Raw genomic sequence first — 57671 nt, 5'->3', positions numbered from 1 at the left:
CCACCGCGTTATTCCATTTGGCGTTGGTTTTTGGCAAGTACACAATGCCTTTTGCCTTTTCCGGATTGGTGATCGCGAGGGTTGAACCAGCGTGCATGGCTACCGCCGATACCCCTTCTGTGATGCCGAAGGCTTGATCTGCCGGTACGACGATATTGGCGTTGATATCGCCAAGTGCGTTATAGCGGAATCGTACGCCAAAGTTATCGGACAACCAGTCCGTGCTGGTTACATTTTGCATCGCTTCCGAGTTGCGCTCATCTGTGCTCATGCCTTTGCTCGGATCTTCAAAAGCTCCCCGACGATAGCCGTTGATGACTTCTGAGCCATCCCAGCGATTTTTGTTACGGTCGGCATTGTAGTGATCTCCAACGAAGAAGATACTGCCGCCGGTTTCAACATATTGTTTCAATGCTGCTTGTTCTGATGTTTTGAAAGGAATTTGAGGCTCTGCAATAACGAATACGTTATACTCTTTCAGATCATCATAGGTAAATGGAGTCGTCTTGCGAAGTTCTTTGACATAGTAGCCATCATTGGCGAGTGCATTCCCGAAGTCAGAGAAACCTCCATCGATGACCCAGTCTGCGGCTCCAGCCGTCTGCCCGTGAGAGTTGTCGAACAATACTTTCTTACCTGCATTTTGGTTCACAACCTTCGCCTGGATGAACGGTGCCGGGTCTGTCGGTCCTTCCGCATGAACCGATGCATCTCCGTTCCATAATCCGACCTGAAGCGGCAAAGCCATGGACAATGCCAAGAGTGATTTTAGAAATACTCCTCGCATACCTGTTAATTTACCCAACCAAATCCCTCCCAAATAGTAGTTGATTCATGAGTTCGTCCATATTCTACCACATGAAAATCTCACATAGTCATAACAATTTGTAAAAATTAACTCGATATTTGTGAAATTGGGTCTTTTGACATATACGTAGGTATTTTAAACTGGTTATTTCTGTCCTCTACATTCTCGTGTGAATGTTTGGTTTAACTTATATAACGCTGAATTAGCGCAAACAAAAAGGCCAGCCAGTAATTACTGGCTAACCTGATAATACGATAAAGCCATCTTTATGAGATGACTTTGGCTCGAATTCGATTCACGGCATGGAAGACGGAGGACTTAATCATGCCTTCACTGCGGTTCACCAGCTCCGCCGTCTCCTTAATGGAGTAACCATGGATGAGGCGAAGTTGCAATATTTGACGATGCTCGGTGTTGTTAATATGAGAGACCAGGTCGTCCACACCTTCATTAATCTCCAGATGCGGCGTATCGAAGTGATGCGTAGGTGCCTCCAGACGACTATCACGCCGTAACGTGCGGGTACGTCTGCGAAAGCTATCCATGGCCAGATTACGAGCAATGCGTTTCAGATAATACAGAATTCGATCTTCGGGAATCGGTGTGGTCACGTTCATCAGTCGAATGAAGCAATCCTGCGCGAGATCTTCCGCATCCTGTGGTTGTTTGACGATATGGGATAGATACCTGGTGATTTCTGATTTATAGTTGACATAAGCGTCATTGATTAATGTGTTGTTCATATGATGTGAATCCCCCTTGGATACAGTCAGGCTTGGGTCCGGTCCGGTCTGGTACGGTTTCTTATATTGCAAGTATATCGGGAGATTGTATCCAAACTATCCAGAGTTGTATCGGAGTTGTAACATTTCCTGCTTTCCTCTGTTCAAGCGTACGACGGGGATACAAAATATAGGCAGATGAAATTCATAGAGCAGGGAGATACAAGAGGATCATGAGACAAAAAGAGATTCTGATTATTGAGGACGAGGAGTCCATTCGCGATATTTTATCGTATTCCTTACGCAAAGAAGGATTCGAGATGAAGGAAGCGGCTTCGGGCAAAGAAGGGCTGACTCTGCTTAGGGACTCGAAGCCGGATCTAATTCTGCTTGATCTGATGCTGCCAGACATGAGCGGTTTTGACGTGTGCAGACAACTATCCGTCAATTCCAAGATCCCCGTCATCATGATCACAGCCAAGTCCGACATGCTGGACAAGGTACTTGGCATGGAGCTGGGAGCGGATGATTATATTACGAAACCTTTTGATATCCGCGAAGTGGTCGCGCGCATCAGAGCTATTTTCCGCCGAATTGATCTCATTAGCGAGACGTTGGAGAACCAGTCTTATGAGGTGGTAAGGCTCGGCAAACATATCGAGATTCGCAAAGATGAGCGTGAAGTATGGAAGGACGGCGAGCGGGCAGGACTGACGAATAAGGAATACGATCTGCTCTTGTTTCTCGTGACCCATCACCGGAAGGTACATACACGTTCGGAGCTGCTCGACAAGGTGTGGGGATTTGACTTTGCAGGGGATACCCGAACGGTGGATATTCATGTGCAACGCATTCGCAAGAAGCTGGACAGCGGTGTTCAGGGCATATCGATGATCGAAACGGTATTCGGTGTGGGGTACAAGCTTAATATTCAGGTGCAGACATGAAGTGGACGATCCAGTTCAAATTGGTCGTGCTATTCTCGGTGATTGTCTTTATCGGATTCTCCGCTCTGCTGATTATCTCCAATAAGGTAGCGCAGGAGAATATGTACCGGGAAGTACATGAAGACATGGTACAATCGAAGAAAAATCTGGATATCGCACTGAATCAGTACTTCCTGATTCATAACAAACGTATGAGCAGAGACTCGCTTGAAGCCGGGAGCCGCGAACTTGCGGAGCAGATTGGTTCGGCTGTTGGCGGAAACATTACGGTATATCGTCCTGACGCATCGCCATATGGTTCTGCTGGCAGTGGGGTTAACGTCGCGAAGCAGTCTGATATCCCTGATGTGAAGGAAGCCACACAGTCCCGAATTGCCTACACCACAGTAGTGGACAATGGGCGGGTCACGGCCAGTCTGTCCTTCCCACTCCGGAGTGATCAACAATGGATTGGCATTGTGCAGTTGGAGAAGGATTACACGGAACTGTACAAGCGTAACTTGGGCTTCCAGAATACGATTATGCTATTTGCAGCGGCCATTTTCGTATTTGTATTTATTGCATCGATCTTTATTTCCCGGAAAATCACACAACCCATCCGTGTACTCACGAAACGTTCTGCGGAAGTGGCTCAGGGCAGCCTGAATGCGGACATTCAGATTACAACGAAGGATGAGATTGGAGAACTCGCTTCAAGCTTCACGGTCATGATTGACCGGGTTCGGGAGCAGATCGATGTGATTGAGCGGGAGCGGGACGAAGTGAAACAGGTACAGGCACGGAGCAAAGTTTTTTTTGATAATGTAACCCATGAATTGAAAACGCCGTTGACGACGATCTTGGGATACGCCCAGATTCTGCGGGATAACGGATTTACCGATCAGGACTTTTTTGACAAAGGCATGAATTATATCATCAAGGAAAGCCAGCGTTTGAACACGATGGTTGCTGATATTCTGGAGGTCTCCGTATCCTCGGCGGTGATTCAGTCCTATCGGTTTGAGCAGATCGATGTATCGGACATTATTCGAGAAGCATGTGAGGACATGTCGATTAAGGCAAGCAAGTACAATATAGGAATCCACTATGAGTTGGAGGAGCAACTGGTTCTGCGCGGAGATCGTGACAAGCTGAAGGAAGTATTCCTTAACATCCTGGATAATTCGGTCAAATACAGTGATGTGAATTCGATTATTGAAGTACAGTCGTTCCGATTAGGCGATTCCATCGTTATCTTGATCCGTGATCAGGGGAGGGGATTGGTGCGGAAGCGCTCCAGCATGTATTTGAACCCTTTTACCAGGATAAAGGAATCAATCGGGCCGAGAAAGGAAGCGCCGGGCTTGGACTGTCTATTGTGAAAAACATCGTAGAGCGTCATGGAGGAACAGTGGAGATGAAGAGTATTGCGCGAAAAGGAACACAAGTGAATATCAGTCTTCCGGGAGAAATGAACGCATGAAACAATCCGGATTTTGGCGTAAGAACCGCGACAGACTGATGCTATCCGGGCTTTTAATTGCATTTGTGGGGGCATCTTCGGTATCGGTAGTCTGTTCAGTATCGGAAATCTCAAGCCACGAACGGTGGTTCTGCCCAGTGAGCAATTCAACAGCCGTCTGGCTCCACCCCGAGCAGTACGATCCAGATTGATTCAGCTACCAAAATTCCGAATGATTTTGCCATCTATGACTTTGACGTGGCTGATCGAAATACGATTGTTGTTAATAGTCCGGGGCAGTCGTACTCCGGTCTGCAATTGTCACTGTTATATTTGGATGATAATCAGGTCAAAGATATCGGAGGCAATACTGACTATGGCGTTTTTCTGAGCCCGGACCGAAAGAAGCTGATCTATTCCCAATATCGTACAGGCATGAATCAGCGAACCACATTCGCGTATGATCTGGAGAGCGGTGAACGGCGTAAGCTCGGGAATGACAACTCCTTTTACAGACGTTTTGTGGGGAACGGCACGTACGTTGGTCAGGATGAACTCACATTCAGACAGATGAACCTGAGCACGGGCAAGAGTCGTGTATTATACACGCACAAAGAACTGATGTCGATGATGACAGACGTAAGTGAAGTGAAGAATGCAAGTGACACATTCATTATTATGGATTTATTTGAAGTCAGTCAGGATCAGAAAGAGATATATATGTTAGTCATGTTGAAGGATGAATTCACCATCTACCGTGTATCTCTGCAAGATGATTATCAAGTGAAGACGTACATGACGATGAAGGACATACAGCAATTCAGACTGCTGAAGAATGGGGATATGATTATTCAGGGCGAAGTGGATAAAGTACAGGGATTGTATCGCTACCGTGCGAAGCAAGATCAGCTGGATCTGCTGGTGAAGGGGACATTCTGGAACTTTGATCTGGCTGCGGATGAATCCCGTATTGCCTACGTTCGTTCAATGGAGAACCAGAAGAATGAAGTGCATATCGCCTATCTGGATGAGAACAAACTCTCATCCGATACGGTAATCTACCGCAATATTGAACATTTCATCAAGCTGAAATGGATGGAAGATGAATTATTTGTTGCGGGCAGCTCTACGGAAAAAAGCGAATTGTACCGGTTTAGCTTCAGAGCCTGGTAAGTTAGTCAAAAGGATACGAACGAAAGACCTTGTCTGCATGGAGCTGGTTGTAGCCACTCTGCTGACAGGGTCTTTTTGCGTGTATATTTTACAAGTTGGATACAACTTCGGCCAGCCCGGATACATCTTGAATCTATAATAAAGAAGGATGTGATACACGCGAATCTATACATATTCAGCAAGTAGAAAGGAAGACATGCGCGAATGCTTCAAGTTGAACAATTGTCCCATTCATTCCGCAATGCACAGGGAACGGTACCCGTGCTTCAAGATATCAACCTGTCGATTGATGAAGGTAAGATGGTGGCCCTGCTGGGCAGCTCAGGTTCAGGCAAGTCGACCCTGCTGAATCTGATGGCTGGATTAATGAAACCGGATCAAGGCAAGATTCTAATTGCAGGGCAAGATATTGTACGTTTCAGCGAGAATCGTCTGGCCGAGTTCCGACGCAGCCATATCGGCTTTATTTTCCAATCTTATGAGCTGTTGTCCAATCTGACGATTCGGGAAAATGTGGAGTTGCCTTTGGTATTCATGGGGATAAGCCCATCCAAGCGTAAGGCCAAGGCACTTGGACTGCTAGAGCAGGTGGGATTGGGTGAAAAAGCAAATCTGTTCCCGTCCCAGCTGTCGGGCGGTCAACAACAACGTGTCAGTATTGCGCGCTCGCTCATTCCCGAGCCTTCGGTTATTTTTGCAGATGAGCCAACGGGCAATCTGGATACGGAGACTGAGGAGGAGATTATCGCGATTTTGCAGCGGCTGAACCGGGAGATGAACACAACCTTTGTCATCGTGACACATGAGGCAGAGGTCGCCGAGCAGATGCAGGTTGTGCTTACATTGCAAAGCGGAATACTGATTGAAGAGACCAGGCTTTAAGGGAAGCAGAAGATGAGCCTAAGGAGGGGAATTGTGAGAATACGGGATGTAGCACGTATGGCCTGGGGACAGATCATTCGCAGAAAAATAGTCACACTGCTGTGCTTGATGGGTCTATCGATCGGCTCGGCGGCTATGATCATTGCACTCAGTGTAGGACAATCTGTACAGACCTATAGCGAGAAAATGTTGAATGATAATTACAAGATGGACGAAATAACGATTATGCCTAATGAAGGAATCAAGACGGGGAATGGCAGCGGGAGTGGACAGAAAACGAAGTTTGAACGTGGGGCGCTAACCATGGAGAAGATTAGGATCATCCAGCGACTTCCCCATGTTATCGCAGTCGCTCCTATGCTGAAGCTGGATGCACTTGATATGGTGCTTCCGGATGGACGCAGTTCTTATGTGGAAGTGGTGGGTACCGAGCTGGATACACTGGGCGGATTCGGCTACCGTTATGCGCAGGGAAGTGGTGCCGGGGACGGACGGATTGCGGTAGCGAATTACGGGTCGACGTTCGGCTTCATAGATCCCAAGGTGACCCAGAAGTTATTTGATCAGCTGAATGCAGATCCCTATAACAATGAACTTTTGCAACAATATACAGACATGTCGTCCTTACAGGATCGGCTTATGCAGCAGCGTATTCAATTTCGCTATGAAGATTTCACAGGTGGAAGGCAGACCAAAATGAGCGGATCGGTTCGGGTGTCTGGTGAACTGACGAAGCCTTCCAACATGGATGATATGAGCGCCCAGAATGAAAAGAGGATATACGTACCCCTTGATACGGCACGTGCCCTGCAGGATGAGCTTGGTCTGCAACAGGCGGACAGTACAGCTCTCAAACATCTTAACTCGGCTATGGTTAAAGTGGATGATAAGCGACATGTGGCACAAGTCGAAGAACAGATTAAGAAGCTGACGTTAAACACCCAAAGCAATCTGTTCCAGGAGGAAGCGGTGGCAGGACAGATGGCCATGTATCAGAAAGCAGCCATGGGCATCGGCGGATTTATTATGCTACTGGCCTCGCTATCCATTATTGTGGCCATGATCATGTCTACACATCAGCGGCGCAAGCAGATTGGGGTTATGAAGGTGCTGGGTGCCAATCTGTGGCAGATTCGCCAGATGTTTATCGTTGAGGCAGGCATGCTTGGGTTTATGGGTGGTGTTGCGGGAGTAGGTATTGCTTTTGCTGCTCTTGGCGGGGTGAACAGTCTGTTGGCGAGCCAGATGGCAGATCAGGCGAGTGGGCCGATGATGGTTGTTATTCAGCAATCGGCACTGCCGCTGGGCATCGTGTTTGCTGTGCTGGTAGGTATTATATCTGGTATATATCCGGCAATCAGTGCATCCCGGACCAATGCATTAAGTGTTATCAAGTCCATGTGATAGAGCTTGTACATACCAGTGGAATGGGGCAGACTCCAAACTTATACGTGAAAGGGAATATAGACACATGAAGAAATGGATTAACATTACAATCACGGTTGTACTCTTGGCAGGGGTCGGGTACTGGCTGTATGACATGTACAAACCGAAACCGGAGGCACCTGTCGAGATTCCTCCACCGATTACCTTTGAGGTTACGCAGGAGACGATGACACAGTCCATACAGGTGAAAGGGAAATCGGTGTATACCGATCAGACGGACGTCTTCGCTCCCTATACTTCCAGCATCAAGCAGTGGCATGTGAAAAGTGGAGAACAGGTGAAGAAGGGAGATATCCTGTTTACTCTGGATACCTCAGCGCTACAGACGGAGATTGATCAGATGCAAAGCGATCTGGCGAAAGCCCGACTGGATGTGGAGATCAATCAGGTTAGTGCGGATCAAGCAAACATGAGCGAAACACTCGGAGTCACGGAAGAAGAGCGTAAGAAGGCCTTTGTTGAACGAGAGGGCAAGCGACTGACGAACGAACTGAATCAAAAAGCATTGGGCCTCAAAGAGCAGGAAGTGCAGAAAAAGCAGGCAGTGATGGCTAAGGCCGTTGTGTATGCTTCCGCATCGGGTATATTCCAGATGAATGAGGAAGACAGCAAGACACGTGCAGTTACGGAAGGGCAGCTCATGGGTTCCATCACCAATATCAGCAAACTCAAGTTCATGACGATTGTTGGTGAGGAAGAAATGTTCAGGCTCAAAGTGGGCATGCCAGTTCAGGTACGAATGACAGCACAGAAGGACCTTAAATTCACTGGTAAAGTGAGCAAAGTATCCAAATTCGCTCGCAAGAGCACGGATACAGATCTCAAGCAGGCCTCACAGTTCGATGTTGTTATTGATATGAAGCCGGATGAGAGAATGTATGGTGGTGTGAGTCTGGAGGGGGATATCGAGACGTTACGTAAGGCCAAGGCAACCGTTGTGTCCAGTCTGGCCATTATGCGGGACCAGCCCGAACCGTATGTCCTGCTCGACAAAGGCCATGGACAGACCGAACAGCTGATGATCCAGGCCGGAATAGAATCAGGGGACAAGACGGAAGTGGTTAGCGGATTGAAGCCTGGAGATATTGTCGTTATACCTTAGACGCGCAATGCAGCAAGTATCATTGTAGCAGATAGATGATTAGATAGATGAGCGGATCAGATCAGATCATTCGCTGTTATGACCAAGGAAGGTTCATTGTGGCCTATTGCCACGATGAGCCTTTTGTTTCGCTTGGGGAAAGGGAATTCAAAATTCCTGCCAAAGTAATGGAAATAAATATAAATAAATTTAATTAATTCAATTTACAGTAATATTTACATGCCGTATAATCAAAGCATAAGGAGGTGAACACCAAACATCACGATTGAAGATGGGTAGGCGAGGGCTTTTTTTAAGTTTCTTCTAGTAAGCGCTTACTTGAAGGTGGAGCCGAGGATCAGGTAATCCTTGTGCATACCTTCACGGTTAACACACGTTCAAGAACCCGCCACATTGTACACGGTACTCTCATGTTCGACCCCACACACGGTTATTCACTCATGATTCCAGTCATTTCTGTAGCTGGTTATTTTTTATTTTCGTTTACGTTATGTTTGCGCACCTGTAGTTAAACGATTTCTTCTGGAGGTGATATCCACATTCATCCGAACGTTCTCTTCGTGCTAAGCATCCTAATGACACAGAGGATCAGACAGGAGTACAGCCCAATCTAACTAAAGGAAAGGTGGAAGTATGAAGACTAAATTGAAACCCAAATCGAGAGGTAAGAAGATCCTGCGCAAAGGTGTAAAGCAAATGCTGGCAGCCACGCTGCTTGCGGCGGGGATTTTTCCGGGCTTGTCTCCAGGCGTGACTCAGGCAGCTGAAGCCCATGTGGACAATCCATTCGTGGGAGCAACCGCGTATCTGAACGAAGATTATTCAACTCTCGTGAACACTTCCATTGCGCTCACCAATGATACATCGCTGAAAGCAAAGATGGAAACCGTCAAATCGTATCCAACGGCAGTCTGGATTGACCGTATTGCTGCAATTTATGGTGGGAGTGACAACGCGGGTCGCAAAAGTATAGAGGAGCATCTGGATGCAGTTCTCGCCCAGAAGAAACCAGGTACGCCGATCACCGCCTCATTCGTTATCTATAACCTGCCTGGCCGGGACTGTCATGCACTTGCATCCAATGGTGAACTTCCATTAACCCAAGCTGCTCTGCAGACATATAAAACGGATTATATTGATGTGATCGCAGATATCTTCGCAGATCCGAAATATCAGGACATTCGCATTGTCGCAATTATCGAGCCGGATAGTCTGCCCAATCTGGTAACCAACCTCAGTACGCCAGCGTGTGGACAAGCCAGTTCGACTGGCATATATGAAGCAGGTATAAAGTATACATTGGAGAAGCTGCACGCTATTCCCAATGTGTACAACTATCTGGATATCGGCCACTCCGGCTGGGTAGGATGGGATAACAACCGTTCAGGTGCGGTCTCGCTATATACAAGCGTTGTGCAATCTACAGTAGGGGGGCTGAGCAGTGCGGATGGATTCATTACGAATACAGCGAATACGACACCGCTGGCAGAGCCGAATCTGTCCAACCCGGATCTGAATATCGGTGGACAACCGATCAAGTCAGCCAAGTTCTATGAGTGGAATCCTTACTTTGACGAAACCGATTTCACTGCTGCGCTGTATACCGATTTCGTACAAGCTGGGTGGCCGAGCAGCATAGGTTTCCTGATCGATACCAGCCGGAATGGCTGGGGCGGGGTATCTCGCCCAACGTCGGCTACGGGCAGCAACATTAACAACTATGTGAATTCCGGTCGTGTGGACCGTCGGGACCATCGGGGGAATTGGTGTAATGCCAGTGGAGCTGGCATGGGTGAAGCACCCAAAGCCGCTCCGGGCCCTGCACATCTGGATGCTTATGTGTGGGTAAAACCTCCGGGAGAATCAGATGGTTCGAGCTCTGAAATTCCAAACAACGAAGGTAAAGGTTTCGACCAGATGTGTGACCCAACTTTCACTACTCGGGACGGTGTGTTAACGGGTGCATTGCCTAATGCTCCGGTATCGGGCCACTGGTTCCATGACCAGTTTGTTATGTTGGTGCAGAACTCGTTCCCTGTTCTGCCAGCAAGCAACGGGGGCGGAAATCCTCCGGGCGGTAATACTGCTCCGTCAGCACCAGCGGCGGTAACGGCTACGGCTGGTAATGCACAGGTTAACTTGACGTGGACAGCTTCCGCTGGGGCAACGAGTTATAGTGTGAAGCGGGCCCTTAGTGCAACAGGTCCATTCACAACCATTGCTGCCAATGTAAGTGGAACGACATTCAACAATGCAGGCCTGATCAATGGTACAACCTACTATTATGTCGTAACGGCTAAGAATGCAGTAGGTGAAAGTGTCAACTCTGCAACAGCATTGGCTACACCGGTTGCAGGAGTAACAGCTCCAGCTGCACCGACAGCCTTGACGGCAACCGCAGGCAACGCTCAGGTGAGCTTGACGTGGACAGCTTCCGCAGGTGCGACAAGCTATAACGTGAAACGGGCGCTGACGGCAACGGGCCCATTCACAACAATCGCGGCGAATGTGAGTGGTACTTCCTACACAAACACAGCCCTGACGAACGGAACAACCTATCATTATGTGGTTAGTGCTGTGAATGCTGCTGGACAAAGTAGCAATTCAGCTGCGGCCTCGGCGACACCTCAAAGTGTCGTTGTGCCAACCAGTGATCTCGTATTGCAATATCGTGCGGGAGACACCAATGCAACAGATAGTCAGATCAAACCCTATTTTAATATCAAAAATGTGGGTAATACCGCTGTAAACTTGAGCGATCTGAAGCTCCGTTATTACTTCTCCAAAGAAGGCACAGCTGCGATGGATTCTGCCATTGATTATGCTCAGATTGGCGGAGCCAATATCCAGCGTACCTTCACTGCTTCATATGTTGAGCTGAGCTTCACAACTGGCGCAGGCAGCATTCAGGCTGGCGGACAATCCGGAGACATTCAGCTTCGCATGTACAAAGCGGACTGGTCCAACTTTGACGAGAGCAACGACTACTCTTATGATCCAACCAAAACATCCTACCAGGATTGGAACAAGGTAACCCTCTACAAAGGCGGCAACCTGGTCTGGGGTATGGAGCCTTAAACGTACCTGATGATGCGGGTTCGATTGTGAAAAAAGTGATGAATGAAGTTCGCTGTAAGGTTAGCTAACCGCGTTCTAGGATGTATACCGAAATGCGTACCGCAGCAGGGTTGTCCCCTGGTCATGAAGATGACCGGGAGACAGCCCTTTTTCCTATTTCTAACGAATCGTATGGAGCTAGAATAAAAAGTGGACACCCATTAACGGACAGAAGGATAATAAGACTAACGGAGGTGTGTCCACATGGGAGAACAACGGCAACGATACAATGAAGAATTCAAAAAGCAAACGGTCAAGTTTATTCAAGAACAAACGAAGACACTTAGTGATCTTGCGGAAGAGCTTAACATCCCGAAAAGTACGTTACATCAATGGATGAGCCAATATCGTGAGCTCAAAAACGAACCGGCTGCCAGTATGGAGCGAGTGAAGGAACTCGAAGCAGAGCTGAAAGAGATGCGTCGCATGCTTCAAGAGAAAGAACATCGACTTGCCGATACGGAAGAGGAACTGGCTATTGTAAAAAAAGCGGTGCACATCTTCAGCAAACCAAAGAACTGAGATTCCAGTTCGTGGAGAATCATCGCTCCGAGTTCCACTTGGAGAAGATGTGCGAAACCCTGCAGGTCTCACGGAGCGGGTACTACAAATGGCGGATGAACAAGACAAGCAAGCAGCAGCTTCGGAAATCCCAGATCATGAAGCGAATTCAGTACCATTTTGCCGACCACAACAAGCGTTATGGTAGCCCAAAAATCACCCGCTTGCTTCATCTGGAGGGGTTTAAGATCACCGAACGTACGGTAAGTGTGTACATGCGCCAAATGAAGCTCCGCTCCGTCGTTAGCCGCATATATCGTGTCCAAACCACGGACTCCAAGCATAACCATCCGGTCGCACCCAACACGCTGAATCAACAGTTTAAAACGCTCAAACCGAACACGGTCTGGGTTACAGATATCACATACATCCCGTGCCGAGGAGGACGCATGTATCTCGCCAGTGTCCTGGATTTGTGCACGCGTGAAATTGTGGGTTGGCGTTTGTCGAACCATATGGAAACTAGCTTGGTGCTGGATGCTTTAAAGGCTGCTTACACAGCCAAACGACCTGGTCCGGGTTTGCTCCATCACTCGGATCGCGGCTCCCAATACACCTCCAAAGAGTACGTCGAGCAATTAAGTGCCTACGGTATGGAATCGAGCATGAGTCGTCGGGGAAACTGTTACGATAACGCGTGTATCGAGTCATGGCACAGCATTTTGAAGAAAGAACTCATTTACTGTAATCCACGCTTTAAAACACCGGAAGAGGCCTACACGGCCATCTACCAATACATTGAGTTTTATTACAACCGCAAGCGAATGCATGGTGCACTGGGGCACCTTTCCCCTGCCCGTTTTGCAATGCAATTTACCGGAAAATCCGTAGCGTAAGTGTCTACTTTCTTGACAGAGGTCCAGTAAACACGCTATTCAGGGGAAATCGTGCATTATAGAATTCTAACGAATCGTAGACACACTATTCAGGTATTATTCGGTAACTTGGGCGGGTTTTGGCCTGTTTGGTGCGGAATAAGGTTACTGAGGTTCGTTAGAATTATTGATTGGGGATTAACGCCCCAATAAGGCGTGTGAGGTTCGTTAGCAGCAGCGGAGGAGGCAGCGTACTGAGGTGTAACCCTTTCGTTTAATGAACATGGGCTATGTGGAGAATGTTTCATAAGCAAAGTCATTTTTCCAATGCATACCTAAATTAACACTGAATATTGATCGTTTTGGACGGATATTTGCCTATGGTCAGGCAAGCAGGATGTCTATAATAGAACCCGATGGGCGGGATCACATCGCTCTGATTGGAGAGAGAATGAGAGGGGGGCCGCACTCAGGCAGACGGGCAAGCTGAATTCTCTTTTTTGATTATGTAAGCGTAATCAATCTGGGCTGGATAGCCTGTTGAAGAAGGGTCTGTGCGAATGAATGAACGTCTATTTATCGTCACTGTGTAGATGCATCACCTATTCTGTCTCAAGGAGAGTGAAGGTAGATGAATTCAGAATCAACAACGCCGGTTCATAAGGGATCGGTTCCAGGTCTGCAATCCGGTCTCAGGAGGAAACGGACAGGCCTGCCACTTGCAGCCAAGGTACTCTCATCGGCCCTCAGCGTAGCTTTGCTCATGGGTGGAACTGCCGGAATTTCCGGAGCAGAAGCTTGGAATGAGAATGGAGCGACAGAGTCCAGCCTGCAATCACATAAGGGAGGCAGTCACGTGAAAGAGATTCAACTGGAATATCTGGATCGCGGTTTGGTGGCTGTTTCGACATCCGAAGGCGTGTTCATCAGCTGGAGATTACTTGGTGACGAGGCTACAGGGTATAGCGATAAAGGACTGACCGGGACAGACTTCAACGTCTATCGTGATGGCAAAAAGATGGCTACGGTCACCGACAGTACTAACTATGTGGATACCGAAGGGAAACAATCCTCCCGTTACGAAGTGGCAGCGGTGAACAAAAAGGGCAAGGAGAGTAAACGCAGTGACTCCGTCAAACCTTGGGCGAACGGTTATGTCGATATCCCTCTGCAAAAGCCCGCTGATGGCGTGACTCCTGTGGGTGAAGCCTATACGTATTCGGCCAATGACATGAGTGTAGGGGATGTGGACGGGGATGGTCAGTATGAATTTTTCGTCAAATGGGACCCATCCAACGCCAAGGACGTTTCGCAAAAAGGTTACACCGGTAAAACCTACGTGGATTGTTACACGCTGGACGGACAATTGTTGTACCGGATTGATCTGGGGGTCAACATCCGTTCGGGTGCTCATTATACACAGATGCTCGTTTATGATTTTGACGGAGATGGCAAGGCCGAACTGATGTTCAAGACCGCTCCGGGCACGAAGATTATGAAGTACAACAAAAAAGGAAAAGCAACCTCCGAGAAGTACATCACGTTACCGAAAGAAGACCGCAAGGCAGGAGTCAAGAACGAAGATGATTATCGTTTGAGTGCGGATGGTTACTACGATCACGTGGTGGATATGTTCAGGAACTGGCATAAACACGAAGAGGTTGTGAAGGGGAACTGGCCTGCAACGTTGGAAGAGGCTTTGGGAATCGAGAAAAAATATAACTATCCATTATCTCAGCAGGATGCCGAGAATCTGGCCGACTACTTCATAGATGTGTATGCCGTAGAACGTAGCAGCCGTAATGAACTCCGCAAGTTCGAAGGTTTCATCGTGGATGGACCTGAGTATGTCACTGTGTTTGAAGGCAAATCAGGGAAAGAGCTGGAGACCATTCCCTATGAACCCGAGCGTCATGATGATGGCCTGATGTGGGGCGATTATGCCATGGCACGGATTGAACCGGCGAATCGGGTAGACCGCTTCCTGGCAGGCGTGGCGTATCTGGACGGCAAGAAACCGTCTGCAATTTTTGCACGTGGATACTACACACGTTCGACGATGGTTGCCTACAACTGGGATGGCAAGAAGCTGAAAAAGGAATGGAAAGTGGACAGCGGCTGGACACCGATGAAGAATCCGTTCAATGACGGGCCGCATGGCGTGGATGGCACAGATCCACAGTATGGCTCCATTACTACGCAGGGCGCACACTATTTCAGTGTGGCGGATGTGGATGGAGACGGCAAACAGGAGATCATTTATGGCTCCGCTACGATTGATCATGATGGCAGCGTGTTGTACAGCTCAACAGACCTGATGCCTGCCGAAAGTGCTGCGCCAGGAACAATTGCCCGTCTAGGACACGGAGATGCGCTGCATGTGGCAGATATCGACCCGGATCGTCCGGGGCTTGAGATCTTCATGGTGCATGAAGGCGGTCCGTGGGCCCCGTATGGTTACTCCCTGCGGGATGCGAAGACTGGTGAAGTCATCTATGGCGGTTATACCGGTAAAGACACTGGACGTGGCATAGTAGGGGATGTCGATCCAACCCGTCGTGGTCTGGAGACATGGGCTGTAGGATTGTGGACAGCGCAGGGTGAGAAAATCAGTGATCAAGCACCTGGTACGAATATGAATATCCGTTGGGCGGCAGATATGACGACTCAGATTGTAGACGGTGCCATTGATGTCACACCTACCATCAAAGACTGGAATCGTGGCACGTTGCTGACGGCAACAGGAACATTGACCAACAATCACACGAAAGGAACGCCTTCTCTCGTAGCGGATATTTTCGGGGATTGGCGGGAAGAGATGCTGGTGAGAACCGAGGATAGCTCGGCGATCCGCATCTACATGAGTACCGAGAGGACTGATCGCAAGCTGTACACACTGATGCATGATGCGATGTATCGTGTGGGCATTGCCGGACAGAACAGCGGGTACAATCAGCCTTCTTATCCATCCTTCTACATGGCCTCAGATATCGACTGGTCGAAAGTAACGCTGCCTAAGTTCTATACGCCAGGTAAAGGCGGAAAGTAAGCAGACCGGACAGTTAGAAATATAAAGCCGCGCTAGCCATTTAGCGTTGGCATCCAAGCTCTGGAATGAACCAAGGTGTTTCGGCACATGGAGGTTCCAGGGCTTTTTTGTAGTTTCCATGATCGCAGATCCGTGGGTATTGGAGCAATCGGGGATCATAGGTATATTGGCAAGGAACTATGTATTAAGGGACGTTCCTCGTATACTGCTGAATTGCCTTTTCCATACGATGCATTAATTCGAGACGAACATGTTCCGGCTCCACGCAACGCAGACTACTTCCAAAGCTCATCAATATACTGAAGCCGTAATCATCATCTATAAAGGGAAGGTTCACCTGATATTGTTCATCTCCGAGATCGGTGATATGATCCATCGTGCAATAGTCGAGCATGCGATTCAGAGCGGAAGAGTTAATGAGTAGCTTAATCGGAAAAGTTCTGGCACGCATCTGATTGGTAAAATCAGAGAAGGGATGAGGTGCAATACGCTGAGTAAAAGGGGTGTCTTCGACCCTCACCGCATACATTTTGCGTAACTTGAACAGCCTGTAATTCTGTGTTTGAGGCAGATAGGCCTGAACATACCAATGGCTTGCCTTAAACACCAGCCGCTGAGGTTCCACACCTTGGAGCTGCTCATTTCCTTTGCGGTTATAATACGAAAAAGCTAAAGTGTACATTTTTTCCAGAGCCAATTGGATAGACTGAATAACTGCATCGGAGTCATTAACTCCGATCCAGGACGTAAGATCAACCATCATCTGATTTGTTTTCATATTCATAGCATGAAACTGATCTTCTGAAACAAAGCTTTTCAACTTCACCAATGCATTGGATACTTCCTTACCTGAGAAAGTGCTTTGCATTATTCCGAGTCCGGTCAGCATGGCAATCATATCATCTGTAGTAAATAAGCCCTTATTCAGCTTGTACTGCTCCATAATGCGAATGCCTCCACCAACACCAGAGCTTGTGGTAATGGGGATACCTGCTGCATTAATGGATTCTATATCCCGATAAATAGTGCGTAGAGAAACCTCGAACATTTCGGCGAGATCTTTACCACGAACCTTGCTACGTTGCAGAAGCAACATCACAATAGCGAGCATACGTTCCAATTTCATAACTGATCCCTCCATATCTATTTAGTATAAATCACTGACATAATGCTGTCAGTCATCGTATGTTTTAATATAAGGAACAATTTGCATAAATCCAAAGAGTGACTTGTACTCGGGAGCGAGTAGAATCGAATGATGCAAAATGCTGAAAGAAGAAGGAAAAGTGATGGGAGAGGTTAAAAATGAAAAAGTTGTTTCTGGTTTCATCATTTGAAGAGACGGCGAGCTTATTTGGCGCGTTTGAAGAAGATTTAATGGGGAGAACGGTAACATTTATTCCTACAGCTGCTATTCGAGAACAAGTCAATTTTTACGTTCAGAATGGCCGGAAAGCCCTTGAGGAAATGGGTTTAGTCGTAGATGAGTTGGAGATATCAACAGCCTCACCCCAAGAGATAGAGAGTAAGTTACAGCGAAATGATATGATTTATGTGACGGGTGGGAATACATTTTTTCTGCTTCAAGAACTTAAAAAAAGCGGGGCGGACCAACTGATTCAAGCGCATATTCAGGCTGGAAAGATCTACATTGGAGAGTCAGCAGGTTCCATAATTTTAGCCCCTCATATTGAATATGTGAAAGAAATGGATGATAGTAAGGTTGCTTCCGACCTTGAAAGCTATCGTGCATTGAATGTTATTGATTTTTATCCGGTCCCGCATCATGGATGCTTTCCGTTCGTGGAATCAGCTGAAAAAGTTCTTGCTGAGTATCAGTCAGAGCTACCTTTAATACCGATTACGAATGCACAAGCTATTGTTGTGGAGGGAGATCAGATCAAGGTTGTTGGAGAATAGCTTGAATCGATCCATAAAAAGAAGAAGCAGGCATGTCTATTGAAAAAGCCCAAATAGTCTCGTCATTGTGCCTAATATATGAAGCTTGCGTCACTATTTGAGTCAGAACTGTTTATATCCAGCCTACAGAATTGCTACAATGTAGAAAAGTGTAAGGATCGTTGCATGAATTGAGGTGTGGATATGAGCATCACGAAGCATTGGACAGGAAGTCTATATCAGGAGGCATTACGAACAGAGAATTGTGGGCCGCGTTTCTACGCGTACTACTACAAGCAATGGGACAACTACCGTATGTCCTATCACAATCATGATTCGACGGAGATCATGTACATTATTTCGGGAATGTGCCGGGTGGATGTGCAGATGCCGGATGGGAGTTCGGAGCAGGCCGTTTTGAAAAAAGGACAGTTCATTATGCTCGATGCAGGTGTCCCGCACCGTTTGCTGGTGGAAGATGGCGTCCCTTGCCGGATGCTCAATGTGGAGTTTGGATTCTCCAGCTCGAATCTTGGACAGTTCTCCATTCGCCAGCTCGCGCTGGAAGAAGAGGAAGTCCATACTTTACTGGCTAATGCCGCGCCATATCTGGTGCTGCCTGACCCGGAAGAGGTGTATCACATTATGAAAAGCTTGGTGCTGGAGCTGGACCAGCGTGGCCTGATGGAGCACGAAAGGTCTGCTGTACCGATGGGGGTTATTCCTCCAGACGAACGTACGCATCATCGCGAAGCCCGGAATCTGACGTCCCCGGAACAGGGAACGCTGGTACGTACGCTGTTTATCCAGTTGCTGGTCCGTGTTGCGCGTCTGCGCGGAGAGATGAACTGGAGTGCGTCGGATCAGACGGAGTTGTATGTGAAACGGACCATCGAATTCATGCATCACAATATGGATCGGAATATCCAGATGAAGGAGATTGCGGGAGCGGTTAATCTGCATCCGGGTTATTTACATCGTATTTTCCGCCAGCACACACAACGGACACCTACGGATTATCTGACAATGCTTCGAATGGAGAAGGCCAAGATGCTACTGCAACAGACGAATATCCCAATCTCGGAAATTTCCGACTATGTCGGGGTGGGGAGTCGTCAGTATTTTCATATGTTATTTAAGAAATACACAGGCCGTACGCCGGTTGAATTTCGCTCCTCTATGGAACGACATGTCAGCAACTACCCGAAGGAAGATGAAGGTGTGGAAAGTTAGGATTTTTGACTACTCCCTCTCGAACAGGTCATGATTTTGATAACGCTTCCCCAATTGTCGTTGGTACAATGATCTCATGTAAAGAGTCATTAACCTAAGCGAAAGATTCGGATTATGGGAGGTCATATGTATGTCGTTTAAAGTGGCATTTATCGGGGCGGGAAGTATTGGATTTACACGGGGATTGCTGCGGGATTTGCTCACGGTACCGGAATTTAACAACATTGAGATTGCGTTCTGTGATATTAATCAGCACAATCTGGACATGGTGACCGAACTGTGTCAGCGGGATATCCGCGAGAATGGATTGAATATTCAGATTCAGCCGACGACAGATCGTAGAGAAGCTCTTCAAGATGCGAAATACGTACTGTGTACGATTCGTGTTGGGGGACTGGAAGCATTTGCAACCGATGTGGACATTCCACTTAAATATGGGGTAGATCAATGTGTCGGCGATACGCTGTGTGCAGGCGGCATTATGTACGGACAACGCGGAATTGCGGAGATGCTCGACATCTGTAAAGATATTCGTGAACAGAGTGCACCGGATGTGCTGCTCCTGAACTACTCTAATCCGATGGCTATGCTGACATGGGCATGTAATAAGTATGGCGGTGTGCGGACGATTGGACTGTGTCACGGTGTACAGCATGGTCATCATCAGATTGCGGAAGTTTTTGGCTTGAAAAAGAGTGAAGTGGATATTGTCTGTGCCGGCATCAATCATCAGACCTGGTATATCCAGGCTTCGCATGAGGGGAAAGACCTTACAGGTGATCTGCTCGAAGCCTTCGAGAAACATCCAGAGTATAGTCGTACCGAGAAAGTACGGATCGACATGCTGCGACGCTTCGGGTATTACAGTACGGAATCGAATGGTCATCTGAGTGAATATGTGCCGTGGTATCGCAAACGGCCGGAAGAGATTAAGGACTGGATTGATCTGGACGTTTGGATTAACGGGGAAACGGGTGGATATCTACGTGTGTGTACAGAAGGACGTAACTGGTTCGAGACGGATTTCCCCAACTGGATGAAGGATGAACCGATGCAATTCATTTCGGAGAAACGGGGCGAGGAGCACGGTTCCTATATTATCGAAGGGTTGGAGACGGGACGTGTCTATCGTGGCCATTTCAATACGGTGAACAATGGGGTAATCTCCAACCTGCCGGATGATGCCATTATTGAAGCACCGGGATATGTGGATCGCAACGGCATTTCGATGCCGCATATAGGAGATCTGCCACTTGGCCCGGCTGCGGTATGTAATGTGAGTATTTCTGTGCAGCGCCTCGCAGTAGAAGCCGCAGTACACGGAGACGATAAATTACTTCGCCAAGCGTTTATGATGGACCCGCTCGTAGGTGCTGTATGTAATCCGAAAGAGATCTGGCAGATGGTAGATGAGATGCTGGTTGCACAGGCCCAATGGCTGCCACAATATGGAGAAGCTATTGCTGCCGCTGAAGCCAGACTCGCTGCTGGCGACCTGATTCCAACCAAGGAATACGAAGGCGCGGCACGTCTCAAGGTGAAAACGGTGGAAGAAATGCAGCAAGATCGGGATGCTGCCAATAAGAACGCGGGAGAATCTGACAAAGGAAAAGACCGTGAGAAAGTGCAACAGTAAAATGAAGTAATAGCTAGAGTATTCCGATGACGAGACACAGAAACACGGCAAAGGCCCAAGTCCTTGGGGTGGAGGATTTGGGCCTTTTTTTGGTTTTGTCGTCCGAAACATGAATGTAATCAAGCTTCTCATCGTAATGAAGAGTTTATGTCATATACCTCGCTTTATCTTCCAGACGCAAAGCGAAAGGAAGGTTTTTTGTGTATTTACCAATCCACGCATATTACCTTTACAGACATAGTAATATGTTTTATAGTATACGCAGGATGGAAGAAAGTCGGTGAACCTCGCAGATGGATGTGCAAGTGATTAACAGTGATCTGATTCGCGGCAATATTGACCCGATCATTCTGAGTGTACTTATTCCTGCAGATAACTATGGCTACAGCATTATTAAAGAAATTTATCGCAAGAGCGGAGAGCAATTTGAACTCAAGGAGCCTACGCTCTATTCCAGTTTGAAGAGGCTAGAGAAGAGTGAATATGTGGAGTCTTACTGGGGGGAAGAGACGCAGGGAGGACGACGCAAATATTACCGAATTACAGTGCAGGGTCTTGAAGCCTATAGAGAGCAGGTTCTAGCTTGGCAGGCAGCCAGGGCACTGATTGATTGCATGATTGTATCCGAGGAAAAAGGAGTGGAAGAGCTATGAGATTGGAAGTTCGCATCACCCGCCATATCAATCGTTTGTTCGCTCACGCACAAGATACATTGGACAATCAGGAATTAAAAGAAGAAATTCACAGTAATCTTGCTGCGCGGATTGGCGATTATATCTCGCAGGGGATGAGCGAAGAGAAGGCGTTCCAGACCGCCATTCAGCATATGGCTGGTATGGATCAGGTGATGAGTGACCAGCGAAGGGTGCAACGTGTTCCTTACTGGACATCCTTGTTGCAGTTTGCTCTGATTTATTGTCTCATAGCTTGGATCATTACCATTCCAATGAGAGTGCTGATGCAGGGCTCCGCCATAAACAACCTGCTTATGATCTTGAGTCTTATTGTTGGTGGGACGTATGTATTGTATATGTTGATCAACAGGGGGAACGATCCAGCATCTTCGGTGAAAACCACGGTTATTCGATTCCCTACCTTAATGCAATGGAATCGCAGAATATGGTGGTTGTGGTCGGCATTTATACTCGTGCTGTGGGGAACGCAGGCAGCGTTGCGATTCGGAAGTAATATCTGGTTTAATCGACCCATTCAGGTGGAAGGACCCTACCAGTTTGCTGTAATCGTCATTGCTTTTGCCATCCCATTACTGAGCGTTATTATTCCTTTGGTAGTTCATCAGGCGTATCGAATCGTTAGCGAGTATGAAGTGAGTGATGCAATATGAGGATTAGGAACATATGGATTGCAACATTTGTTGTGTTGGGTATCATTGGTTTAGTGATTGTTGAGGGCTTCGTTAATCCGAAGATTGAGGCAAAACAGGATCAGTACGAGGCAGAGCAGCAGAATCCGCTGACTCATGATTTTACCGTTTTAGCGAAGTATCGCAGTCCCTACATGGGCGATCATTCAAACCTTAGTCATCTGAATCAGGCTTTGCCTTTGCGTGAAAAGTTGAATGGTTACCAGTTGTATCCGGAGACGTTCACAGCTCAAGTGAATTACAGCTTGGATACGCGCGAGATGGACGCAGAGGAACTTAAACGGATACTCGTATATAATGCGGTTGCGAACTTTGTTATGATCGATAATCTGGAGCAGGTCGTCTATCAGTTTGAGAATACCAGTCATACCTTGTCTCGTCAGGCTGCCCGGCAATGGACGACTACGGAGCTAACAAATCTCCAGAAGTTGGATCTCTGGAATTCAACTGTACGCGATAGACTCGTGGAACCGGAACAAGTGAATGAGGCTTTTTCACAAATTGTTGACAATTAATCTGCATCAAATCAAAGGAAATGGGCAAGACACTCGACTCTTCTTCCATGCTATGTTATTATAAGTCTCTGATAACGTGGTAACGAACTAAAGCGTTGAGGTTATGGTATAGACATGGAGGGGTTCTAGAGATGAGAAAAAAAGCGATTCTACTATTATTCATTAGTATATGTGTGTTGATTGTGGCTGGTTGTTCCAGTTCCGCAAGCAAAGACGATAACACGATTGTTGTAGGAATTGATGACAAATTTGCACCCATGGGGTTCCGGGATGAGCAGAATGAAATTGTTGGTTTTGACATTGATTACGCAAGAGCGGCAGCGGAGAAAATGGGTAAAGAAATCACATTCCAACCGATTGACTGGTCTTCCAAAGAGTCTGAGCTGAACAGTGGCCGGATCGACATGATCTGGAATGGATACACGATTACGGATGAGCGCAAAGAGAAAGTGCTCTTCACGAAGCCGTACTTGGAGAATAGTCAGGTTGCTATTACACTTGCTGACTCGCCAATCACGAAGCTGGATGAATTGGATGGTAAAAACATAGGTTTGCAGGCCCTGTCCTCAGCGGCGGATGCTCTGGCATCCAGTTCTTTGAAGGATAAAGTGAAGGCTTCCGAGTTCAAGGATAACGTGCTTGCACTGACAGATCTGAAGACGACACGTCTGGACGCGGTCATTATTGATGAAGTGGTTGCGAGATATTACATGTCGAAGGAAGAGGGCACATTCAAACTGCTAGATGAATCTCTCGCACCAGAACAATATGGTATTGGTATCAAAAAAGGGAATGAAGAGCTCTTGAATCAGCTGCAAAAAGCACTCGATGAGCTGAATGCAGATGGAACAGCTGCTAAAATCTCCACCCAATGGTTGGGTGAAGATAAGGTTCTGAAATAGTCAGGTTGCACACCTGATATATAGTTTGAAACAAAACGGACCCCGTATTCCACGCTGGAGCGATTTATGCTTCCGAGGGATGCGGGGTTAACAGATTAGAGGAGACAAAACAATGAGTTGGGATTATCTATCGACCATTTTAAAACCTATGCTTGAGGGTGCGCAGACCACCATTTTCATGTTTTTGCTCGCGATCGTGCTATCTGTGCCCCTTGGATTTGCCGTCACGCTGGCGATGAGAAGCCAGTATAAACTTTTGGCGTGGGTTGCACATACGTATGTCTATGTGATGCGGGGGACACCGTTACTGCTCCAGATTCTATTCTTTTGCTTCGGTTTACCGTTGCTTCCGGTGATCGGGGAGTATCTGGTGTTTGATCGTTTTGTAGCGGCGGGCATTGCGTTCATCCTGAATTATGCGGCGTACTTCGCCGAGATCTTCAGGGGTGGACTACTGTCTATTGATAAAGGGCAACATGAAGCCGCGAAGGTACTCGGATTAACGAAGTGGCAGACCATGACGAAGGTCATTATTCCTCAGATGATTCGAGTGGTATTGCCTGCAACAGCGAATGAATCTATTACGCTAATCAAGGATACGGCACTACTCTATGCCGTGGCTGTACCCGAGTTGTTATACTACGCTCAAGCGGCGGTGAATAGGGACCTACAGTTGATTCCATTTTTCGTTGCAGCAATCATGTACCTGCTCATGACACTGGTGCTCACGTTACTCTTCAAGGCGCTGGAGAAGAAGTTTTCATATGAATAAATTAAATCTTATTGATCAAAGGACTGTGTATGTATGACACATATAATAGAAGTGAATCAGTTAAGAAAATCATTCGGTACACTTGATGTGCTAAAGCAGGTATCCTTCAACGTGGAGCCGGGGGAAGTGATCGCTGTGATCGGACCTTCGGGATCGGGGAAAAGTACGATGCTGAGAAGCCTGATTCATCTGGAGGATATTTCGGGCGGAACGATTCGCATTCAGGATCAGACGCTGGTGGACAATGGTCGTTATGCTGGTGCCGCTGATATTCGCAGAATTACGGATCGTATGGGTATGGTGTTCCAGCATTTTAACTTGTTCCCGCATCTGACCGTACAGGCTAATCTGGAACTCGCGCCGAAGGCTTTGAAAAAAGAAAGCTCCAGCGTTATTCGCTACCGAAGCCTGGAATTACTCGGCAAAGTCGGACTGTCGGATAAAGCCGATACCTATCCGGCCAATCTGTCCGGTGGACAGAAACAGCGTGTCGCCATTGCTCGTGCACTAATGATGCAGCCGGACATTCTGTTGTTCGATGAGCCGACATCGGCACTCGATCCCGAACTGACGGGGAAGTGCTGCGTGTCATCAAGCAGCTGGCACAGGAGAACATGACGATGATGATCGTCACGCATGAGATGAGCTTCGCCCGTGACGTTGCGGATCGCGTATTTTTCATGGATAACGGAGAGATTGCTGAGGCGGGTCCGCCAGAACAAATCTTCGGCAATCCTAAGCTTGCGCGTACGCGGACCTTTTTGCAAAGGGTGGAAGTGGAATCATAGAAGGGCTTAACGGATATGCAGGCAGGTGCGAATGCCAAGCTCACATGAAATCCCTGGGGGATTCGCACCTCAGAATTTGTCGAAAAGGTCATTTTAGTTGCCTTTTGGCAATGAAAGCTTGAATATTCTGGGTGTTGTATATTAAAATGAATATCATAATTGGCAAGATGATCGAAAACACGTAATGAGTATATATACATATGCTATTGTTACGTGTTTTTTCCGCTGTCGCACTCCGTATGGAGTGCGTGGATTGAAATCGCTGCTTCGCATGCAAGAGAATTAATCCTGTAGTCGCACTCCGTATGGAGTGCGTGGATTGAAATTCCAAATGCTGCATCAGGCCGTACTTTGCGATCAGGTCGCACTCCGTATGGAGTGCGTGGATTGAAATCTTGAATGCCTGCCAGATGTCCCAGGCTGTTACGTCGCACTCCGTATGGAGTGCGTGGATTGAAATAACAGCAGCAGTTGCATCATCTACTTGTTTTGAAGTCGCACTCTGTATGGAGTGCGTGGATTGAAATGATACCGGGTTCTTTATGGGTCCCAATGAAATCTTGTCGCACTCCGTACGGAGTACGTGGATTGAAATTCCAATCTCCTGCAAGAGAGATTCAACCGTCTTGTGTCACACTCCGTATGGAGTACATGGATTAAAATCGGTGAAGTGAAGGGGGATTAAAGGCAAGGTTCCGTTTAGGTTAATTCAGATCTTTTGCTATTTGGATTATAATGTTGTTACTTAACAAAGAAGGAGGATTTACTTTTGGATTATCGCCAGAATGATGTAGATCGATATTATAGTGATACAGTTCCACGACCGCCTTATGTAGTACCAAAGACAAACGGCAAGTCCATAACATCTCTCGTCTTGGGGATTTTGTCATTGACCATTCTTTATTTGGGATTTGTTATTGGTATCATTGCGATCATATTTGCGTCCATGGCATTCAAAGAAATCAAAGTACGCATGGAACAGGGGAAAGGTTTAGCCATTGCGGGGCTTGTCTGTGGGGTTATTGGAACGGCACTCTGTACATTACTTATTGCGCTCGTACTGTTGTTTACTTTTTTTACCTCCAGCTCTGAAATTTACTCTACATATTAGAAATATGAAGTTAGAATACGAAGACGTATTTCACACTAAAAAAGCAAGGCCGTGCTCAAGCAAACACTCGCTGTGTTCCAGAAGAACGAGTAGCTTATGAACACGCCTTGCTTTTTATTTTTCCAGTTTACATGTGGAGTACGACTTCACCGCTAATGTCCTCGATCTCACTGGTGCGATGCACCATGAAATAGGTAAATGTAGCCCCCAGACCAACCACGGCGAAGATACACAGAATGCCAATCTGATCCCAGGTTACGCCGAACTGCCCACTTGATATAACGGCTTTATAACCGGTTACGGAATAGGTCATTGGCAGCCATGGATTGAACATTTTCAACCAATTCGGAATAAGTTCCAACGGGAACGTACCGGCACTGGTTGTCAGTTGGAAGATTAACATGAGAATTGCCAGGAAGCGCCCTGGATTCTCCAGCCAAGTAACCAAAGCCTGAATGATATACATAAAGCTCAAGCTGGTCACAAAGCTGAATAAGAGGAATAACGGAATGCTTTGAACCTCCAGACCCAAGACAGACAACACAAGCCATGAAGCGAGTAGGGACTGAACAGCACTCATAATCGTGAAAGCAAGGGTTCTACTCACAAAACGATTCCAGCTACTCGCATCGGTAACCGTACTGCCGCGTGTGGGTACAACTAGTGTGGCAATCAATGCACCGACAAACAGCCCGAGTGATAGAAAGTATGGCGAGAATCCAGTACCGTAGTTGGGCACTTCGTTATGTTTATGCTCTTTCACCTCAACAGGCTGTGCATACATTTCAACAAGTTCATTGGTCTTTTTCACACTGCCCGTTTCAGCGGCCGCTTCATTCAGCTTAGTGGCAAGTTCGCCAGAGCCGTCGGTTAACTTGGCAGTACCTTCTTTTAATGTTCCCGCATCATCATCCAGCTTACGGGAGCCATCGGCAACGGTCGCGATTCCGTCCGAAAGCTGGTTCATGCCCGTAACCAATCGGCCTGCACCTGCATTCAACTGACTCGAACCCTCTGCAAGTTTGGCTCCTCCGGCTGCTGCCTCAGACAACTTGGCGTTGAATTGTTGAAGGCCCGTTGCAAGCTGCTTATGTCCGGTTGATAATTGTGTTGCTCCTTGTAAAAGTTGCTGTTCACCCTGCACGAGCTGACTGCTGCCTTGATGCAGTTGCTGTTGCGCAGCTTGGAGGCTTTTGCTGCCTTCCACTAATTGCTGTCCGCCTTGATAGACCTGTTCGCTGCCAGCGGCAACGGCCTGACTTGCTGCCAACAATTGCTGAACAGCAGGGCTCGCGGCAAGCTCAGGACTGGTTTCGGCTAATTGGGCAAGACCTTGCGCAACGGCCTTAGCACCTTCACTCACTTTGCTGCTGCCTTCGACGGAGATTTGCAACCCGGCTGCCAGCTTCGCACTTCCTTGTTCGGAAGCCGCGAGTCCTGCATCTAACTTAGCCGCGCCTCCCTGAGCGGATTGAATGCCAGCCTGTAACTGTTTGCCACCCGCTTCAGCCTGCAATGCACCGTTACCAAGCTTCGTGCCTGCTGCCGCCAATTGGGACAATCCATCGGACAGGGAGTTAGCTCCTGAATGAAGCGTACCGATTCCTTGTGCCAAGGTAGCTGTACCTTCTTTTAGCGGTGTAACACCTGTTTCCAGTTGGTGGGTTCCATCCGCCAGTTTGGACAGGTTCTTTTTCAATATAGAAGCACCGTCATCCAGCTTGGTTGCGCCCTCGTTGATCTTGTTGGCACCGTCTCCGGCATCCGATAAACCGCTAGAGATCTTCTCTACCTGATCCAGTAACGTTTCGGTATAGGATTCAGTTACTTTGGCGGAGACTTTGGATTTGATCTGTTTGACCGCAGTACCACCAATCTGACCCGCGAGGAAGTTGTATCCTTCATTGGGCTCATAGATCAGCTCGGCTGGTTGCGGGTGATCATCCATCAGGGTTGTGGCCTTTGTTGAAAAGTCCTCGGGGATCACGATCGTCATGTAATACGTATCGTTTTCCATACCTTGTTCCGCTTGTTCCCGTGTCACGAATTGCCAGTCGAAATCGTTACTTTTTTTCAATTCATCGACCAGATTCTGACCGACTTCCAGCGATTTATCGTTGTAGGTTGCACCCTGATCCGTGTTGACCACGGCTACAGGCAGTTCATTCATTTTGCCGTACGGGTCCCAGAATGCATTGAGGAACAGACCGCTATACAGCACCGGAATGAACAGCACAACGAGAATCGGAATGAATACTTTGGGTTTCTTAAAGGCGGACTTCAAATCCTGTCCAAATACAGTTAATGATTTCATCATGTTCTCTCCCCATTATCACGCTACTCCGTTAGTTCTATTTCTAATTTTTAAAAGGGTTAAGCGACACATCTTCCTCTATGTTGGGGATAATCCACTCTTGAGAAAGAGGCCCACAAAATCCTTAATCTGATCCTTCTGTAGCGTAGGATGCGCCTTGTTCCAATCCGAGGTTAACGTGACATAGAGTTTCAGCAGTACAAAAGAGACCAGTTTGGGGTTATCCTCTCGAATCTGCTGCAATTCCATTGCCCGCGAAACTTGGCGTTCCAGATATTCGAGAATCGCTGTCTCTACTTTCAGCAGACCTTCCTTGGCCTGTGGCGTGCCGAAATCGTTCACTTCCTGGAACAGTTTGATTAACAGATCATGCTCTTCCCTATACTCCAGCAAAGAGTCCATACTCAGGTGTACGTTGTCCAGAAACGAATTCTCTTCCTTCACCGTTTGCTCCGTAATCTGTTTCATATCGGTAATGATCGAGTGGAGAATCTCGTCGAACAGTTCTTCTTTATTTTCAAAAAAAGTATAGATCGTACCTTTCCCCACGTTCGCCAGTCTCGCGACTTGCTCCATGGTGGTGGCTTTATAGCCAAACAACGCGAATGATTTCTCCGCCGAGTCAATGACCTGTTGCCTTCGATCAATGGTTCTCATGGTATATGCACCTCCTTGTTGTCTGAATGAGTAAAAGGTGTATCTAAAGTTGACCGGATTACATTTTCGGTCAATTGGTCGTTTATAACTGTAGCACTCGGACAGGGATGATGGATGTGATCTTTGTCATGGTGGGATGGGGGATGAAGAAGGTTTTTGGGGGAATCCGTATGTGACACAAACAGGTGCGAATGTGATGCTCACATGAAAACCCTGGGGGATTCGCACCTCAGAATTTGTCGAAAAGGGTGGAAATGTTACCTTTTGGCAATGGAATGTATAAATAGATTGATTAATGATATGGAAAGTCATAGAATAATAGTGAAAAAACGTTGTTTTGATGGTTCAAATGGTTAAGATACGTACTTTTTCGCTGTCGCACTTCGTATGGAGTGCGTGGATTGAAATATATCATCCTCAAAGGCGTAACGAGCGGAGTCAATGTCGCACTTCGTATGGAGTGCGTGGATTGAAATCTTATCCTCCATCAACTGTTCAAGCACGGAATCCGTCGCACTTCGTATGGAGTGCGTGGATTGAAATTTTTTATCTACAACGGTTGTATCTTGCGGTGCATCGTCGCACTTCGTATGGAGTGCGTGGATTGAAATAATCGACATTGACGAAATGGTTTTTGTTGGTGGAAGTCGCACTTCGTATGGAGTGCGTGGATTGAAATCATTTGTAAGTCCTGAAACAGTTGACGTGTTCGTACGTCGCACTTCGTATGGAGTGCGTGGATTGAAATATCTGATCAGCGGCTAAACATCAGTTTGGAAGAAAGTCGCACTTCGTATGGAGTGCGTGGATTGAAATATTTCAGCTCATCGATCAGCGGGCAAGCAAACTTGTCGCACTTCGTATGGAGTGCGTGGATTGAAATTGACATACATGATTACATCGAGGATTTGCGAGCTCGTCGCACTTCGTATGGAGTGCGTGGATTGAAATTACTCTTCCATTGTTGATGACGGAACCCGTGAAACGTCGCACTTCGTATGGAGTGCGTGGATTGAAATCACTGGATCAATGACGATCTCGTTTCCAATTTCGTGTCGCACTTCGTATGGAGTGCGTGGATTGAAATCCAGATAGGCTGTATGTCGCTCTTTATAATTCCGAGTCGCACTTCGTATGGAGTGCGTGAATTGAAACATTTCGGGTAGTAATGAATCATAACCGTATTTTGTCGCACTCCGTATGGAATGCAAATCGAATCCCCAAAAAAGTCTTACCTTTATTATGCTAAGCATGAATAAGTGGGTAAGACTTTTTCATTTCAGAGAATTAAAAAATTAGATAATAATTCCTAAAACTGAAATGTCATATTAAATGCTGCTTATTTTAAGTTTTTTTGTTAAACAATGGTTTGACCTGTGGTAGAAAAATCAATATAATGTTATTAATTGTAAAAAAAGGAGTGGGGGTATGTCGAGGTATTATGATGGATACGGATTAGACTCGACTGTGACACTACTCAGAATGGCTTATAGCTTGAATAACTGGAGCGAAATAATTAGACTAGGCGAAACGTTATATGAGGAGTCCATTAGAATTTACAATTTAAATATGTTACTTGGAGATACACACATCGTAGAAATACATACAGATCGTGTGCTTGTTTATTATATGGGTTATGCTCTTTTGATGCAGGGAATAGCTCATCAAAAGTTATTGGAGTTTGGTAAGGCAAGGGAATGTATTGAAAGTTATGGCGAATTTAAATGGTTAAGAATCACAGATGAAGAATCGATAGATGAAGTTAAATATTATGCAGAGATCTCTAAAGTTAATTTGATGGTATTGGATTTATTGGAAGGCAAAACAGAGGTTTTAGATGAATATTTATCATTTATACTGCAAAGTAAGGACGAGTTGATTTCTGGGCTCTTAACGCTACTTGAAGCCAATCGGTTAAGCGGATTACCTATAAAAAAATTAGAAAGTATATTTGAAAAAAATATACAGGTCATTGACTGGAAGAACATTTCAGATATAGATGCCTCATATTATCTAAAATTCAGCTACGAAATGGCGATGTATTATGGACGGATTGGAAGAAGTGCCCAGGCTGTAAGCGTATTATTAAATTGTACTGAAATTCATACTTAATTAAAATTATATGTTGGACTAGGTTGGATAAGAGCCTCTATAATGGGAATAAATGATGTAGCCGCGTTGCATTTTACCTTGTAGGTTTGACGATAAAAAATGATGTTTCTTGATTAGCTGTCCCAGTCTTTGAGGGGTGGCTTTTTTGTCCAAGCAAGACCAATAATGATTATTCTCAACTAAATCTGAGTAAGCATCTAATGATATGCCGTTGCACTTCTTATGGAGTATGTGGATTGATAATGCGGACGGTGCCGGAGCCAGTACGTAAATTGAACTGGTCAGACTTTATAGTACATAGATTGAGAGGAAATTGGAAAATATGCAAGGGGGGGCAAACTGTATACGTTTAAATTGGAGGACACAATGGATATACCTGAACGTGGTACCGTGCTTATATGCAGTGCTATAGGTTTAGAGTTCCAATTATATTCCTTGAAAAAATTAGTGGGTTCAACAATTCTGGTACACAGTATAGATGGACCATCTATTGAGTGCGAAGTGATAGATGTGAGCTTGTCTTTTTCGATTACTGAACGCCCGATTGTGGGGATTAATATCAGAGGAAAATTGAACCTTAATGGAATTAAGAGAGGCTCTTTTATTCAAAAGTTATAAGAAATGATATTATATGTGCTAAATCAGAATATAAATTACCGTTATTCAAAAAGTAATTATCGGAACTCGTGTAGCATGAACATCAAATTTTATTGGAAAGGAGCATCGGTTGTGATTTTAAATATCGTAGATCAAAGTGAAATGTAGGCAAGTTTCTCTCTATAAAGTAAATCCGCACAAACAAAACTCCTTTTTCAAATCCACTAAAACGTATAGTCTCTCGCATCGTATAGATTTGAGATATCCACTTAAATTTACTCCTCTATAAATTCAACAACTTCTTCAATACGACATTGTAGGTCTTCGCAAATACGTGCAATCACACTTAACGCGACAAACTCTCCATTAGACATTTTGGCTAGAGTAGAAGGTGAAATACCTAGTTGAGTACGCAGGTAAGTTTTATTCTTGTCCTTTTTAATTAGAGTAATCTCCATTGGTTTATAGCTAGGTTTTAATGCCATCATTAACCTCCAAGAAAAAGTGTATATATACGTGTATTTTATTGAATATGGACTATAAATACAAGATGTCGTACTTTTTGTATAAATTAGTATTGAATAAAAATTTAACTTATTGTACTATATGTATAATAAATCGAACTTTTAGTTCATTAAAAAGTTGTTATTTATTTTTGTAATATGGAGGCGATATCTCAGAATGAAGGATTACTATGCATGAAAAATGATTTTTGATTTGTTAGAAAATGGTGAGGCTATGCTGAAGCTGTACGGAACAAACATCTATTTATACTAATCTAGTAAGTTACAGAAATATGAGATGTTGATAACGATCTAATGAAAAGAGGTGTTCCTGAGTATGTCAGATCGTATTGAATTAGCTTCTGTAGTGATAGGTCCTTTTGATGACGTTCAGGATTTTTATATTTACCAAGGATATGTTATGAATGAAAGTTATATCTTTTTCCTTGACGAAGGTACGCTATGGCTGCGGCATGTACACAAAGTTGCTCACGTAGATCACTTATATATTAATGGAGATACCGGAGGAATAATTCTCGCTGAGAAACCCCAAGGGAATGTAAAAGAACTGATAGAGTCAATCGTGGATAGATTATGCGGAATGGATGCGTTGACTTTTCTTACGGATATCCTTTTGTGGACTCCAGAACGTGTTGATATGAATTTGAAGCTTGATCGATTTCAATAAAAAACGGATATTCTATAATGATACGATGGTCATAGTATCATTATAGAATGAGATCAAATACATTGAATATTGTCTTTGGTTCTTTAGATGTTGAACTATGAAAATAAATTTTCTAAAGTTACAAAGATTAGACCTGTAAAAAGCGCTATTTAATGGTGGTGCGAATGTTAAGCTCACATAAAATCTCTAGGAGATTCGCACCTCGAAAATTGTCGATCAAGCTATTGTTGTCCCCTTTTGGTAACATCATTCTTGAATTAACTGGATTATTTGTATTAAGATGTATTTATTATTATTTACGAAATGACAGAATAACGGTAAAATATCTTTTTTGAAACGACTATACGTTACTTTTTGCTGTCGCACTCTATATGAGTGCGTGGATTGAAATAGTTCCACGACTGTTTCTCCCTGAATCTTTTTTCCGTCGCACTCTATATGAGTGCGTGGATTGAAATATTGAGTATAAACATCACCCGGGCATCAAAGCGCCTGTCGCACTCTATATGAGTGCGTGGATTGAAATTCCTATGATGCTCCGAGAGAGATCGAAGGCGTTGTCGCACTCTATATGAGTGCGTGGATTGAAATTTCCTTCCCAGGTAGGCTGATAGGTGCCAACTGCGGTCGCAATCTTTATAAATGCACTAAAATCGCAATCACATGTCAAAAGACTTACCATCATCTACACTAATCTGTAGCATGAGGTGAGCTTTTTTATATTTGATTGAATACAGTTATGACTTAGCTGCAAAAGTATTACTGCCTTCATAACAAATTACATAATATTCTAAAAATACAGGGTTTATAGAAGGGAAATGTATTTTGGTGTCGAAATTTACAATGTGAGTCTTTTTGCCTATGGATCTGGGATTAATGTCATGAAATTCAGTGGAGGTGAAGTGGTGTGACCTATATTGCGCATATCTGTCAAAAGGATGGAAGAATACAAACCGTTCAGGATCACTTAGTAGAGGTTAAGCAAGGTGCGGAGCAAGCTGGAGAGAAGATTGGTGTCAAAAATTTGGCAGGCATTGCTGGTCTTCTGCATGATATGGGCAAAAATACAGATCTTTTTCGAAACTACATTCAGGAAGCTGTCGCCAACCCAGATGCCCCTCCTCGCAAAGGTTCAGTTGATCATTCGACTGCTGGTGGCAAGCTGCTGCACAGCCTTTACCATGGAAGTGGCACAACGCTTGAGTCAAAGTACACAGCGGAGTGGATTGCCAATTGTATTATCTCCCATCATCAGGGTCTAAGAGACTACATATCACCTGATAAAGCTTCACCTTATATGGAGCGAGTCGTTTCCAAGGAATTAGATCAATATGAGCAAGCGAAAGAAGAATTTTTCAAACACAACCCCCCAGGCCAACTCGACCATATGTTTAAGCAAGCGATCCAAGAGCTTCAAAGATACATACAGATCATCAAAGAGCATAAACTTCCGCCGATTGCGGGAGCACTGCTTATCAAATATATGTTTAGCTGCCTGATCGACGCAGATCGAACGAATACAAGGCGATTTGAAGAAAATGAAACTATAGCAGAAGAAATCAATTACAAGTCTTTTTTTCAACAAAGCTATGAATTACTATCTCAACATTTAAGCAAGCTTGAGCACAGCAGTATAGTAGACACACCCATTAATCGATTGCGACGTGAAATGTCCCGGCAATGCGAACAATTTGCGTATCGTCCATCAGGAGTGTACACCCTTTCCATACCAACAGGCGGGGGGAAAACGCTTGCCAGTATGCGCTATGCGCTCAGACATGCCATTGAACATAACAAACAGCGGATTATATATATCGTTCCGTACACCACCATCATTGAACAAAATGCGGCTGAGATCCGCAGTATTTTGAAGAACGATGACATGATTTTGGAACATCACTCCAACGTGGTGGATGACAAGGATGACGAACGCCATGAGGGCGACGAAGGGGAGACCCTAGATTTGCGCAAAAAGAATCTCAAGCTTGCCCGTGATCATTGGGATCGGCCGATTATTTTCACGACGATGGTTCAATTTTTGAACACCTTTTATGCTAAAGGAACCCGAAACGTCCGCAGATTACATCAGCTTTCCAAGGCAGTCATTGTATTTGATGAAGTGCAGTCGGTTCCGGTTCATTGTATCTCCCTCTTTAATGCTGCACTGAATTTCCTGCATGTGATTGGGAGATCCAGCCTGTTGCTCTGTACAGCTACTCAGCCTGCATTGGATTTTGTGAAGCACAAGCTGCATTTCTCGGAGCAGCCGGAGATTATTCAGAATTTAGACGAGGTCGGACGAAGCTTCAAACGAGTTGAATTACAGGACCTTACGCAGGATTCACCTTCGGGGTGGAGGGCGGAGGAAGTGTCTTCTTTTGTCCAGGAACAAATGAGAGAAGTGGACAGTGTGCTGGTCATTTTGAATACGAAAACAGCGGTCCGTAAACTGTTTGAACAGTTAAATGAAGTGGAATGGTTGCGAGACAGTGGCGTTCAAATTGTTCATTTAAGTACCAATATGTGTGCGGCGCATCGCAAAGAGGTTTTATCCGGGGAGTATGGCGTTATTCCGAGATTGGCAAAGGGTGAGCGTATCATCTGTGTGAGTACACAGCTTATTGAGGCGGGCGTGAATATCAGCTTTGATTGCGTGGTTCGTTCTTTGGCTGGTTTGGATTCGATTGCTCAGGCGGCTGGACGATGTAACCGGCACGGGAAAGATAAGGTTCGCAATGTGTACATCATTCGCTCATCGGATGAGGTGTTAACGAATCTGCCTGAGATTAAAATAGGTGCTGAGAAAACGGAACGTGTGCTTCAGGAATTCAAGGATGACCCCGGATCGCTCGGAAATGACTTGTTATCTTCAAAGGCAATGTCCCGTTATTTCGAATATTATTTTAATGATATTGGAGACAAAATGCATTACCCCATTCCTAAGCTTGAACAGAACTTGTTTGATCTGATGGACCGTAATCGTTATTACGTGGATGCCTATAAGAAGAAGCATGATTGTAAGCCGGAGGTTGTGAATCACTATGCGATAGCTACGGCGGAGAAGTATTTTGAAGCCATATCCACGAACGCCACGCCCGTAATTGTTCCTTATGGGGAAGAAGGAAGAGAATTGATTTTGGACCTGAATGGAGAAATGGAACCTGGTGAAATGAGTGAGTTATTACGCAAGGCTCAGCAGTATACGGTGAATATATACGACCATGAACTCCGGGCATTGGAGAAAAACGGAGATGTGAGGCCCCTTTTGCATGGGCATGTTCTGGCATTGAGAGAACCTGCATATTCCGATGATTTCGGCGTGGAATCTAAGGGTGAAGGTGCTTGGGAACCTATGATGATCTGATCATATGATCCATTACAGGAGGGAGATTCATGACACATGTTTCTCCCTCCTATCCCCATAGAAAGGAGCTGAAATGTTGAGAAATCAAATCGAATTTGAGGTTTCGGGAAAATATGCGTTATTCACCGATCCACTCACCAAGTTGGGTGGAGAAAAATTCTCTTATCAGATTCCTACATACCAAGCCCTCAAAGGGATCGTGGAATCTATTTACTGGAAGCCAACCCTGACCTGGATTGTAGATGAAGTCCGTATTATGAATCCAATTCAGACCGAATCAAAGGGTATGCGTCCGATTGAATATAGCGGGGGCAACACACTGGCCTATTACACCTATTTAAGAGATGTGCGTTATCAGGTCAAGGCCCATTTTATATTCAATCCGCATCGTGAAGATTTGGTACATGACCAGAACGAACATAAACATCACAATATCGCCAAACGAGCAGTTCAGGTTGGGGGACGAAGAGATATCTTTCTGGGAACCCGTGAGTGTCAGGGGTACGTAGAACCGTGCCATTTTGGTGAAGATGACAGTTTCTACGATCGTATAGGTGAGCTTGATTTTGGCACGATGCTGCATGGAATCAGTTACCCGGATGAAACAGGAAGCAATGAGCGAGAGGTTCGTCTGTGGAAAGCGAAAATGCAGCATGGTGTCATTCAATTTATCCGACCGGATGAATGCACATTGGTACGCAAAGTGGGAGAAGGTACAGCTAAAATATTCGATGCAGGGAATATGCAATCTGTAGATGATCTTTATTCAGAATGGTTTGGAAATGAGGTGAGTGAATGAGTTGGCTTGCCAATTTAAGCAAAACGTATGATGATCACGCTAAGGTTGTCGGACAATTTGAAATGAAGAAAAATGGCAAGGAATACGCTCTGATTCCAATCTCGCACACAACACAGACCGCACATATTGAAGTTCATCTGAATGGAAAAGGAGATATCGTAAATGCCAAAGTGGTAGAAAAGAATGATGACAGCACGATTATTCCTTGCACCGAAGCATCTGCAAGCCGAACGAGTGCGCCTGTACCGTATCCGCTTTTTGACAAGTTATCTTATGTTGCAGGAGATTACACTCAGTTCTGCGGAGAAGCCAAGGGAACACCGTATCAGGATTATGTGAATCAACTGAAGGCTTGGTGTGAATCTCCATTTAGTCATCCTAAAGTACAGAGCGTACTTCACTATGTTAGCAAAGGTACGCTAATCGCTGATCTAGTCGACAGAGGGATACTTCATAAGGATAGTCAAGGAAGGTTACTGGAGAAGTGGATCGCAGGACCAAGTGACCAGGAAGGCGAGAAACCGAAAATATTTAATGTCATCGCAGCAGATCAGAGTGGGGCATTTGTTCGATTTGCTGTAGATATTCCGGGAGAACCCGAATCCAGATTATGGCGTGATGCTTCGGTACAACAAGCCTTTATCCAGTTTTACGAAATGAGTTTGCAAGACACGGATATCTGTTTCGTGACAGGAGAACAACTGCCCGTTGCGGACAAACATGCTTCCCGTATACGACATTCGGGAGATAAATCTAAGTTGATCTCAGCTAATGACTCTAGTGGATTTACGTATCGGGGCCGTTTTCGTACCAGTCGTGATGCAGCGGTAGTAAGCTACGAAGCCTCACAGAAGGGGCATAACGCTCTGAAGTGGCTCATTGATCGACAAGGAACCACGATTGATGGCAAAGTGTTTCTGGTGTGGGGAAGCACGAGTCTGGATATGCCAGAACCTCAAGAAGATACATTTAGCTTGTGGGATGAGGATGATGAGGAAGCATTTCCTGGTGGGGACACAACTCATAAGGAGTTTGCTTTGCAAATCAGGAAGGCGATTGGCGGTTACCGATACGATGGGAAGTATAACTCCAAACATGAAGTGACCCTTATGACACTGGATGCGGCTACACCAGGCAGAATGTCGATTATGTATTATCGTAATTTAGATCAGAACGAGTATCTGGACCGGATAACAGCCTGGCATGAGAGTTGTTACTGGATACATCGTTATCGGAAAAATAAAAACGACAAACCCGTCTCGTTTATCGGGGCGCCTGCGACCAAAGACATTGCATTTGCAGCCTATGGTCCACGAGCCAGTGACAAGGTAGTTAAGGGATTAATGGAGCGAATGCTCCCATGTATCATAGATGAGCGACTCATTCCGCTGGATATCGTTCGCAGTTCCATCCATCGTGCATCCAACCCGGTAGGCATGGAAAATTGGGAATGGGAGAAAACATTGAGCATTACATGTGCGCTTGTTAACAAAAAGGAGGGATATGGGGTGAGTCTGAATACTGAAGCAACAGATCGTAGTTATTTATTTGGCAGAATGCTTGCCATTGCAGATGTATTAGAGAGAAGTGCTCTAGGTAAGGAAGAAAAACGAGCCACAAACGCTATTCGATATATGAACGCTTTTGCTCAACGCCCAGGGAGAACTTGGAGCATTATTCAATCTAATCTTCAACCTTATCAAGCGAGAATGGGTACTGGTGCCAGATATTATAATACGTTGCTGGATGAAGTTGGGGCTAAACTACAGTTGGAAGATTTTACAGACAAACCACTCACGGGATTATACCTACTGGGCTTTTACAGCCAGCGTAACGATTTATATACAAGCAAGAAAGATAAGGAAGCCGCAGCTGCACTTGATAAAGACGATGAAAACCAATTGAACGAACAAGGAGATAACTAAATGAGTACACTTGATCACAAAATCGATTTTGCTGTTGTACTGTCTGTTCGTAATGCCAACCCGAATGGTGATCCATTGAATGGTAACCGTCCTCGTCAGAACTACGATGGCTTAGGAGAAATCTCGGATGTATGTATCAAGCGTAAAATCCGTAACCGCCTTCAGGATATGGGAGAGTCCATTCTGGTGCAATCCGATGAAAAACGTAATGATGCTCATCGCTCCATTAAAGATCGTGTCGATGCCAATGAGAATGTACAAGAGCATGCCAAAGGTAAAAAGGCAAATAAGGATTTGTATGCAGAAGCCGCTTGCCAGTCTTGGATTGACGTACGTAGCTTTGGACAAGTATTTGCTTTTAGTGGCACAGATGTATCTGTGGGGATTCGGGGTCCGGTATCGATTCATACGGCGGTTAGTTTGGATCGGATTGACATCTCAAGCATGCAAATTACCAAGAGCGTTAACTCTGTCACAACAGCTAAAGATCCAGACAAAAAAGGTTCAGACACGATGGGCATGAAACACCGCGTAGATTTTGGAGTTTATGTTTTTTATGGAAGTATCAACACGCAACTGGCAGAGAAGACCGGATTTACATATGAAGACGCAGAGAAAATTCGTGAATCACTGAGAACCTTATTCGAGAATGATACGTCCTCGGCCCGTCCTGATGGCAGCATGGAGGTTCACCAACTGTACTGGTGGGAGCATAGTTCCAAAATGGGGCAGTATTCATCTGCGAAGGTACATCGTTCTTTGCAAATTGAATTGAAGCCAGACGTAGCCGAAGCAAAGTCTTACGATGATTATGATTATATAGTGGTGCCGCTGGAAGGCTTGGCAGTCCAAGAATATGAAGGACTATAACGAAGAGGATTATCTGTTGCTTTCGGGGATTCAGCATTTTAACTTTTGCAGAAGGCAGTGGGCATTAATTCATATCGAACAGCAGTGGGAAGACAACGTGCGCACCATTGAGGGTGTTCATCTGCATCGAAAAGCAGATCAACCAGCGCTTCGGGAAAAACGAGGTGATAAACTGGTGGTTCGTGCGCTTCCGGTGCAATCGAGGGAACTTGGGATCACAGGCATCTGTGATGTGGTTGAATTCATTCGTGATCCATCAGGAGTTCCACTTGCAGGAGAGGAAGGGTTATACCTTCCTTATCCTGTTGAATACAAACGTGGCAAACCCAAACGAAATGATTCGGATCACTCCCAATTGGTAGCACAAGTCATATGTCTCGAAGAAATGCTCGTATGTGATATTCCCAAGGCCTATTTTTATTATGACGAGATCAAGCATAGGATTGAAGTTATCATTACTGCGACAGATCGGGAACGCGTGAGGGCAAGTGTTCAAGAGATGAGACATTATTTTGAACGGAACCATACACCCAAAGCCAAAGCAGGACCACACTGCCTAAGTTGTTCTTTGAACAACATATGTGTACCTGATATTTTGAATAAACGCTCCGTTTCAAGTTACATCGAAAGCAGGTTGAATGAATGAAAAAACTGCTGAATACCTTATTTGTAACATTACCCGATACATACCTTGGACTGGATGGGGAAAACATTGTGGTGAAGCAGGAGGAGGAAATTCTTGCTCGCTATCCGCTACATAATCTGGAGGCCGTATGCACCTTTGGTTATGCTGGAGTAAGTCCAGCACTGATGGGGGCCTGTGCGACACGCAATGTTAGTTTGACGTTTATGACACGAACGGGGCGATTCCTCGCACGGGTGATTGGTGAGGATCGAGGAAATGTGGTATTGCGGAAGGAGCAGTACCGTATCTCGGACGATGAGGTGCGTAGCGCGCGGTTAGCCCGTAATATGATTACAGGCAAGTTATACAACAACAAGTGGATTCTGGAACGAGCCACACGGGATTATGCACTACGTATCGACACGGAACGAATCAAGAAGGTTACGGAGTCGCTTGGCGAAACGATGAAGCTGTTACGCAAAGTGGAGCAATTGGACGTATTGCGCGGATTGGAAGGATCGGCTGCCGTGCAATATAACTCGGTGTTCGATGATCTGATTCTCCAGCAAAAGGAGTCATTTTACTTTTACGGACGCAGTCGGCGACCTCCCTTAGATAAAGTAAATGCGTTATTATCCTTTGCCTATACCTTGCTCGCTAATGACATGAAGTCTGCACTTGAATCTGTTGGACTTGATGCATACGTTGGTTTTTTGCATCGGGATCGTCCTGGCAGAGCTTCACTTGCACTGGATATGATGGAGGAACTTCGAGGAGTGTACGCAGACCGATTTGTACTTTCTCTCATTAATAAAAAGGTAGTTAACGATAAAGGTTTTTATGTTAAAGAAAATCTCGCAGTGATTATGGATGATGATACACGAAAGAAAGTGTTAAAAGCATGGCAGGAGCGCAAACAGGAGAAGATTATGCATCCGTATTTGAATGAAAAAATACCTTGGGGGCTTGTACCATACACTCAAGCATTATTACTGGCAAGATATATACGCGGTGATCTGGATGAATATCCACCATTTCTTTGGAAGTAGGTGTGACGATTGCTTATTTTGATTACGTATGATGTAAGCACGATAGATAGTGAAGGCCGTAGAAGACTATCTAAAGTGGCGAAAAAGTGTGTGGATTACGGTCAGCGAGTACAAAACTCGGTGTTTGAATGTATACTGGATGCTGCCCAGTTTAGACGATTAAGATTCGAACTGGAAGAATTAATTGATAAGGATACAGATAGTCTTCGATTCTATAACTTAGGTGATAATTACAAAAGTAAAGTTCAACATGTGGGTGCCAAAGATTCCTATGATATGGGTGATCCGTTAATACTTTAGCAGGTGCGAATACCAAGCTCACATGATTTCCCTGGGGATTCGCACCTCGGAATTTGTCGAAAAGGTCTTTATTGTGACCTTTTGGCAACGATTTTTCGGTAAGTTGTGATTATACAGCCTACGTTAGATGTGAAAGTATCGAAAAAACGTAATTATACTATTGGGTTGCTGTATATACGTTCTTTTTCGCTGTCGCACTCCGTATGGAGTGCGTGGATTGAAATTATCATGGATGGAAATCCTAAATCATTATGATCATGTCGCACTCCGTATGGAGTGCGTGGATTGAAATAATACTTGTTGGAACGCCTCTCTTGCATACCATGCAGTCGCACTCCGTATGGAGTGCGTGGATTGAAATTCTACAGGTGTTATGGCAACTTGATTTGACTTGGGTCGCACTCCGTATGGAGTGCGTGGATTGAAATTTGGCAGACCTACCATTGACGCTAAATGACCGCGAGTCGCACTCCGTATGGAGTGCGTGGATTGAAATCACTTATCATATTCTTGCATTTTGTTAAACAAACTGTCGCACTCCGTATGGAGTGCGTGGATTGAAATCCATACAAGGTCTTCGCCCTCGATCTTGATATACTCGTCGCACTCCGTATGGAGTGCGTGGATTGAAATTTTGAAGACACTATGTTTGTTAGCGATTTAGCTCGTCGCACTCCGTATAGAGTACATGGATTGAAATCTTGATAAGAAGCCGCGCATGGCTTCGCTATCTAACTGCTCCCCATACGAATAATTACTTCACAGGTGGCTAAGCTGTCTGTGTTTTTTGATATGGTAACGGTTGGAACAACGTTTGCTACAGAAGCGATGCTGCCCGTTTTTGGAATGATCCATAAACATTTCCTCGCAAGGCTTAGAGGCACACTCTTTAAGACGTGATCTTCCATATTTGGCTAGCTCTTTCCCTAATACAAATGAACAGATGGTTCGTAAGATTCGGATACTCAAGATGTGACAAGAACATTTTGCAACATGCTTATTGATGTATTAAAGTAGGCACTTGTTAAACTTGCATTAGTGGTTCTAAAAAAACTGGTAACTATATCATTCGTAATCTCGTCTACTAGGTTGAGGTGATTGATCTTGAAACCATTTAAAAATTGGAGCCAGCGTCTGAGCATCCTTTTAATTCTAGTCATGATGGTTGAAGCCGGATACGGAAGCAGTGTCAAAGGAAATAACGAAGCCATGCCCGGGAACCCTGGATTGGATTGATTTTCTAATGATCAATAATATTACATATTTTTAAAAGAATGAGGAAACCAAAAGGGTACCAGCAGAGCAAATTGGGAACAGGGTAGGGGAAGTAACCTACATGCTGAACGAGCATGCATGTACGGATCACGTAACAGAGAATGGGGATGCGGCACTTCTTTCGATTGGAACTGTCGTTTATGAACTAAAGGGGTATAAGGCGCAGTTTCGCGTTGTAGAGAATAATAGTTTATTATCCGCAGAGGAAACAACTCAAAGCGCTGCGGGATTGTAGTGAAAGATGTTCAACAGCAAAAAAACCAAGACCGGGGCAAAAGCCCGCCAATCTTGGTTTTTTGTTGTGCCCTGCTTGTTTAACTTTATTCAATATTGTTCATTTACTCTGCGCGTACTTTAAAGAACGAGATTAGTTCTTGCAGTTGCTCGGATACAACCGAGAGCTCGTCAGATGCACTCACAATGGCAGCCATGGAGACTTCCTGTTCTTCAATGGACTGCTCGATTTGTTTACTGCTGCTGGCAGCCTTACTGACATTGGCAGATAGTTCATCAGCCGTGGCAGACATTTCTTGGGTACTGGCGGATATTTCTTCGGTAGAGCTGGAGATATCCTGAATCTGGTTCGCGACCTTATTCGTAGCATTCAGAATGTTTTCGAAGAATACGCCGGTCTCTTGAGTGACCTCCAAGCCTTTTGTTACTTCCTTAGAACCTAACTGCATCGCCTCGGAAGAATGAACGATATCCCGTTGGATTTCTTCAATCAATTGACGAATTTGTTTAGCTGATTCCTGGGATTGTTCCGCCAGATTACGTACCTCACCTGCAACAACGGCGAAGCCTCTTCCTTCATCGCCCGCACGAGCGGCCTCAATCGAAGCATTGAGCGCCAGCAGGTTGGTTTGCCCGGCAATCTCCGTGATCAGATTAACAATATTGCTAATTTCGTTCGAGTTATTTTCCAAAGACTGAATGGAGTTTGACGTATTTTGCACGGCACCGGAGATCAGGCGCATCTGCTCAATAACTTGCTGCATAACTACGTTACCCGAACTGGAGCGTTGCTCCATGCTGAGTGCTTCGTCTGCCACATCAGCTGAGCTGCTGGCGATTGTCTGCACAACCGTTGACATCTCGGTCATGGCGCGAGCGTTCTCTACGGTAGCTTTGTCTTGTGACACCAGTCCTGTGGATATTTCCCGAATATTGCTGCTAATGGATTGAATGTTCTCATTATTCTTCTCGCTAATGCCCAAGAGTTGTTTGGAAGATTCCGAGAGGTGATGAGAAGTATTCTGTACTTTATATATGGTTGTATTGAATCGATGGATCATCGCATTGAACTTCTCGTTAATGATTCCCAGATCGTCTCGACCTGTATCAATGATTACGTCCAGATTGCCTGTGCTGACTTCCTCAATTCCCTTCATCAAGTTGCGAATCGGGAGCAATGTTCTTTTCAGCAAAATGAATTGCAACACCATGAACAAAAGCAGGAAACCGATCAGGAACATCAAACCGTACGTCAGCAGTTTGTCTAGACCTTTTGGAACGGCACTGGCATCGACATCGAAGTAAAGAGCTGCGTATATAGAACCATCTGCGTTTTTGATCGGATACATCAGGGTGGTCCAAGTCCCGTACTCATCGCTATAGAAATCGCTGAAAGAAGGCTTTCCATCCACTTTCATTTGTTTCAGTACGACGACGTTATTCTCGGGTAGCGGGTACATGGCACCAGCGGGTAGATTACCTTCCTCAAAAGGTTCCAACAGATTGGTCGGGATGGCGATAATGGATGTTCCGTTTCCCTGTTCAAGTTCCGAACCAAAAATGTACGCCTGCGCGATGTTTGGATAAAACTCGTGAATGGAATCAAGGTAGGTTTTCATCTCCTGCTGCACTGGACCGGAGTAGCTTTTTTCCTTGGCCGCTTCGGCCACTTTGGCCGTGTCCAGATCGTCATACCATTTCTGGGTGATGACGGTTGCCTGGTCGTGCAACTGTTCAACCAGAATATTTTTTTGCAACTGATACGCGGCAGTAATCAGGATAACACCGATCAACATGATACTACCGAATGAGATCACCAAATTTTTGATGAAGAAAGGCATGGTACTCCAGCGAAGCTTAGCTAACAAATTGTTCACTCCTTCTACAAATATGAAAATGGACTATACCTGGATGGGATGCTATACGTTATGTAATCTAACGAATGTCTAGTGGAGAATGGATATCGTGCAACTTCTATGGTTCTGAATTCTGCTGTTGTTACGTGACATGCTCTCAATGGGTTGAGGGTTCTTACATTGGATTCAATTTCTACTTCACTTATAGGCACCCCAGGTAAGTTACTTCCTAAAGTATATCGTTATAAAGTCATATTAACATTAGCTTTTAGATTAAAAATAGTTCTAAGGTACCGGTTCTATAGACGTATTTTCGTTTTGTTTCTTTATTATTTCGTTTATTAATGCAAGATTTCCCATGGCGATCAGAATATGCTGATCCATGGGGCCTCCGTTTGTATGGGGGCCTTCTGGGCTTGTTAATACCTAAAGAAAACACAAGTGAACGAAAAGACAGTCCATTGTTGCCCTTCGACAGGAGCGCTAAGATGAAGTTGTTAAAGCGTTTACATCATGTAATGAAGGGAGCTTAACTCAGATGCCAGAAATTACGATCAGGCTGTATGAAGGCAGGACGGATGAGCAAAAGCAGGAGATCGTGGAGGTATTCACACGCGAGCTCTCGCGTATTATCGAACGCGAGCCGGATTACATCTCCATCGAGTTCAATGAAATCCCATGGGACGAGAACGTTCCTGATAACTTGAGAAGCATGCAGTCACAGAAGCAAGGAGGGGAGGAGACGTGAAGCCGACAGATATCGTGCCACCAAGCCGGGGAACAACTGGACTTCACTCGTCTGGTCTAGGCACTCGGTTCGGAGATGCGGGACGTTATCTGTGGCGATACCGGATACTATATCTGCTCTCAGTACCGGGCATCCTGTATTTTTTCCTCTTCAAGTATGTACCTTTGTTCGGTTCGGTCATTGCGTTTCAGAACTACAACATTTTCAAAGGCATTACTGGAAGTGATTGGGTAGGACTGGAGCATTTCCAGAAGATGTTCAGCCATTATGATTTTTTGCAAATTCTGAATAACACACTTCTGCTTGGACTATATGATCTGGTGATTGCATTCCCGGTACCCATCGTGCTGGCGATTCTGCTTAATGAAGTGCGGATGATTATGTTCAAGCGGTTGCTGCAAACGATTGTATACATGCCTCACTTTCTGTCCTGGGTTGTCATTAGCGGAATCTTCATGGGTATTTTCTCGATGGACGCCGGGGTGGTCAACAAGGCACTTGTATTTCTGGGGATGCAGCCGGTCTACTTCCTTGGAGAAGACTCGTATATTCGTTCCATTCTGATCGGTTCTGGAATCTGGAGGGATTCGGGGTACGGCACGATTATTTTCCTGGCTGCCATTGCGGGGATCAATCCCGATCTGTATGAGGCGGCAGAGGTGGACGGAGCCGGACGTTTGAAGCAAATATGGTCCATTACCCTACCATCCTTGCTGCCGACGATTATGATTCTGCTGCTGCTGCACATCGGGAAGTTCCTTGATCTGGGCTTTGAGCGTGTGTTTGTATTCCTGAATCCGCTCAATCTGGAATCTGGCGAAATTCTCGATACGTATATCTACAAAGCCGGACTTCTCTCACAGCAATACAGCTATACCACGGCTATCGGGTTGTTTAAGTCTGTCGTGGGTTTAATGCTTATTCTACTCGGTAATTTCTTCAGCAAAAAAACTACCGGCGAAAGCCTGTATTAGGAGGCGAGATAGATGCGTACCCCCAGTGTCCGTTACCGTATATTCCGCATTGGAAATCTCGTTTTTCTTACGCTACTCTCGTTGACGATGATTTTGCCTTTCATTAATGTCCTAGCCCAATCATTTAGCAGCTCGGAAGCGATTATGGGCGGAAAGGTCAGCTTCTGGCCTGTTGCTTTTACCTGGATCAACTATGAATATGTATTCGGGGATGCCTCGTTCTGGCGGGCTTTTGCGGTATCGGTTGGGGTGACATTATTCGGAACGCTGGTCAATCTCGCCGCGACGGCATCGCTGGCATATCCCGTTTCCCGTCCAGAGTATAAGGGGCGCTCTGTAGTCGTCATGTTTGTCCTGGTAACCGTTGTATTCTCGGCGCCGCTCATTCCGAACTTTATCCTGATGAAAGAGCTGCATCTGGTCAACAATCCACTGGTTCTGATTGTGCCAGGAGCGATTAATGCTTTTAACTTTTTCGTCATGCGCTCGTTCTTCGTACAGCTGCCGGGTGAATTAATCGACGCTGCCCGCATCGATGGCTGTGGGGAGTTTGGCATCATCTGGCGTATCGTCATTCCATTGTCCAAACCGGCCATGGCATCACTTGGCATTTTCTATGCAGTTGGCCACTGGAATGCGTATTCCACCGCCCTATATTATCTGAATGATCCAGCCTGGTGGCCGATTCAGGTCACACTCAAGAAACTGTTTGAGAGTGACGATATTTCCGTCGATCCGGGTTCAGCCGTCTATAGCACCCTTGCACATACATCGCCGGAAGGCATCAAAATGGCGACCATTATCATCGCCACCTTGCCAATCATTATCATTTACCCTTTCCTGCAAAAGCATTTTGTAAAAGGAATCATGGTCGGCTCCGTCAAATCTTAACTACAAGCAGCATATAGATCTGACGAAAAACGGGGGAATGGCGATGTTCAGAATCTTGATTACGGACGATGAACCGATGATTCGGATGGGTCTGGCGAAGATGATTGAGCAAGCGGGACTGTTCGACTGTGAGATTCGGCAGGCAGCGCATGGGGAAGAAGCCCTTCAGGTGGTAGAGGTCTTTCGGCCACACATCCTGTTTACGGATATCCGCATGCCAACGATGGATGGCATTGAGCTGTGTCGACGTTTATCCGAACAAGGAAGTAAGATGCGTATTATTGTGATCTCCGGTTATTCGGACTTTGAATATGCAAGAGCCTGTATGGATTACGGGGTAAAGCGATATCTGCTCAAGCCTGTGGGACGACAGGAGCTTCATGAGCTGCTCAAATTGTTGGCGTCAGAAGAGGTTAAGCCTGCGGTATCCCTTGTACCCGTGAGGGAGCTGAACGATTGGGCCATGCGTCTGGAAGAGGCCATATGGGAGTTAAGGCAATCCGATGTGACAGAGCTGCTCGCAGCATGGTCTGGTCGTTATCCGGCATACGCCTTGATGCCTGAGCAGACAGCGGAGCTTTTTCAGGAATTGCTGGAACTGATTGTAGCCCGAATGAATGCACGTGGTAACGGAACGATGAGTACGTCCTGGGAGATTAATGTAAGCGCTTCCTCAAAAGAGTGCTTCGACGCTCTGGGCAACGAGATTCACACGTTAATGAAGACGATCAAGGAGCGGGCAGTGGCAAGCGCAAACATCCGGTGGAAGAAGCAAAAGCCTATCTCGAGAAGCATTTGCGCCGTGAAGTGTCGCTGGATGAGATTGCTGCCAAGCTGGGACTTAACCCATCCTACTTCAGCCAGCTGTTCAAGCAGACGACAGGTCAGACCTTTATCCAATACCGCATACGAAGCAAAATGGAACTGGCCAAACGCATGCTGGAACAGCCGGGCAACCGGATTACGGATATTTCCTACGAAGTGGGGTATGCGGATCATCCCCATTTTACCAAGACATTCAAGAAAATTACTGGACTGACTCCGTCCGAATACCGCAGCAAGTTGGGCATTCAATGATGAAGCGCAGCCTGTCGATCCGCCTGTTCTTTCATTTTGCCATCGTGATTACGTTGTCCCTGTCCGCTATCGGTTTGTTTATCTATACCTATGCCTCGACTGAAATGAACGACCAGTTTGCGGACAACATCGCCCAAACGATGCGTAATACGGCGTACCAGACCGATCTGTATTTGCAAAATTATGATCGTGCGACCTACTCCATCCTCTCGAACGGAAGTGTGAAGCACTTCCTTGATATGAATTCGGAGGACAGTTATGCCTATTACGAGTACAGCCGTCAGATTAAAACGAACGTGTTTCCGCCTGTTTTTATGTTATATCCGCAGATCAAGTTCCTGTATGTTATCGGGGAAAACGGGCGAGTTGTGATTGATGACAACCAGAATTCAGCCGGCATACCGGATATCGACACGGCACAGGAGTACAAGGAACTGCTGGCGGCCACCCCTGCAAATGGGGAATCGACATTGCTTACCCGCAGTATTCACAGTGGACAGAGTGCCAACGTCATTACGATTGCACGCCGGATCAGGGGTGTGTCCTCCTATACGCCAAACGGAGTGCTGGCGATGGAAGTGAATGTGCTGGAGCTTGACAACATTTGGGGAGAACTCGATCTCGGTCAGGACGGCTATCAGTATGTGATGGATCAGAACGGAACGGTCATCTACACACCCGGGGACGAAGAGGCACAGAAGGCGATGCCGTCCAGCACCGTAAACAGGCTTATGCACATGGAGGCAGGGTCATTGGAACAGAACACGGATGGCACCAAGCGGCTGTTCATATCGGAGCTTTCTGCCTATTCGGACTGGCGCTTTGTCGCTTCTGTGCCGCTCTCTGAGCTGCAAAGACCGATTGCAACGATCCGTTCGGCTACATTATGGGTTGGTGCAGGAACCTTGCTCGCTGCGCTTGTTGTAGCCTACCGGATCGGAGCATCCCAAGTGGAACCGATTCGGGTGCTGATGAACGGAATGAGACAGACGGAGAAGGGAATCTGGAACAAGGTGGAGATGAAGGAAAGGCGCGACGAAATTGGGGTGCTGATCCGCAGCTATAATCGGATGGTCAGTCGCTTGTCGGACATGATTGAGAGTGTATACGAGTCGGAGCTGCGTCGCCAAAAGTCGGAAATTGAGCTACAGCAGGAGGCGCTGGAACGACACCGTGCGGAATTTCAGGCCCTTCAGTTGCAGATCAATCCGCATTTTCTCTACAACACCCTGGAGACGATCAAATGTTATGCCGTCGTACAGGACTCCGAAGAAATTGCACAAATGGTGGAATCGATGGCCCATATGCTCCGTTATTCCATTCAGACCAATCTGGAGGAAATTACGGTTGCCAATGAGTTGAAGCACGTGCTGGCCTACTTGTCTATCATGAAGCATCGTATGGGTCGGGAGCTTGAAGTTGAGGTCATCATTGCACCGGATCTGTTGCTGGAAAAAATGGTTCGTCTTACACTCCAGCCACTGGTGGAAAATGTGCTGCAACATGCATTTCCGCGAGGTATGGAGCCAGGTCACTTTATCCGTATCGATGCTCGGTGTCGGAAAGATCGCTTTCTTATCATCGTTCAGGATAATGGCATCGGCATGAGCGAGGCACGCCTGGAAAAGCTGCGTCGCCGTCTGGAACTGAACCGTCTGGCAGGTGAAGAATCCGATAATGTCTATCATCGCGGAGGCATCGGACTTATGAATGTCCATCGCCGGATTCAACTGGTATTTGGAGAAACGTACGGTTTGATGATGGAGAGTGAGGAAGGCTTGGGAACGACCATTACGATGGCACTTCCGGCGGATCAGCTCAGCAAGCGGATTTAATTGAATTGAAACCAATAATAGGGAGGAAGATCAAACATGAATATCAACTTGCAGAACAAGATTGCGCTCGTAACAGGTTCCAGTGGAGGGATTGGCGCCGCCATTGCTGGAGCATTGGCTCGTTGCGGGGCGAAGGTTGCTGTGAATGGTCTGCATCATATGGAACGGGCTGAGGAAGTCGTGGCCGCGATCCGGGATGCTGGCGGTGAAGCAGCGGCATTTCAGGCAGATGTGACGAATACGGAAGCGATTGAATCGATGGTTGCGGATATTACGCTGCGCTTCGGCGGTCCGATTGATCTGCTGGTTAATAATGCAGGGCATCTGGTGGAGCGGAGTCCCATTGAAACGATGAGTGAGGAGCTTTACAGCCGGATTATGGATGTCAATCTGAAGAGCGCCGTATTTGTATCCAAAGCGGTTATTCCTGGCATGAAGATGGCTGGAGGCGGTCGAATTATCAATTTGACTTCGGTAGCAGCCCATAATGGGGGCGGTCCAGGTGCAGCGATTTACGCAGCCTCCAAGGCGGCTGTCATGGCGTTAACCAAAGGGCTTGCCAAAGAGCTGGCTCCTGGCGGGATTACGGTTAATGCGCTCTCCCCGGGATTCATCGGGCAAACGGCGTTCCACGCTACGTTTACTTCGGAGGAAGGCCGATCTTCTGCGGTAAATAGCATTCCCCTTGGACGAGAAGGAAATCCCGAGGATGTGGCAGGTGCGACGTTGTACCTGTGTTCCGAGCTGGGTTCTTTTATAACCGGGGAAACGATTGAAATCAATGGCGGGATGTATATGCGTTGATGTTACATCATGGTGATAAGGAGGGGACGAACGATGGAAGTGAAGCAGAAGCTGGGAGAAAGACCGTTATACCAACCCATTAGCGGGCCGTTCCATGTGGACTATGCACCTGACGAACATACCGTTCTGGCAGAGAATCCGCCGAGGTTTACCTGGATGGCGGCACAGCAAGAGGATGAGAATGCCTATCTGCTGCAAGTGTCGGGGAGCCCTTCTTTTCAGGAAGAAGAGACGATGACCTTTGCGCAGCTCCCGTATAATTTTTTTACGCCAGATCGGGTATTTGAACCGGGGGACTATTATTGGCGATATGCGCTGCTTGTAGATTATTCAGTGCAGCAAGGAAGCGAAGCCGAAGCAGATGCCTCGCAGGGGAAACCGCAGGAACTGTCGGCATGGAGTGAGGTACGGCGATTCACGGTGCCAACGGAATTGCCTGAGACCCCCCTACCTTCCCGGGCAGAGAGGTACGATTCCACGGATACATCCCACCCCGGCTGTGGCTCGGAGAGAGTGGGCTAAAGTCACTCGTAGAGGGCATCGCGTCCGATTCCACATATTGTGGCTGGGATGCGTTTATGGCAAAATCCGTGGAACCGTGGGCCAACCGCGAGCCGATCTGTGAACCGCTGCCTTACCCGGAGAACAAACGTGTCGCTGCGTTGTGGAGACAAATGTATATTGACTGTCAGGAAGTATTATATGCGGTTCGTCATCTCAGCATCGCTGGCCGGGTGCTTCGTGACGAACGGCTGCTGGAAGCGGCGAAAGCTTGGCTGTTACATGTGGCGGCTTGGGATACGGAGGGAACGACCTCCCGCGATTATAACGATGAGGCGGCCTTTCGTGTTGCCGCCGCGCTTGCTTGGGGTTATGACTGGCTGCATGATGAGCTGAACAGCGAAGAGCGACATGCGGTGAGGTGCAGTTTGATGCGACGGACAGAGCAGGTGGCACAGCATGTGATGGTTCGCTCGAAGATCCATCATGTGCCTTACGACAGCCATGCGGTGCGCTCATTATCCTCTGTCCTTGTGCCCTGCTGTATGGCCTTGTTGCATGAAGAGCAGCAGGCTGCACAGTGGCTGGATTATGCCGTCGACTATTTCGCCTGTTTATACTCTCCATGGGGAGGCAGTGATGGCGGCTGGGCCGAAGGCCCGATGTACTGGACAACAGGCATGGCCTATGTGACGGAAGCGATGAATTTGTTACGAAACTATGCGGGTATCGACTTTTTCCGTCGACCGTTTTTCGAGCGTACCGGGGATTTTCCGCTCTACGTGTATCCGCCTGATGCGCGGCGAGCCAGCTTTGGGGATCAGTCTACGCTGGGTGACCCTGTCAACTTGAAAACAGGCTATCTTGTCCGCCAGCTGGCGGGTGTTACAGGTAACCGCTGGTACCAGTGGTACTTTGAGCGTGTACGCCAATCCGATCCGGGGACAGAGGGAGCTTTTTATAACTACGGGTGGTGGGACTTTAACTTTGACGACTTGGTATACCGCCATGATTACCCGCAGGTGGAGGAAGAGGCCCCTGTAGGCATCGAACCGCTCAAGTGGTTCCGGGACGTAGGATGGGTGGCGATGCATCACCGAATGGATAATGCGGATGAGCATATCATGCTGTTGCTCAAGTCCAGTCGCTACGGCTCCATTAGCCACAGTCATGCGGATCAGAACAGCTTCACATTGCATGCGTTTGGCGATCCGCTGGCGGCAGATACGGGCTACTATATCGCGCACGGCAGCTCATTCCACCGAGAATGGCGCAGGCAGACGCGCTCCAAGAACAACCTGCTGATTGGTGGAGCAGGACAGTACGCCGAGAACAATAAGGTGCTGAATATGGCCGCAACAGGACAGATTGAAGAAGCCTATTGGCGGGACGGCGATGGTTATGTACGTGCTGTAGCGACCGATGCCTATGCCAGCACCGTACCCCATGTGAAACGTGTGGTGCGGGAGATTCATTTTCTGCAATCATCCTACTTCGTCATTGTGGACCACATTGATCTGGAGAAGCCGGACAGCGTTCAATGGCTGTTCCATGCGCTGCACCCGCTACAACTGAAAGGGCAAAGCTTCCGACTGAACGGGATGAAGGCAGGATTAGAGGGGACGTTTGTCTATGCTTCTTCCGGTGAACTGTCGCTCAGCCAGACAGATCGATTCGCAGAGGTGGACCCGGCAGAGTACGAAGGGCTGGAAAGGCATTATCATCTAAGCGCGGAGACACGGCCAGCTTCAAGTCACAGGATTGTGACTCTACTTGTGCCGTATAAGATCCAGGAGCCTAAGTATGTCCCCTATTTCATCGATGACCAGGATCACGGCATCCATCTCTATTTTACCGACAAGGGTGTAACAAAGAAGATCGAGGTATCCAAGACGTACTAGATAAGATGAACTGAATATTTACACAAGAACGAAGAGTGCAGAAGCCATTTGAAGAAGCGAAGCGTTCGCTAAAAGATTTCTGTAAGAAAGCTACATCGGAAGCATACGCTTATCCCCGGATGTTTCCCTTTGGAAAGGGAATAAAAAAAATCTGGGGATAACAGCGATCGGAAGAGGAGACTGCAATCGGAGTGGCTGAGTGTAAAGCTTGTATGTTCAATTTATAAGGTGCTATATGACTGGATGCTGTTGAACTCTGAGTACTGACCTAAAGAAAACGCAATCTCATCTAAAACATCCCCATTGTTACAGGCGGTGGGGATGTTTTATCATCTTTATGAAAGCGCTTCACCGACGAGAAGTACCTAAATCTAAATCCGGATGAAAAGAGGGGTAGTATGAAAAAGTGGATGGTCTCAGGCATGGCGATCTTGCTGGCGGCATCCGTCATGACAGGGTGCAGTAAGGGGAACGGAACGACGGCATCCGGTGAGGGCGGGGGAGATGGCATAACGAAATTCTCCATGTCGCTGCGTACGCTGGCGTATACGTATGTGGAGAAGTCGCCGGACATTAACAAGGATAAATGGGTCAAGAAGCTGGAGGATCTCACCCATACTGATCTGAAAATCGTCCTGGTGCCCCATAAGGAATATGAGCAGAAAATGGTCCAAATGTTTGCCACCAACGATATTCCTGATGTGGTGCAGGGTGACGGTGGCGTCAATGGCAAAGAGATGGCCGGATCGGTCAAAGCTGGAGTATTCCAGCCGCTGGATGAACTGTTGCAGCAATACGGGCAGGATTTGCTCAAAGCCGTGCCAAAGGAAGCTTGGGACCAGGTAACCCATGACGGCAAGATCTATGCCATACCTGAATATTTATCCAATCCATCCCGCCGGGCTACCTGGATTCGCAAAGATTTGCTGGATCAAACCGGACTGCCGGTGCCTACCACGGTTGAGGAAACATTGGATGTTCTGCGTGCCTTTAAGAATCTCGGCGTGGAGAACCCGTATATGGGACGGGAGGATTTCAAATATGCAGATACCTTTTTCGGTGCCTATGACGTGCAACAATTCCTGTCCATGATGGAGCAGCAGGGCGATCAGGTTGTACCGAAATTCATGGATAACGAGAATATGCAGCAAGCCCTAACTGTCTATAAGACGATGTACGAGGAAGGGCTGATTAATAAAGAGTTCGCGACCATCAATTCCACTGTATTCAAAAATACGATTCTCTCCGGCAAGGCGGGCATGTGGTCCATGAACGCCAATGAACTGATCCAATGGGAGAAGCAGATTAAAGCGTCGGTTCCCGATGCCAAAATCGAAATTATCCCCTCGCCTGTCGGCCCAGATGGCAAAGGCGGTTATTATCTGTACGGCCCGGTGACACGTGCCTACTTTATTAATAAGGATGCCGCTGATCCAGCTTCGATTGTCCGTTTCTTTAACTGGATGGTGTCTGATGAAGCGGAGAAGTTCTTCACGTACGGCACGGAAGGCGAGACATACACAGAGGATAATGGTGTGATTTCATACACAGCGCCAACCGATTCCACGGGTGTGGACGAAGAGCGTTACCGTCAGTCGTTCTTATGGTTCGTACAGGACACAACGTACAACAAAGGCTCATTATCACTGACCGAAGAAGGCAGAAAGCTAATGAATATATACGATACCATTTTAGCCAAAGAAGGCCGGGATGGCATCAACTTTGATCCACGTTTGGAGACCTTTGTACAGAATCCCGATATTGCTCCCAATTCGGATACACCTCCTCAGGTTTTGCTCACGCACATGATCAAAATGGTTTATGGGAAGGAACCAATCTCCGATTGGCCCAAGGTCATTGAGGAGTGGAAATCCAAAGGTGGCGATCAAGCCATCGAGGAAGCTACGCAGAAATTCAAGAACGGTGAAGGGGTATCTTTGCCGCGTCGCTAGTATTGCAGCTCCGGAGAACGGACAGATCGTAAGGTCTCATAATGTCAGGAGATTTGACTACCGTGCGGAGGGGATACAAGTGAATGACTTGTTCAAAACGTGGAAAAAACGAGTTGTACTTGTTGCCATGTCTGTGATTCTTATTAGCGGCACCATCGTTCCCGTGCCAGAAGTCCGGGCAATGCATGACGGCGTTTCTCGCTCTATTATAAATGCTACGCAGGAAGAGAATATCCCGGATCCAGAGGGACCCGAGCTGGAGATTTACGCGGAAAATTTTGATGACCCGGATAATTTTGGCTCTACAGGTGGATTTGCATTAAGAGCTCCCTGGTTGCAGGAAGGGGCGGGTGGGAGCAAGGCCAAAACGTCTTCTTCCACAACCGCTCCGTCGCTGCCCAACATGGTCAAGATGGACGGAACCGATGCCCTCGCGCTGCCGCTAAATCTGACCGGATATGGAAATATCCGACTAAGCTACTACACGCGTGCTTCCTCCTATATAAGTGGAAGCGTGATGATTGAGTGGTCGAAGGACGGAGGTATTTCCTGGGCAACGCTGGAGACGTATGAACTTCCTCCAGGTACTCCGGATGTGAAGAACAAAGAGGGCAATACACTTAAAAGCTGGTCACTGGGTGCGGAAGCGAACAATAACAGTACAGTGAACATTCGTTTTCGGACAGGAGGTGTGATGCAGGCTAATATGTATATCGACAATGTTGCCATTTACGGTCAGGCCATCCCAGGCATAACGCCTGCCCCATCCCCTGTGCAGCCTGGAGAAGAAACTACTGAATTTACGCCACCGTCAGGAGTAACTTTATATGAGGATGTAGAGATTGGCATGGCTGGTGGGCGGGCAATGTATTCATCCATTGCGGTTTCCGAGACAGCGGCATCTGAACCGATGCCAGTTATGATCTATATCCATGGAGGTGGGTGGAATCACGGGGATCGGAAGCAGGCATTGAACTCCATATGCAATTATGTACTCAAACGCGGTTACATCGGTGTATCTCTGGACTACCGGCTGACATCTGAGGCTGCTTTCCCTGCCCAGATTCAGGATGTGAAGCTTGCTATCCGATATTTGCGAGCGAATGCAGCCCAGTACAATCTGGACCCGAGTCGTATCGGCGTCTGGGGCTCATCTGCGGGCGGCCATCTGGCTGCATTACTCGGGACAACAGGGGACGTGGTCGCCGGTGATACGGTAGTGCTCGATACAGGAGCAACGGTAGAGGTACCTGATCTTGAAGGTTCTGGCGGATGGCCTGAGTATTCGGATAAAGTGCAGGCTGTAGCCGACTGGTACGGACCTGCTGATTTTACGACGACATTTGCCAATAACTATAGCTCGGTAACGTCTCTCTTTGGCGGACATCGCGCATTCGATGTTCCGGAACAGGCCAGACTTGCCATGCCGGGCACGTATGCTTCACCAGATGATCCGCCGTTCTGGATTCGGCATGGCAATGCTGACGCCACTATTCCCTACACGGACAGCGTTACTT

General features: G+C 46.6%; 48 protein-coding genes, 3 pseudogenes and 3 CRISPR repeat arrays (1 of these 54 running past the window's edge). Of the genes and pseudogenes, 43 read left to right on the top strand and 8 right to left on the bottom strand.

Going from position 1 to position 57671, the window contains the following annotated elements:
• Positions 1-787, bottom strand: partial view of a DUF5689 domain-containing protein gene (locus C0Q44_RS00235; RefSeq protein ID WP_374955082.1) — the start only. It extends 2000 nt beyond the left edge of the window; only the first 787 of its 2787 coding nucleotides appear in the window; its start codon is at positions 785-787; the stop codon falls past the left edge of the window.
• A 287-nt stretch (positions 788-1074) separates the two neighbouring features.
• Positions 1075-1551: an RNA polymerase sigma factor gene (locus C0Q44_RS00230; RefSeq protein ID WP_105405531.1), complete on the bottom strand. Its 477-nt coding sequence runs from the start codon at positions 1549-1551 to the stop codon at positions 1075-1077.
• A gap of 212 nt (positions 1552-1763) precedes the next feature.
• Between C0Q44_RS00230 and C0Q44_RS00225 the strand changes: the two genes are divergently transcribed.
• From C0Q44_RS00225 to C0Q44_RS00180, 10 genes and pseudogenes are all read left to right on the top strand, one after another.
• Positions 1764-2477, top strand: a complete 714-nt coding sequence (locus C0Q44_RS00225; RefSeq protein WP_105405530.1) for a response regulator transcription factor — start codon at positions 1764-1766, stop codon at positions 2475-2477.
• Positions 2474-3939: pseudogene (locus C0Q44_RS31670) on the top strand (sensor histidine kinase). The gene C0Q44_RS00225 and the pseudogene C0Q44_RS31670 overlap by 4 nt, the downstream one beginning before the upstream one ends.
• Positions 3940-4176: 237 nt before the next feature.
• Positions 4177-5091, top strand: a complete 915-nt coding sequence (locus C0Q44_RS00215) for a hypothetical protein (protein WP_105405529.1) — start codon at positions 4177-4179, stop codon at positions 5089-5091.
• Positions 5092-5295: 204 nt separating this feature from the next.
• Positions 5296-5973 (top strand): ABC transporter ATP-binding protein, encoded by a 678-nt coding sequence (locus C0Q44_RS00210; RefSeq protein WP_105405528.1) that lies wholly within the window; start codon positions 5296-5298, stop codon positions 5971-5973.
• A 33-nt stretch (positions 5974-6006) separates the two neighbouring features.
• Positions 6007-7377 carry an ABC transporter permease gene (locus C0Q44_RS00205; protein ID WP_181150798.1) on the top strand — a complete coding sequence of 457 codons (1371 nt, stop codon included), beginning with the start codon at positions 6007-6009 and terminating at the stop codon, positions 7375-7377.
• A gap of 67 nt (positions 7378-7444) precedes the next feature.
• The gene (locus C0Q44_RS00200) at positions 7445-8521 is read left to right on the top strand and encodes an efflux RND transporter periplasmic adaptor subunit (RefSeq protein ID WP_105405526.1); all 1077 of its coding nucleotides are present in this window, start codon (positions 7445-7447) and stop codon (positions 8519-8521) included.
• A gap of 633 nt (positions 8522-9154) precedes the next feature.
• The gene (locus tag C0Q44_RS00195; protein WP_181150797.1) at positions 9155-11599 is read left to right on the top strand and encodes a glycoside hydrolase family 6 protein; all 2445 of its coding nucleotides are present in this window, start codon (positions 9155-9157) and stop codon (positions 11597-11599) included.
• Between the two features lie 243 nt (positions 11600-11842).
• Positions 11843-12160 carry a transposase gene (locus C0Q44_RS00190; protein ID WP_105405525.1) on the top strand — a complete coding sequence of 106 codons (318 nt, stop codon included), beginning with the start codon at positions 11843-11845 and terminating at the stop codon, positions 12158-12160.
• 11 nt (positions 12161-12171) lie between these two features.
• Complete coding sequence (locus tag C0Q44_RS00185; RefSeq protein ID WP_258166104.1) at positions 12172-13035, top strand: IS3 family transposase; 864 nt, start codon at positions 12172-12174, stop codon at positions 13033-13035.
• Positions 13036-13777: 742 nt separating this feature from the next.
• A complete protein-coding gene (locus C0Q44_RS00180; RefSeq protein WP_258166260.1) occupies positions 13778-16063 on the top strand; it encodes a rhamnogalacturonan lyase in 2286 nt (761 codons plus the stop codon).
• A gap of 184 nt (positions 16064-16247) precedes the next feature.
• On the opposite strand, the gene C0Q44_RS00175 is transcribed toward C0Q44_RS00180, so the two are convergent.
• Positions 16248-17189 carry a helix-turn-helix transcriptional regulator gene (locus tag C0Q44_RS00175; protein WP_105405523.1) on the bottom strand — a complete coding sequence of 314 codons (942 nt, stop codon included), beginning with the start codon at positions 17187-17189 and terminating at the stop codon, positions 16248-16250.
• A 179-nt stretch (positions 17190-17368) separates the two neighbouring features.
• On the opposite strand from C0Q44_RS00175, the gene C0Q44_RS00170 reads away from it, so the two are divergent.
• From C0Q44_RS00170 to C0Q44_RS00125, 10 genes and pseudogenes are all read left to right on the top strand, one after another.
• Complete coding sequence (locus tag C0Q44_RS00170; protein ID WP_105405522.1) at positions 17369-17983, top strand: peptidase E; 615 nt, start codon at positions 17369-17371, stop codon at positions 17981-17983.
• 183 nt (positions 17984-18166) lie between these two features.
• On the top strand, positions 18167-19195 hold the full coding sequence (locus C0Q44_RS00165; RefSeq protein WP_105405521.1) for an AraC family transcriptional regulator: 1029 nt from the start codon (positions 18167-18169) through the stop codon (positions 19193-19195).
• 130 nt (positions 19196-19325) lie between these two features.
• Complete coding sequence (melA, locus tag C0Q44_RS00160; protein ID WP_105405520.1) at positions 19326-20831, top strand: alpha-glucosidase/alpha-galactosidase; 1506 nt, start codon at positions 19326-19328, stop codon at positions 20829-20831.
• Positions 20832-21124: 293 nt separating this feature from the next.
• Positions 21125-21484 carry a PadR family transcriptional regulator gene (locus tag C0Q44_RS00155; RefSeq protein ID WP_105405519.1) on the top strand — a complete coding sequence of 120 codons (360 nt, stop codon included), beginning with the start codon at positions 21125-21127 and terminating at the stop codon, positions 21482-21484.
• A complete protein-coding gene (locus C0Q44_RS00150) occupies positions 21481-22176 on the top strand; it encodes a permease prefix domain 1-containing protein (protein WP_105405518.1) in 696 nt (231 codons plus the stop codon). Before C0Q44_RS00155 ends, C0Q44_RS00150 begins: the two co-directional genes overlap by 4 nt.
• 32 nt (positions 22177-22208) lie before the next feature.
• Complete coding sequence (locus C0Q44_RS00145; RefSeq protein ID WP_181150796.1) at positions 22209-22730, top strand: DUF4825 domain-containing protein; 522 nt, start codon at positions 22209-22211, stop codon at positions 22728-22730.
• Positions 22731-22861: 131 nt separating this feature from the next.
• A complete protein-coding gene (locus tag C0Q44_RS00140; protein WP_105405516.1) occupies positions 22862-23632 on the top strand; it encodes an amino acid ABC transporter substrate-binding protein in 771 nt (256 codons plus the stop codon).
• Positions 23633-23744: 112 nt separating this feature from the next.
• Positions 23745-24404, top strand: coding sequence for an amino acid ABC transporter permease (locus C0Q44_RS00135; protein ID WP_105405515.1), 660 nt, complete (start codon positions 23745-23747; stop codon positions 24402-24404).
• A 33-nt stretch (positions 24405-24437) separates the two neighbouring features.
• Positions 24438-25192 (top strand): annotated as a pseudogene (locus tag C0Q44_RS00130) (amino acid ABC transporter ATP-binding protein).
• Between the two features lie 227 nt (positions 25193-25419).
• Positions 25420-25855: a CRISPR direct-repeat array (repeat unit 33 nt; unit sequence GTCGCACTCCGTATGGAGTGCGTGGATTGAAAT).
• A gap of 106 nt (positions 25856-25961) precedes the next feature.
• Complete coding sequence (locus C0Q44_RS00125) at positions 25962-26303, top strand: DUF4190 domain-containing protein (protein WP_105405514.1); 342 nt, start codon at positions 25962-25964, stop codon at positions 26301-26303.
• A gap of 127 nt (positions 26304-26430) precedes the next feature.
• Here C0Q44_RS00125 and C0Q44_RS00120 read toward each other — a convergent pair whose 3' ends face one another.
• Positions 26431-28617 (bottom strand): YhgE/Pip domain-containing protein, encoded by a 2187-nt coding sequence (locus C0Q44_RS00120; RefSeq protein ID WP_105405513.1) that lies wholly within the window; start codon positions 28615-28617, stop codon positions 26431-26433.
• A 78-nt stretch (positions 28618-28695) separates the two neighbouring features.
• Positions 28696-29274 carry a TetR/AcrR family transcriptional regulator gene (locus C0Q44_RS00115; RefSeq protein ID WP_105405512.1) on the bottom strand — a complete coding sequence of 193 codons (579 nt, stop codon included), beginning with the start codon at positions 29272-29274 and terminating at the stop codon, positions 28696-28698.
• 375 nt (positions 29275-29649) lie between these two features.
• Positions 29650-30429: direct repeats of the CRISPR family, unit length 33 nt; unit sequence GTCGCACTTCGTATGGAGTGCGTGGATTGAAAT.
• Positions 30430-30756: 327 nt separating this feature from the next.
• On the opposite strand from C0Q44_RS00115, the gene C0Q44_RS00110 reads away from it, so the two are divergent.
• Positions 30757-31386, top strand: coding sequence for a hypothetical protein (locus C0Q44_RS00110; protein WP_181150795.1), 630 nt, complete (start codon positions 30757-30759; stop codon positions 31384-31386).
• Positions 31387-31752: 366 nt separating this feature from the next.
• On the top strand, positions 31753-32004 hold the full coding sequence (locus tag C0Q44_RS00105) for a hypothetical protein (protein ID WP_105405510.1): 252 nt from the start codon (positions 31753-31755) through the stop codon (positions 32002-32004).
• A 254-nt stretch (positions 32005-32258) separates the two neighbouring features.
• Here C0Q44_RS00105 and C0Q44_RS00100 read toward each other — a convergent pair whose 3' ends face one another.
• Positions 32259-32468 carry a helix-turn-helix domain-containing protein gene (locus tag C0Q44_RS00100; RefSeq protein WP_017690359.1) on the bottom strand — a complete coding sequence of 70 codons (210 nt, stop codon included), beginning with the start codon at positions 32466-32468 and terminating at the stop codon, positions 32259-32261.
• A 355-nt stretch (positions 32469-32823) separates the two neighbouring features.
• Between C0Q44_RS00100 and C0Q44_RS00095 the strand changes: the two genes are divergently transcribed.
• From C0Q44_RS00095 to cas2, 8 genes are all read left to right on the top strand, one after another.
• On the top strand, positions 32824-33174 hold the full coding sequence (locus C0Q44_RS00095) for a hypothetical protein (protein WP_105405509.1): 351 nt from the start codon (positions 32824-32826) through the stop codon (positions 33172-33174).
• A gap of 907 nt (positions 33175-34081) precedes the next feature.
• Positions 34082-36538 (top strand): CRISPR-associated helicase/endonuclease Cas3, encoded by a 2457-nt coding sequence (locus C0Q44_RS00090; protein ID WP_105405508.1) that lies wholly within the window; start codon positions 34082-34084, stop codon positions 36536-36538.
• A gap of 76 nt (positions 36539-36614) precedes the next feature.
• On the top strand, positions 36615-37337 hold the full coding sequence (gene cas5c / locus C0Q44_RS00085; protein ID WP_105407547.1) for a type I-C CRISPR-associated protein Cas5c: 723 nt from the start codon (positions 36615-36617) through the stop codon (positions 37335-37337).
• Entirely contained in the window at positions 37334-39262 is a 1929-nt protein-coding gene (gene cas8c, locus C0Q44_RS00080; protein ID WP_105405507.1) for a type I-C CRISPR-associated protein Cas8c/Csd1, read from the top strand. Before cas5c ends, cas8c begins: the two co-directional genes overlap by 4 nt.
• On the top strand, positions 39263-40132 hold the full coding sequence (gene cas7c / locus C0Q44_RS00075; RefSeq protein ID WP_105405506.1) for a type I-C CRISPR-associated protein Cas7/Csd2: 870 nt from the start codon (positions 39263-39265) through the stop codon (positions 40130-40132).
• Positions 40119-40778, top strand: a complete 660-nt coding sequence (gene cas4, locus C0Q44_RS00070) for a CRISPR-associated protein Cas4 (protein WP_105405505.1) — start codon at positions 40119-40121, stop codon at positions 40776-40778. The genes cas7c and cas4 overlap by 14 nt, the downstream gene beginning before the upstream one ends.
• On the top strand, positions 40775-41806 hold the full coding sequence (gene cas1c / locus C0Q44_RS00065) for a type I-C CRISPR-associated endonuclease Cas1c (protein ID WP_105405504.1): 1032 nt from the start codon (positions 40775-40777) through the stop codon (positions 41804-41806). The genes cas4 and cas1c overlap by 4 nt, the downstream gene beginning before the upstream one ends.
• A 9-nt stretch (positions 41807-41815) precedes the next feature.
• Positions 41816-42106, top strand: a complete 291-nt coding sequence (gene cas2, locus C0Q44_RS00060; protein ID WP_105405503.1) for a CRISPR-associated endonuclease Cas2 — start codon at positions 41816-41818, stop codon at positions 42104-42106.
• A gap of 191 nt (positions 42107-42297) precedes the next feature.
• Positions 42298-42806: a CRISPR direct-repeat array (repeat unit 33 nt; unit sequence GTCGCACTCCGTATGGAGTGCGTGGATTGAAAT).
• Positions 42807-42865: 59 nt separating this feature from the next.
• Here the strand turns inward: cas2 and C0Q44_RS31665 are convergent.
• Positions 42866-43075, bottom strand: coding sequence for a CGNR zinc finger domain-containing protein (locus tag C0Q44_RS31665; protein WP_374955060.1), 210 nt, complete (start codon positions 43073-43075; stop codon positions 42866-42868).
• A gap of 135 nt (positions 43076-43210) precedes the next feature.
• On the opposite strand from C0Q44_RS31665, the gene C0Q44_RS30565 reads away from it, so the two are divergent.
• Together C0Q44_RS30565 and C0Q44_RS29945 are read left to right on the top strand one after the other, a co-directional pair.
• Positions 43211-43342: a hypothetical protein gene (locus tag C0Q44_RS30565; RefSeq protein WP_258166103.1), complete on the top strand. Its 132-nt coding sequence runs from the start codon at positions 43211-43213 to the stop codon at positions 43340-43342.
• A 100-nt stretch (positions 43343-43442) separates the two neighbouring features.
• Positions 43443-43616 (top strand): hypothetical protein, encoded by a 174-nt coding sequence (locus C0Q44_RS29945; protein WP_181150794.1) that lies wholly within the window; start codon positions 43443-43445, stop codon positions 43614-43616.
• A gap of 103 nt (positions 43617-43719) precedes the next feature.
• On the opposite strand, the gene C0Q44_RS00050 is transcribed toward C0Q44_RS29945, so the two are convergent.
• Positions 43720-45456 carry a methyl-accepting chemotaxis protein gene (locus tag C0Q44_RS00050; RefSeq protein WP_105407546.1) on the bottom strand — a complete coding sequence of 579 codons (1737 nt, stop codon included), beginning with the start codon at positions 45454-45456 and terminating at the stop codon, positions 43720-43722.
• Positions 45457-46009: 553 nt separating this feature from the next.
• Here C0Q44_RS00050 and C0Q44_RS00045 point away from each other — a divergent pair.
• From C0Q44_RS00045 to C0Q44_RS00005, 11 genes and pseudogenes are all read left to right on the top strand, one after another.
• Positions 46010-46219, top strand: a complete 210-nt coding sequence (locus tag C0Q44_RS00045) for a tautomerase family protein (RefSeq protein WP_105405501.1) — start codon at positions 46010-46012, stop codon at positions 46217-46219.
• Positions 46220-46308: 89 nt separating this feature from the next.
• Complete coding sequence (locus C0Q44_RS00040) at positions 46309-47193, top strand: ABC transporter permease (protein WP_374955081.1); 885 nt, start codon at positions 46309-46311, stop codon at positions 47191-47193.
• A 12-nt stretch (positions 47194-47205) separates the two neighbouring features.
• Complete coding sequence (locus C0Q44_RS00035; protein ID WP_105405499.1) at positions 47206-48084, top strand: carbohydrate ABC transporter permease; 879 nt, start codon at positions 47206-47208, stop codon at positions 48082-48084.
• A 37-nt stretch (positions 48085-48121) separates the two neighbouring features.
• Positions 48122-48415, top strand: a pseudogene (locus C0Q44_RS30560) (response regulator); the annotation flags it as partial.
• Positions 48416-48765: 350 nt separating this feature from the next.
• Positions 48766-49161 carry a helix-turn-helix domain-containing protein gene (locus C0Q44_RS30555; protein WP_308737407.1) on the top strand — a complete coding sequence of 132 codons (396 nt, stop codon included), beginning with the start codon at positions 48766-48768 and terminating at the stop codon, positions 49159-49161.
• Positions 49161-50996: a cache domain-containing sensor histidine kinase gene (locus C0Q44_RS00025; RefSeq protein ID WP_258166101.1), complete on the top strand. Its 1836-nt coding sequence runs from the start codon at positions 49161-49163 to the stop codon at positions 50994-50996. Before C0Q44_RS30555 ends, C0Q44_RS00025 begins: the two co-directional genes overlap by 1 nt.
• Positions 50997-51032: 36 nt before the next feature.
• A complete protein-coding gene (locus C0Q44_RS00020) occupies positions 51033-51800 on the top strand; it encodes an SDR family NAD(P)-dependent oxidoreductase (protein ID WP_105405497.1) in 768 nt (255 codons plus the stop codon).
• Between the two features lie 33 nt (positions 51801-51833).
• Positions 51834-52322 (top strand): hypothetical protein, encoded by a 489-nt coding sequence (locus tag C0Q44_RS31360; protein WP_308737379.1) that lies wholly within the window; start codon positions 51834-51836, stop codon positions 52320-52322.
• Between the two features lie 56 nt (positions 52323-52378).
• The gene (locus tag C0Q44_RS00015) at positions 52379-54202 is read left to right on the top strand and encodes a DUF4962 domain-containing protein (protein ID WP_308737378.1); all 1824 of its coding nucleotides are present in this window, start codon (positions 52379-52381) and stop codon (positions 54200-54202) included.
• Between the two features lie 398 nt (positions 54203-54600).
• Entirely contained in the window at positions 54601-56154 is a 1554-nt protein-coding gene (locus tag C0Q44_RS00010; RefSeq protein ID WP_105405496.1) for an extracellular solute-binding protein, read from the top strand.
• The coding region (locus C0Q44_RS00005; RefSeq protein WP_258166100.1) for an alpha/beta hydrolase fold domain-containing protein at positions 56081-57671 on the top strand (1591 nt) is incomplete at its 3' end. The genes C0Q44_RS00010 and C0Q44_RS00005, both read left to right, overlap by 74 nt.

The organism is Paenibacillus sp. PCH8 (assembly GCF_002968835.1).
In the GTDB taxonomy this organism is placed as follows: domain Bacteria; phylum Bacillota; class Bacilli; order Paenibacillales; family Paenibacillaceae; genus Paenibacillus.
Note: the sequence above shows the minus strand (reverse complement) of the source record. Positions and strands in the feature narration are given on the sequence as shown.

Bases quoted from the DNA above. Each gene is read 5' to 3' on its own strand.
- C0Q44_RS00230 (WP_105405531.1), bottom strand. From the start codon at position 1,551: ATGAACAACACATTAATCAATGACGCTTATGTCAACTATAAATCAGAA.
- C0Q44_RS00225 (WP_105405530.1), top strand. From the start codon at position 1,764: ATGAGACAAAAAGAGATTCTGATTATTGAGGACGAGGAGTCCATTCGC.
- C0Q44_RS00210 (WP_105405528.1), top strand. From the start codon at position 5,296: ATGCTTCAAGTTGAACAATTGTCCCATTCATTCCGCAATGCACAGGGA.
- C0Q44_RS00200 (WP_105405526.1), top strand. From the start codon at position 7,445: ATGAAGAAATGGATTAACATTACAATCACGGTTGTACTCTTGGCAGGG.
- C0Q44_RS00195 (WP_181150797.1), top strand. From the start codon at position 9,155: ATGAAGACTAAATTGAAACCCAAATCGAGAGGTAAGAAGATCCTGCGC.
- C0Q44_RS00190 (WP_105405525.1), top strand. From the start codon at position 11,843: ATGGGAGAACAACGGCAACGATACAATGAAGAATTCAAAAAGCAAACG.
- C0Q44_RS00180 (WP_258166260.1), top strand. From the start codon at position 13,778: ATGGGTGGAACTGCCGGAATTTCCGGAGCAGAAGCTTGGAATGAGAAT.
- C0Q44_RS00175 (WP_105405523.1), bottom strand. From the start codon at position 17,189: ATGAAATTGGAACGTATGCTCGCTATTGTGATGTTGCTTCTGCAACGT.
- C0Q44_RS00170 (WP_105405522.1), top strand. From the start codon at position 17,369: ATGAAAAAGTTGTTTCTGGTTTCATCATTTGAAGAGACGGCGAGCTTA.
- C0Q44_RS00165 (WP_105405521.1), top strand. From the start codon at position 18,167: ATGAGCATCACGAAGCATTGGACAGGAAGTCTATATCAGGAGGCATTA.
- melA (WP_105405520.1), top strand. From the start codon at position 19,326: ATGTCGTTTAAAGTGGCATTTATCGGGGCGGGAAGTATTGGATTTACA.
- C0Q44_RS00155 (WP_105405519.1), top strand. From the start codon at position 21,125: ATGGATGTGCAAGTGATTAACAGTGATCTGATTCGCGGCAATATTGAC.
- C0Q44_RS00150 (WP_105405518.1), top strand. From the start codon at position 21,481: ATGAGATTGGAAGTTCGCATCACCCGCCATATCAATCGTTTGTTCGCT.
- C0Q44_RS00140 (WP_105405516.1), top strand. From the start codon at position 22,862: ATGAGAAAAAAAGCGATTCTACTATTATTCATTAGTATATGTGTGTTG.
- C0Q44_RS00135 (WP_105405515.1), top strand. From the start codon at position 23,745: ATGAGTTGGGATTATCTATCGACCATTTTAAAACCTATGCTTGAGGGT.
- C0Q44_RS00120 (WP_105405513.1), bottom strand. From the start codon at position 28,617: ATGAAATCATTAACTGTATTTGGACAGGATTTGAAGTCCGCCTTTAAG.
- C0Q44_RS00115 (WP_105405512.1), bottom strand. From the start codon at position 29,274: ATGAGAACCATTGATCGAAGGCAACAGGTCATTGACTCGGCGGAGAAA.
- C0Q44_RS00110 (WP_181150795.1), top strand. From the start codon at position 30,757: ATGGCTTATAGCTTGAATAACTGGAGCGAAATAATTAGACTAGGCGAA.
- C0Q44_RS00105 (WP_105405510.1), top strand. From the start codon at position 31,753: ATGGATATACCTGAACGTGGTACCGTGCTTATATGCAGTGCTATAGGT.
- C0Q44_RS00100 (WP_017690359.1), bottom strand. From the start codon at position 32,468: ATGGCATTAAAACCTAGCTATAAACCAATGGAGATTACTCTAATTAAA.
- C0Q44_RS00095 (WP_105405509.1), top strand. From the start codon at position 32,824: ATGTCAGATCGTATTGAATTAGCTTCTGTAGTGATAGGTCCTTTTGAT.
- cas8c (WP_105405507.1), top strand. From the start codon at position 37,334: ATGAGTTGGCTTGCCAATTTAAGCAAAACGTATGATGATCACGCTAAG.
- cas7c (WP_105405506.1), top strand. From the start codon at position 39,263: ATGAGTACACTTGATCACAAAATCGATTTTGCTGTTGTACTGTCTGTT.
- cas4 (WP_105405505.1), top strand. From the start codon at position 40,119: ATGAAGGACTATAACGAAGAGGATTATCTGTTGCTTTCGGGGATTCAG.
- cas1c (WP_105405504.1), top strand. From the start codon at position 40,775: ATGAAAAAACTGCTGAATACCTTATTTGTAACATTACCCGATACATAC.
- C0Q44_RS29945 (WP_181150794.1), top strand. From the start codon at position 43,443: ATGCTGAACGAGCATGCATGTACGGATCACGTAACAGAGAATGGGGAT.
- C0Q44_RS00050 (WP_105407546.1), bottom strand. From the start codon at position 45,456: ATGCCTTTCTTCATCAAAAATTTGGTGATCTCATTCGGTAGTATCATG.
- C0Q44_RS00045 (WP_105405501.1), top strand. From the start codon at position 46,010: ATGCCAGAAATTACGATCAGGCTGTATGAAGGCAGGACGGATGAGCAA.
- C0Q44_RS00035 (WP_105405499.1), top strand. From the start codon at position 47,206: ATGCGTACCCCCAGTGTCCGTTACCGTATATTCCGCATTGGAAATCTC.
- C0Q44_RS00025 (WP_258166101.1), top strand. From the start codon at position 49,161: ATGAAGCGCAGCCTGTCGATCCGCCTGTTCTTTCATTTTGCCATCGTG.
- C0Q44_RS00020 (WP_105405497.1), top strand. From the start codon at position 51,033: ATGAATATCAACTTGCAGAACAAGATTGCGCTCGTAACAGGTTCCAGT.
- C0Q44_RS31360 (WP_308737379.1), top strand. From the start codon at position 51,834: ATGGAAGTGAAGCAGAAGCTGGGAGAAAGACCGTTATACCAACCCATT.
- C0Q44_RS00015 (WP_308737378.1), top strand. From the start codon at position 52,379: ATGGCAAAATCCGTGGAACCGTGGGCCAACCGCGAGCCGATCTGTGAA.
- C0Q44_RS00010 (WP_105405496.1), top strand. From the start codon at position 54,601: ATGAAAAAGTGGATGGTCTCAGGCATGGCGATCTTGCTGGCGGCATCC.